Below are 57671 nucleotides of genomic sequence, written 5' to 3'. Positions count from 1 at the left end.
TCGTTTTATGGCCTCATCTATGGCGAAGACTGGGAGATGTGGGTCCGGATCGCCCGCGACTTTTCGTTTGCCTATACGCCCGAAATCCTGGCCGAATACCGGGGCCACGCCGAAACCATCACCAGCCGGAAAATGGTCGACGGGGGGGCGCTGCGCGATCTGTATGCCACCATCCAGACCATTCAGAACTACCTGCCCGAAGAAAAGCGAAAAACCGTCCGCGAACGGTCGAAGGCCTTTTACGTCCGCTTCGTGCTGCGGGCGGTATTTGAGATCTGGAAAACCACCGGCAACAGCCGGAGCCTGCTGAAGAACATCCGCGAGGCCTTCCGCCTTCAGTTCAGCCTTTCGCTGCTGGTGCTCATTCTGGGGCTTTTTCTGATCAACGGCGGCAAACGGCTGGTGCTGGCCCTCGGCGGGCGCGGGCTGGTAGACCGTTACCGGAAAAAACCGGCCCGCCGGCAGTGGACGGTGACCTGGGAAAGCCGCTGGTGGAACCTCGAACTGGGCGAACTCTGGACCTACCGGAACCTGCTGCTCCGGCTCGTGCGCCGGGATTTCCTGCTCAGCTACCAGCAGACCCTGCTGGGGCCGCTCTGGATGCTGCTCCAGCCGCTGCTGACGGTGCTGACCTTCGCGCTGGTGTTCCATAATCTGGTCGGCATATCGACCGGCCGCATTCCTCCGGTGCTGTTTTACCTCACCGGAACGGTTCTCTGGACTTTTTTCAACGAAATTTTCGCCGGGGTGGCGGGTTCCTTTACGGCCAATGCGGCCCTGTATAGTAAAGTCTATTTCCCGCGCCTGGTTATTCCGCTTTCCATCGTGAGCACGCACTTTCTCCGGCTGCTGATTCAGCTGGGGCTGGTGCTGGCGGTTCTTCTGTATTTCCGGGTGGTCTGGGGCATGCCTTTCCAGGTCAGCCACGAACTGCTGCTGGTGCCGGCCGTCCTGGCGGTCATCGCCTTTTTCGCCCTGGCGACCGGCCTGCTGTTTTCCGTCATCACGGCCAAATACCGCGACCTGAACAACATCGTCATGGTCGGGTTGCGGATGTTCATGTTCGTGACGCCGGTCATCTATCCGCTGGCCGTGGTGTCCGAAAGCAAACGCTGGGTTCTGGAAATCAACCCGCTGACGCCCCTCTTCGAAGCGTTCCGGTTCGCGGTCCTGGGGGAAGGCAGTTTCACCCCTTCGCAACTGGTCCTGAGCGGACTGGTCGCCTTCGGCCTGCTGCTGGCGGGCGTTCTGCTGTTCAACCGCCAGAAGGAGGCTATTATGGATGTCATTTAGTTTGTGTTATGTCCGAAACCGTCATCAGAGTCGATCATCTATCGAAGTTATACCAGTTGGGCACCATCGGGACCGGGTCGCTGCGGCAGGACCTCCAGCACTGGTGGACCACCCGTATCCGAAAAAGGGAACTCCCGTTTTTTCAGGACCCGAATCTGGCCCACCTGAACCCCGATCAGTCGTACTTATGGGCGCTGAAGGAGGTGAGCTTCGAGGTGAAGCAGGGCGAGGTCTGGGGCATCGTGGGCCGGAACGGTTCGGGCAAATCCACCCTGCTGAAGATCATTTCACGGATTATCCGGCCCACGCGGGGCGCCGTTCACGGCATCGGCCGCCTGAGCAGCCTGCTGGAGGTGGGGGCCGGGTTCCAGCCCGAACTGACCGGCCGGGAGAACATCTACCTCAGCGGCTATATCCTCGGCATGAACCGGCGCGAAATCAAAGCCTGCTTCGACGAGATCGTCGAATTCTCCGGCCTGGGAACCTTCATCGACACCCCCGTGAAGCGGTATTCGTCGGGCATGTACGTCCGGTTGGCGTTCGCCGTGGCCGCCCACCTCGACACCGACATCCTGATCGCCGATGAGGTGCTGGCCGTCGGCGATGCCGATTTTCAGAAGAAAAGCCTGCTGAAAATGAAGGAGTTTGCCCGGCAGGAAGGCAAAACCATTCTGTTTGTGAGCCATAACCTTCAGGCGGTGAGCCATCTGTGTCAGCAGGGGCTCTGGCTCCAGAACGGACAGGTGATGGAAGCCGGCCCCATCGGACAGGTGCTGCACCGCTACGGCAGCTTCGAGATGATCAATCAGCTGTACAGGACCTGGCCCCGACCCGAAGCAGCCCCCGGCTGCGACTGGGTCCGGATCAAATCCCTCGAAATCTTCCCGAATGCGCCCGAACCGGACCGGCCGATCGACGTGCGCACCCCGCTGGCCTTCCGGTTTCAGCTCTGGGTGATGGAAGACCGCCTGAAACTGCTGGTCGGCGTTCAGCTCCTGACCCGCGACGGCACCTGCGTCTTCGACCTGCTGTCCGGTTTTCAGGAATACCGCCACGGCCTGCTGCGGGGAGAATGCGTCATCCCCGGAAATTTTCTCAACGACGGCTCCTACTTCCTGTCCTTCATCGTCTACCGCGACAACTACGAAACCTATTACAAGCACGAGGGCGGTCTGTCGTTCGAGGTGGAGGACTACCGGGACGAGTCGTTTCAGTTCAGCGGCAAATGGGCGGGGGCCATCCGGCCCCGCTTCCCGATCCGGATGATGCAGGAAGAAATCATTGAAGTGGTATCCTGATATCGTTTTCGCTATGAAACCGCCCTTTGCCTATACGATCCGGCACCTCCGGCTGGACGACATTGCGAAACCTTTCGCCCTGGACCCGACGCCCGGCGCGGGCTGGTACCTGGTTTTCTGGTGGAAGAACCTTCCCCTGGCCCACCTGTACCTCGAACCCGGCGAGCCGGCCGACGAAGCCGCCGTCCTGAAGAAGGCGGTGCCCCTCCTGCGGCAGACCCTGCAAACCTATGCTCCCGACCGCCCGGCCCCGCCCGACGAAGCCGGGCCGGACCGCATCGGCCTGCACCGGGAACTGGAAGCGGTTCTGCGGCCCCGGAACGTGGAAACCCTGCCGTCCGAAGTGCCGGTGAGCGTGGTCCTCTGCACCCGCAACCGGGCCGCCCACCTGCGCCAGTGCCTGCGGTCGCTGCGGTCGCTCGACTGCCGGCCCGCCGAGATCGTGGTGGTCGACAACGCGCCCGTGGATGACAGCACCCGGGAGGTGGTCCGGGAGTTTCCCGGCGTGGTGTACTGCCGCGAACCACGTCCGGGGCTGGACATCGCCCGCAATACCGGCTATCGCCACGCCCGCTCGCCGGTGGTGGCCTATACCGACGACGACGTGCAGGTGCATCCGCACTGGGTGTATCAGGTCTGGAAAAGTTTCAGGAACCCGGCCGTGGCGGCCATGACGGGGCTGGTCATCGCGGCCGAACTCCAGACGGAGGCCCAGCTGATTTTTGAAAAGCACTGGAGCTTCAACCGGGGGTATACGGACAAGTTTTATGACCAAACCTTCTTTGAAAACACGCTGCCGTTCGGGCCGCCGGTCTGGGAGATCGGGGCAGGAGCCAGCATGGCGTTCCGGCGCCGGGTGCTGGAAGCGGTAGGCGGTTTCGACGAGCGGCTCGACGTGGGCGCAGCCGGCTGCAACGGCGACTCGGAGATGTGGTTCCGGGTGCTGAACCAGGGTCATACCATCCATTACAACCCCCGGGCGGTGGCGTTTCATACCCACCGGCGCGAGCTGTCGGCCCTGAAGAACCAGTTGTTTCACTACATGAGGGGCCATACGGCCGCGGCCCTCGTTCAGCGGGAGGTAAACCGGCAGGCCGGCTACCTGCGGCACGTCTTCGTCGCCCTGCCGAAATATTATTACTGGCTGGTCCGGGAGGGATACCCGTCGTTTTCGTTTCGCCACCAGACGCTGGGCGAGGAGGCAAAGGGCATGCTTTCCGGCCTGCTGTTCTACCTGAGAAACCGAAAACGCCGGCCCGACCGCCGGGGAATCTGAAACGATGAAACTCAAGGGACTCATCGGGGCGCTGAAAGCCGGCCTGCGTATCTCCCTCTACCGGCTGAGGGGTGACCCGCCTTTGGTGACGGTGATCATTACCTCCTATAACCACGGCCATTTTCTGGCGAAGGCCATCGACAGCGTTCTGAACCAGGAGTGGGGGCCGCGCAGTACCCTGGAGAACTATAAAAATCCGGTGGAGATCGTAGTCGTGGACGACGGCTCGACCGACCATACCCGCCAGGTGGCGGAAAGCTATCCCGGCCTGCGGTATGTCTACCAGAAGAACCGGGGCCTGTCGGCCGCCCGCAACCGGGGCATCCGGGCAAGCCGCGGCAGGCTGCTGCTTTTTCTGGACGCCGACGACTGGCTGTATCCGAACGCCCTCGGCATCGGCGTCTATCTGATGGATCACCACCCCGACGTCGCCTTCGTGTCGGGCGGCCACGACAAGGTGGATTCCGAAGGGAACATTCTCTCAACCGTCAGCCGGAATGTGGAAGGCGATCACTATCAGCGGTTTCTGGAGGGAAATTACATCGGGATGCATGCCGCCGTCCTGTACCGGAAAAAGGTGTTCCGGACCGTCCGGTTCGACCCGAAGCTGAAAGCGGGGGAGGATTATGACGTCTATCTCCGGATTACCCGGCAGCATCCGGTGCTGCACCATTCGGACCGGGTGGCGGCTTACCGGATGCACCAGTCGAACATGTCGGCCGATCGGGAAATGATGCTCCGGACGGTGCTGGCCGTACTTTCGGCGCAGGAGCCTTTCCTGAAGAGCGAAGCCGAGCGGGCGGCCTTCCGGCAGGGGCAGACGGCCTGGACCGACTATTACCGGGGCCGGTAAAAACCGCCGGACCGCAGGTGATCGAGGGCCAGCCGGCCGTAGAGTTTCGCCACTTTCCAGTACAGATTCGGGTCGGTATGCAGCCTCAGGATTTCCCGCACCTGGGCGTTGACGCCCCGCGGGTTGTGGGTTTCCTGCCAGATTTGCCGGGCCACCTGAATGCTGTAGTGCGCCCAGATTCTCCGCGAACGGGCCAGAACTTCCTTTCTTTTATCGGGAGGAAGGTGGTTCTGAATGGCTTCCATCACGAACCGCAGATCGCGAAGATTCTGCCCCGACAGAATCTTTTCGCTCGAAATGGAGGTGCCGTGGACGCGGTATTCGGCCAGCGTCCGGGGGGAGTAGGCAACGGGAAAATGCCGGGCAATCCGGACCCACATCTCCCAGTCTTCGCCGTAGGTGACGCCATAAAAACCGCCCAGACGCTCGTAGACGGAACGCCGGACCACCATGCAGACGTACTGAAGCCGCTGGTGGGCGGCAATCCGGTCGAGCCAGCCCTCCAGCAGCCCGTCGGATTCCCGTTCCGAAGGTTCGTCGCCCAGCGGCCGGCCTTCGGGGTCGATGTGGCGGTAGCGGCAAAAGGCGGCCCCGGCTTCCGGAAACCGCCTGAACAATTCGTCAAGCTTTTCGTAAAAGCCGGGCAGCACCCGGTCGTCGCCGTGCAGCAGGTGAACCAGATGGCCCCGCGAGCGTTTCAGGCACGTCTCGAAGTTGCGCAGGCTGCCCACGTTCTGCTCCTGCCGGTAATACCCTACCCGGCCCCGGCCGATGCGTTCCACTAAGGCCCCCACGTCGGCGTCCGTGCTGGCATCGTCCACCACCTCGATCTGCATCTGCTCCGGCCCCGGGGCCTGCGACAGCACCGATGCCAGCGTTTCGTGCAGTTGTCCGGAACAATTATAGGCCGGAATCATCACCGACCAGCGCGGGCGGGAGACCGAGTCCGAAAGCGGCTCGATAAGGGGCGGAACAGAAGGAATCCGGTCCATGGGCGGTGCAGGATTTCGAATTTCGATGATTGTGCGTTGTCTGATAAAAACAGGTCGTTCGGATAAATGCCCGCAATTCTCGCGCCGGAATTTTCGTTCCTTCAGCCGGATTCACTTTCCTCCGGTTTTTCTACGCTTTCGAAATAAATTTTAATCTGTTCGGCAACCAGCCCGACGGCTTCGGCGGCTTCGCCCTCGAGGGCCTCATACCGGGCCGGCACGAACCGCTGCCAGACGGGCCGGTCGTCGAGGCTGATCCGGATCAGATTCCCCGTGCCGGGCGAAGGCAGCTCCTCGATGAGAAGGACCGCATCATCCGGTGGATGGCGCTCGACCGGTAGCGGGGTTTCGAGGGTGTCGGAATCAGCCTGCCGGGCCGACCAGTGTTTGAAGAACAGGTCGTAAAAATCGCGGCCGGTTTTGGTGCGGGTCTGGTCCAGCAGCAGAAAACCGTCGGTGGTTTCGGGCGCCGGTTCGGTCTGGGCGCTTGCCTGCGGGCGGGCCGCAAAGGCCAGAAGCAGGACAATCAGGACGGTTTTCATGGGTTCGGGCCGTTCTGGAGGTGCATCCGGATACCGCCCGACTGCTCGATCCGTAGTCCGGCGCCCCCCGCGGCCGTTCCGCCCGTCTGAAGCAGAAGGTTGCCGTTGCCCTGCTGAATCACCTCGACGGGGCCGCTCTCGCTGCCGCCCTGCCAGCGGGTGACGTTGTAGTCGCCCTGCTGGGTGAAGGCGTGAGGCTGGCCGGTCCTGCCCAGTTCGACTTCCAGCAGGTTATGATCGCCTTCCTGCCGCAGCCGGACCGGCGACCCGGCGGCCGGCGACCCGGCGGCTTCGGCCGAATACCGGAGTTGGTTGGCCTGGCCGCTCTGGATCAAAGTAAGTTCGGTAGAGATTCGGCCGTCGGGGTTGGGGGCGGTGGCCCGGAAGTATACCTCCGATTGGGCTTTGGCCGGGGCGGACAGGGCGATCAGGAGAAGAAACAGGTAGCGTTTCATGGTCATTTTCCGGGAAAGGCATAAAGGAGCCGGCTCCCGGTCCGGGAGCCGGCTTTTCGGTTCAGGGCAGCGGGCCCTGCGTTACGGTGGCGGAATTATTGTTGCCTCGTTGCATGAAATGCAGCGCGTTCGCGTTGCCGCTTTGGCTGAGGGTCAGGCTGTTGCCGTTACCGATCTGACCGGCGCTGTTGAACGAGTCGTAAATGGAAGCCGAAGAACCCATCCCGTCGAAGATGTTGCCGTTCCCTTCCTGCACGATGGTGGCCGTGTTGGAGGACCCTTCCTGCCAGAGTTTCGACACGTTGGCGGTTCCGGTCTGGGTGGTGGTGGCGCCGTTGTCGTTGCCGGACCACTGGTTCACGAGGGCCTGGTTGTTCTCGCCGGTCTGGACAGTGATCACTTCGTTGCTGCTTCCTCCGTTGGTGAAGATGTTGGCCTGGTTTTCATTTCCCGACTGCTGCACCGACCCCTGGTTGGATGACCCGAAGTTGGAGTAAACCTCGGCATAGTTGTCGTTGCCGGTCTGGACCACGGTTTCGGTGTTTCCCGAACCGGCTCCGGTGGCCACGGCGGCCCCGTAGTTGCCGTTGCCGGTCTGGGTCACCGAAGACTTGCTGTTGGAGACGATGTCGGTCACGGCTCCGGCGATGTTGTTATTCCCCGTCTGGACGATGGCGGCTTCGTTCCCGGAATAGTAATAATTCGTCAGGAAGGCCTGGTTGCCGTCGCCGGTGGTGGAGATGGTCCCTTTCTGATGGTCACCATGCTGATAGAAGTACGTCTGGTTGTTGTTGCCCGTCACGGTGACCGTGCCCTGGTTGTTGCTGCCGAGCTGGGTGATCGGGTCGTAGGGAAGGGTGTTGCCGTTGCCGGTCTGGCTGACCGACAGGGTGTTGGACTGGGCCAGCGCGCAGTGGACAAAGGCCAGAGCCAGGGCGGAGAGTGTTGCTTTCTTCATAATCATAAAAATTTAAGGTGAAACATACCGGCCGCCCGACGAGGACGGCTCCGGCTGTCTATCACCGAAAGGTCGGGCAGGTTAACACCGGTATTTGAAACCGAAGAAAAAAAGCCCGAATTCGTTCGGTTTTGGTAACCACCGGCCGGATCCGGAGATGGACAGATACAACCGCATTGATTTTTGGTTGATAAATCCTTACCTATGCTTAGGTATAGTGCTTGTAAACACAAGGATATGGCTACGGACGCAGAGAATCCCTGCCGTCATTTCGACCAGGACGCACAGGAATTGTATCGGGCGCTGCTGGCGGATCAGCAGCGGGCCTGGGAGTGTCTTTACCTGAAAGCCTACCGGGTTTTTGTGCCGTATGCCTGCCGGCGCAGTTCGATATCTACCGACGATGCGCTGGATATTCTCCAGGAGGGCCTGGTCGATTTTTCGGTGAAGCTGAAAACCGGCCGGTATGTCTTTCAGGGCAAAGCCGTCACGGCCTACCTCTTTACGGTGTGCCGCAACCGCTGGATCAGTTTCCTGAAAAAGAATAACCTCCGGAAGGTCGAACTGAATGCCGAAACGACGGCCGACGAAGAAGACCTGTTCGGGTCCGGGCCGGAAGACGAACGAACCTTTCGGTTTGCCGACGACTTCGGAGAGGCCCCGGCGACCGACGACGATCCACCCGCCGGGCCGGCCTCCGACCGCGACCCGATCTGGGAGGAAAGCGAGGTGGACTGGGAGGCCGTCGGGCGGGCCTTCAGGGAGGTCGGCGAAGATTGCCGCACCATGCTCCACTGTTTTTACGTGGAGGAAAAATCGCTGGGCGAATGCGGAGGCCGCATCGGTCTGCAGGAAAATTCGGCGAAGGTGAAGCGGTTTCGCTGTGCGCAGCGCATGAAAGCATTATACACCCAATATAAACGGGACTGACGGGATGGAGCTATCCGATGAACTTCTGGAGCAGATGGGGGCCTACCTGTCCGGGCGGATGACGGCCCCCGAAAAGGCGGCCTTTGAAGACCGCCTTCGCACCGACTCCGCCCTCCGCGACGAAGTAGCCGTCCAGCGGGAAATCAAGGAGGGCCTGACCCGGATCGCCCAAAAAGAGCGGTTCCGGCAGATGCACGCGGACCTGGAAAAGCGCGGGCTGCTCGACCCGATAGCGGCCGGAACGGCGCCACCCGCCGGGGAGGAACCGGCGCCCGGAGAAGGACGGGTGCTGCCGATGCCCGGCCGGTCGAGGGTTTTCGGCCGGGACTGGACCTATTTTGCGGCCGCGGCCGTCCTGCTGCTGGTGGTGAGCCTCGGCTGGCTGATGTTCCGCAACTGGGACGAAAACCGGCTTCGGGCCTCGCGCAACGAACAATTGTTTACGGCTTATTTTTCCCCCCGGCCGAAGGTCCGACCCCCGGTGGTGAACGACCCGGACCGGGTGGCGGCTCCGGCCGGAGCCGATCAGGCCGCCCGCGATTCGGTCCGGCTGGAACGGGCGGTCAGCCTCCTGCGCGGGCCGCAGCCAGTGGCCGCAGCGGAAGCGTTGCGGCCGCTGGCCGAAGGAACCCCCGGACACTGGACCGCCGGCGCACAGTGGTACCTGGCGCTGGCTTACCTGAAAGCCGGTCGCCGGAACGAAGCCCTGCCGGTACTGGAACGTATCGCCGGGCTGAACGGGCATCCGTACCAGCGGGAAGCCCGGCGGCTGCTGAACGATTTGCAAAACGAAGAATGATCCCCGTCGCATCCTGTCTCCTTCCGCCCGATGAACCTCCTTCCGCTGACCGGTTTTCTGCTCCTGCTGCTGGCCTTACCCGCTGCTGCCCAGACGGTTGTCAACCCGGGAATGCTGCTGGACGACGAGACCTACGAACAGCTGCCGTACCCCGAGATCGTTCCCAAGGCGAAGCTGCCGGTACGGGTTTCGTATGAAGCGTTTTGCCCCTCGGTCCGGGAGCAGGGTTCGTACGGCACCTGCGTCGGTTTCGCCTGCGGCTATTACCTCCGGACGATCCTGGAAGCCCGCAGCCGCCGGCTCAGGGGCAGAGCCCTGGTCGACCGGATGGCTTTCTCGCCGGGGTATTTGTACGAAAAGGCCAAAGCGGAAGGCGATTATGCCTGTGCGCAGGGCGTGTACCTTTCCCGGGCGCTGGAAGTGCTGAAAGAGGTAGGAGTAGTACCTCTCTCCCGCTTTCCGTATCCCTCCTGCGGGCAGAAGACCACCCCGGCCGATGCCGTAGCCGCCCGCTTCCGGATCACCGGTTTCGAACGGCTGTTCAGCGTCCGCGACGACGCAGCGACCAAGATCTACAACCTCCGGCGGACGCTGGCCGAGAGCGGCCCGGTGGTCGTCGGCATGGTGGTGCCCGAGTCGTTTCTCCTGACCATCGACCCGAAGTGGAGCCCGGCCCCCGGCGACGACCCCGCCGACCGGCGGCTGCGGGGCCATGCCCTCTGCGTAGTCGGCTACGACGACCGGCTGTACGGCGGGGCGTTTCGGGTGGTCAACAGTTTCGGGAAAGGCTGGGCGGAAAACGGTTACTGCTGGATCGGCTACCGCGATCTCGCCCGATTCACGCGTTACGGATACCGGGTCAACTGAGGGCCGGATGGTCGCTGCCGTAAGCCGGGGCTTATTTCAATCCCGTTACCGCCTTCTCCCGGGTGGTAATCTGAATCCGGTCCTCGGCCACGTCGCGTTTCGGGCGGGTGCAGCGGACGGCTTCGATCAGGGCGGGCATCGACCCGACCAGCACCGTGTACCCCCCTTCGTTCCGGGCATAGAACGGCGGTTTCGGCTGCGTCGGCAGGGGGCAGAACGGCACTTCCGCGGCATAGGCCAGCAGGTATTCCACCCCGAAGGGAGCCGAACAGATGAACGAAACGTCGGGCGCGATCCGCACGAACCGGTTTTCCTGACCCGGTTTGATTTCAAAATCGTTTTCCAGCAGCGTTCGTGTGCCGTCTGCCAGCACATACACCAGCCGCAGGTGACAGGGCCGGTCGGCCCGAACCTCCACGAACATCCGGTCGTCCTGCCAGTATTCCGGCCGGCTGCGGCCGCGGTCGGTCCGGATCTCCAGCTTCAGGGCCATCGGTCGGGAAGGGGCGTGCTGCCGGAGCGTGTCCTGCATCGCCACCGCCTGCGCATACAGGTCGGGTTTGAGCTTGAGATTCAGTGCGTTGAGCCGGGAAAGCGGCAGGTCGGCGTTTGAGATGGTCGCCAGCACCCGGTCCGTGGTCGGGTCCACCAGTTCGGCCACCAGCCGGAGGGACGTGCCGTCTTCCTGATACTGTCCCCGCAGCGTCAGGCGGTTTTCCGGCGCACCGGCCGCCGACCAGACCGTTACGTTCAGCTGCCGCTGCATCCCCGCGCTCAGCATGGCAAACACCTGGTCCGAAAGGGCGTCGGTAATGCCGCAGTTGCGGTACGTGAACCGTTCCAGCAGGAGGTGTTCGGTGCCGGCCGGGAGGGCGGTTTTCAGTACGGCCGCGAGGTTCGCCAGCACGGTGGCCAGGTCGGGGCCGTCGGAGGGGGCGGGTTCGGCGTCGGGACGGGTCAGGGTGAAGGCCGTGGGCGGCCACGACTCCACGCGGCTGATTCCGGCAATTCGAAACGTATGAAACCCGTTCAGACGCGGATCATGCTGAAACCGGACCCGGAACTCCGTCAGATTCCGAAACCGGAACGGCCGGGCCTTCCGGTCGGTGCCCGACAGGTGTTTTTCGAGATACAGGCTGAGATACGGTGTACCGTCGGCGGTTTGCCGGAGGGCGTAGCGGGCCTCCTTCAGGTCCAGTTGAGTAATTACCGGCCGGCCACCTGAAAAAATACGGCAGTCCTTCACGTATTCCTCCACGGTGGTATAGGGGTCAGGCGGGTTCCGGAACTCATTGAATACCAATACGTCGCGGCTGTAAAAGGCGTCCCGGAGCAGGCCGTCGAGCTGGTTCTGAAGGGCCTCGAACGGCTGACCGGCTTCATAATGGGCCAGGATTTCGAAATTGGGAAGAAACCGGTCCCGGACCAGTTTTCGCGCGCCCTCGGCAATCCGGATGCGGTCGGCCTCCGAAAATGGCTGGGCCGTTCCGATGACCGGGGCCGTCAGCCCGACCATCAGCAGGATTCCGGTCAGAAGTTTCTTCATGCGTTCACGGCGACGTTCGGGCGGTCGTTTCGGCCAGACGCACGTCGCCCAGTAGCACCGTCCAGCGGTTTTCCTCAAAGAAGGGGTCTTCCCGCCGTCGCAGATCGACCTCCATCTGCTTGGCAGTTTTGGCGCCGTACATAACCTGACCCTTCTGATTATAGCCCTGAAACCGCTGGAAATAGGTGGCGGTAGTGAGATAGCCCCCGCCGGTTTCGGCCCAGTCTCCCACCAGGGCGAGGTCGTAGAAGGAGATGCGGATGTCGAAATATTTCTTTTCCAGGTTCCGGAGCCGGCGCAGGTAGATTTCCAGCGGATAGGCCCGGACGGCCGTTTTCGGATGCGTCGAGCCTACCTGCATCGTAGCGCCGGGAACGAACAGCTTCAGGGCGTTTTCGAGCGCCAGTTCGCGAATATTGTCCTGCTGGTCGGGGTCGGCCACGATGGTGAGGTATTTCTGAAACTCCCCGACTTTCTGCCGGGTCAGTTCGCGAAAATCGGCCAGCTGGCGGGCCGACAGACGGTTTTCCTCCACCAGGAGCCGGCCGTCGACGGGCAGGGGGCGCTCCGCTCCGGATAGGTCGGCCATCGTGATCCGCCCGCCCGGAGAACCGGTCGGTTTCAGGTTAAGCTGGTAGATCGACTGCCGGGTGCGGGTGGCAGGATGCGCGGCAAACCGGGTCTGCACCTCGCGCAGGAGGGCGTTCCAGGTCAGGCCGGCGGGTTTCCGGCCGGTCGCGTCCAGAACGTCGTCGAAAGCCCGGGTATAAAAGCTGCCTGAATCGGGGTGGGCATAGGCCTGCTGCGGAGGCCGGCTGCTGGCAATCAGCACGTCGCCGGCGGTTTCCAGCAGGAGCCGGCGGTAGGTCGCCTTCAGGGAGTCGTCGCTCAGGACGACCGGTTTGGGCGGCAGCCGTTTCCGGTTTTTCGCCCGCATCCCGCCGATGAGGTCATTGCAGCAGTCGGCCAGGGTGATGCACAGCCGTGCCCTGCTTGTTTTCAGCCGGTCATGGATGGCGAGGAGGGCGGGATTTCGGGCGGCCCCGTCGGGGTCCTTCGCCAGCATCAGGAGCGGAAACCGGTCGGAGCGGTCTTTCAGGTTGTAACCGTGGCCGGAATAATACAGGAATACGACGTCGTGGGGGCCGGGGTTCAGGTTGTCCAGCACCCGGTCGAGTTCCGGACGCCCGAACCGGTCGTCGGCCAGCGTCAGTTCGCGGAGCCGGTAGCCGAGGGCGTCCGCCATCTGCACGAACTGCCGGTGCATCAGGCTCAGGTCGCGTTCGCAGGCCGAACTCAGGATCGAATCCTGCGTATCGGCGATCAGGATGCCGTGAAACGTCTGGGCGTTAGTCTGGTGGCCGGGCAGGAAACCAAGCAGGAAAGCCGCGGCAACCAGCGGCCGGACCGGCGTCAGGAAGGCGGTTTTCATAGGCTCAGTCGGTTCGGAAGTAGAATTTGCCCCGCAGCCTCCCTTCGATGTAAGGCCGCTGCCGGTAGCCGCGGGCCTCCAGCCCCTGCTCGATTCGCTCCACCAGTTCGATCAGGTCGACGTTGGGTTCGCCCATGTGCCGCACCAGTTCGCTGGTAAACAGGCCGTTCTTCTCGTTGCCGTCGTAGGCCGGTTTGCCCGGTTCGGTGGCATACACCACCATCGTCCCATATGGGGGCTGGACGGACTCGTACACCTTGCCGCCGGCCCCCCGATACCACGACCGGTACGGATTGTCGCGGCAGGCATCCCAAAAAATGAGGTTCGAACCGCCTTCGTTGGCGTATTCCATCCGGTCGATGAGCCGGCGCAGGGCATAGCACTCCCACTCGACTTCCGGCTCGTCGGCCGGGTTGGCGTCGACCGGCTGCATGTAGTTCTGCCCCCGGACCATCAGCCCGTGACCGGCGTAATAGACCAGCCCGACGCTCTGCCCGCCCAGTTGCGGCAGGAATGTATCGAATACGTCATTCATGGCCCGCAGCGACAGATTCTCCCGGTACATGACCGTAAACCCGAGGCTTTCCAGTTTTTCCCGGACAGCCCGGCCGTCGTTCACCGGGTTGGTAAGCGGATGTCTCGAATAATTTCCGTTTGCGATGATCAGCGCGACCCGTTTCTGACCCGTGGATTTGGCGGTAGGAGCGCCGATTCCCGGGGCGCCGGCCGTCGGCAGGTAGTGGATGAGCCGGGTTTCGGAAGTTGCCGTTCCGGCCATGCCTGAGACGGTGACGTACAGCTCATTCGGGCCGGGCTGGAGCGGAATTTCGGTGGAAACCTCCCGGCAGTTGCCCCGTTTGAAGCCCCGCTCAGGACTCCCCACGGTTTGCCCGTTCCGGACGAACCGGATCGTGGCGGTCGAGTCGGCCGGCTGAATACAGACCGTTGCGCGGAATGCCGCCTGTTTCTGAGTCAGTTGCCGTACCTGGGGCACCAGCCAGAGAATGGAGGAAGACCCGGCGGCCGATCGGGTTATCGACACCCATTCGCTCCGGGCGGAGACCGGTTTTCGGGGCTGACCGGTTGCGTTCAGGGCCGCCAGCAGGGCCGTCATCCAAAGCCATAGGAAGGGTTTCATGGTCGTATCGGGTTGAACAGGTTCAGAATCGCCACTGGTAACCGATCACCGGGGTGCGGCCGATCAGGTCGGCGACGATCCGCCCCTGCGTATGTTTTCGGTTTTTATATCCTTTTAAAGCCGTATAGGTTACATCGGCCGCCCAGACCAGCGCGGCCGCCCGCGTCGCAATCAGGTAGCGGTGCCGGTGCCGGGCCGATTTCTGGTAATACGGTTCGGCCGTCGGTGCGTCGGGCTGTTGCTGATACAGGGCATACTGGTCACGGGAGCGGCTGCGCTGCACCAGTCCGTAAGTAAGCATCCCGCCGAAAGCCACGGTGATGAGGGGCCGCAGGCCCACTTTCCGGCCCGGCTGCACCCGGATGTTGCCCAGCCCCGGCACCAGGGCCGACAGCAGGGCGTTGGCCGGCCCACCCCCGACGGCCCGCTCCGAGCGGTTCGACGGAATGACGACCACCGTTACCCGGATTTCTTCGTCGATCCGGACGCCGTCCAGTCGGTAATCCCAGTAGATCGTTTTGTTTTCGCCCGGCGGAACGCCTTTTCCGACATCGCCCGTCACGGTTTTCGGGCTGAAGAACCCTCCGCTCCGGCGTTCCACCCTGATGGAAACCGAATCCTGCGGGCCGATGCCCGCGACGTCGTACTGCACCTTCACCCGTTCCTCGTTCACCTCGACCCGGAGGTTGGAAATCACCGGGTCCGAACCGCCCGACGGCTGGCCGTACAGGGCGGCCGCCGTCAGAAGGAGCAGGCCGGTAAGCAGGAGGGCGGTTGTTCTCATGATCGTTACAGTCTCATCAGGGCCTGGATTTCGGCTTCAGAAAGCGCGCGGTTGTAGATGCGGATTTCGTCGAGGCCCCCGTTGAACGCGTTGACGTCGCCCGCATGGGCTACCCCGAAATGCAGGTCGCTCCCCGGGCAGTTGTCGATGGGCGCGTCGGGAAGGGAGTCCAGACTGCGGACCAGAACACCGTCGAGGTACACCTTCCCGGACTTTCCCGAAAAGACGGTGGTCAGATGGTGCCACTGGTTCATGGCCAGGGGCGTGGAGGTGCTGTATTTTACTTCGGTATACGCTTCGGTTCTGTCGCAGAAGCCGTCCTGCCGGACATCGGCGATCAGGTCATACCCCGAGCCGGTGAGGGGCCGCAGCTTGGCGCTGAACATCTGGTTCTGGTTGTCGATGTAACTGGCCTTGTAATAGATATGACTGGTGGACGTAAGGCTTCGGGGGCAGATCCACAGACTGATCGACAGCGCGGGCGGGCGGAGGGCCGCCCGGTCGGCGACCTCGAAGGAATCGTCGATGCCGTCGAGCCACAGGGCCGCATTCGCTTTCTGACTGCGGTCCGGACCGGTGCGGGCTTCCCGCCCGAAAGCCCCATGGAAATTATTTCCGCTGACGTCCTCCGGATTGCCGTTGAACGGATAGTAGGCCACCAGTCCGTTCGACAGGTTCTGCGTGCTGAACTCCCGGCGGGGCGGGTCCCAGCTTTCGCAGGCCGAAACCGCTATGACCGTTAATAACCAGGCACATAGTCTTGACGGGGGCTGATCGGAGATGCATACTTTCATGAACGGGCAGATACAGAGACCATTTTCGGAAACGAAATACAAATTAGTGGAAAATACCTATTTTATCTGCATTCCGGTCAATTTTTTCGTTATCGGAAGCTGCGGGCTCAGGAACCCGCAAAAAGATACCGCCCCTATCGCAGAAACGAATCCTGCGGCAGGGGCGGTGTGAGGGAGACGGCCCGGACTTTTATTCCGACCGAAGGCTTTTGACCGGGTTAATGAGAGCGGCTTTGATGCTCTGGAAACTGACCGTCAGCAGGGCAATCGCGACGGCCGTCAGTCCGGCCAGGGCAAACATCCACCATTCGATGGTGATCTTGTAGGCAAATTCCTGCAACCACAGGTTCATGACCCACCACGCGAGGGGAGAGGCCAGCCCGAGCGCAATGAGCACCAGCTTCAGGAAATCTTTCGACAGCAGGGTGACGATGCCGGCCACGGACGCGCCCAGCACCTTCCGTACGCCGATTTCCTTTGTCCGCTGCCGGGCGGTGAAAGTGGCCAGCCCGAACAGCCCCAGGCAGGCAACGAAGATGGTCAACCCCGCGAACAGGCCGAGAATGCGTCCGATTTTCTGTTCGGCCTGGTACGACATCCGGAACCGCTCGTCGAGGAATGAATATTGAAACGGCAGATCGGTGCGGAGGTCGTCCCACTGTTTTTTGGTGTCGGCCAGCAGGCCGGGGAGGTCCGTCGTGCGGACTTTGGCGATCATGGCACCGGTGTTTCGGCTGAGGACCATGACCAGCGGGGTAATGGGTTCGTGCAGGGTTCTGAAGTGGAAATCCTTCACGATGCCGATGATGCGGTAGGTGGTGGCGCGGCCTTCATTGTCGGTGCGGCTCAGCGTATGGCCGAGGGCGTTTTTTCCCCAGCCGAGCGTCCGGGCCGCCGTTTCGTTGATAACGATTGCCGCCGAATCCGTGCCGAATTCCCGGGAAAAATTCCGGCCGGCGGTCATCTTCATGCCTAAGGTCGGGATGTACTGGTCGTCGACGTCGTACCGGAGCGTTTTCAGCAGTTGGGAAGACCGGCCGTCGGGATAGACGAAAAAGTTGTTGTTGTCCGAAGGGCCGGCGGGCAGATACCCCGAATTGCTGACGCTGACCACGCGCGGGTCCTGTTCGAGCCGGCTGCGGAAGGCTTCGAGCCGGTTGCCCAGCGCCCAGGTATTCGACACGACCATGACCTGCTCCTTCTCGTAACCGAGTTTCTTATTCCGGATGAAATCCAGCTGTTGATAAACGACGGTGGTGCCGACCATGAGACTGATCGAGATAAAAAACTGGAACACCACGAGGGCGCTGCGCAGGCCGATGCGGCTGCCGCCCGCGGCCATCCGGTCGAGGGAGGCTCCGCCTTTCAGCACCGATACGGGCCGGAACGAGGAAAGGAAGAACGCCGGATAACCGCCCGCGAGCAGACTGACCAGCGCCCCGAATCCGAGCAGACCGCCGGTCAGCCAGAGCGCCGGAAGCTGCGATAAGGTCAGCGTTTTGCCGGACAGGTCGTTGAACAGCGGCAGCGCCAGGCGGACGAGCGCAACCGCCAGCAGGAGGGCCGCCGAGGTCAGGATGACGGATTCGAGCAGGAACTGACGGACCAGTTCCCATTTCATGGAGCCGAGTACCTTCCGGATACCGACCTCACGGGCCCGGCGCGAAGCCGTGGCGGTGCTGAGATTCATGAAGTTGATGCAGGCGATCAGCATCATGAACAGGGCGATTACTCCGAAAATATAGACATACCGGATGTCTCCGGAGGGGGTGAGGTCATAGGCAAAATCCGAGTGCAGGTGGATGTCGGTCAGGGGTTGCAGCTGAAAGCCCAGGTCGTTGCCTTTTTTTCGAAACTCGCTGAGGCTCATGCCCATGCCCTGCTGGATCTGCGGCCCCATGTATTTTTCGACGACCTGCGGCAGCTTGGCTTCCAGCTTTTTGGGGTCGGCGCCCGGCGCCAGAACGAGGTAGGTGAAAAATTCCGACATCATCCAGGACGGCGAGCGGGCGTCGGGAAGGCTGCCCATCGAGGCCAGGAGATCGAACCGGAAGTGGGAGTTGGCCGGAACGGCTTCCATCAGGCCGGTTACCTGGAGGGTGAGGTTTCGGTCCTTGACGGTGAACACTTTGCCGATGGGGTTTGCCGCGCCGAAATATTTACGGGCGGCCGCCTGGGTGAGCACCACGGTGTTGGGCCGGCTCAGGACCGTTGCGGGGTCGCCCTGGATCAGCGGGAGCGAAAAGACGCGGAAGAAGTTGGAGTCCACAAACGCCATGGATTCTTCGAAGAACACCTGATTCCCGACGAGGATGCGGGGCGATCCGCCGTTGCGGATGCGGGTGGCCTCCTCGACCTCCGGATAGTCGGTTTTCAGCGTCCGGGCGACGGGCGGCATGACGTGGGCTTCGTTGATCTGCCCGCCCTGCATGGTTCCCCGGAACACCACCCGGACGATGCGGTCGGCTTTCTGGTGGAAACGGTCGAAGCTCAGTTCGTCGAGGACGAAGAGGCTGATGAGCAGGCAGGTCGCCAGACCGAGGGCCAGTCCGGCGATATTGATGGCTGAGAAGGCGCGGTTTCGCACCAGATTCCGCCAGGCGATTTTAAAGTAGTTCTGAAACATAACCGAATGGGACAGGGCAAACTATTCAGCCGAAGGGCCTCAACTTCTCTGCCAAAAACCGGATCGGCCTCTGACGGCTCCCGGAGTGCCTTTTTCGACCTGATCAGGCTGCATCAGTTGTCCACAAATGGACACTTTCTGTACACTTCTGGACACCCGATGAACGATTGGTTTATATAGCTTTTAACTTAAAGTTACCGAAAAAACATATGACAATACAGGTAAATAATCGGTGAATTGTTTGGTCGTAATGCGGTTCTGCTCATAAACTCGTATTTGTGTTTACATACAAATATTAAGTATGCATTTACCATTACGATCCCGCACCCTCTCTTCCCTGCTACCGCTCACCCTGCTGCTGCTCCTGCTGACCGCCTTCTCGGGGTCTAATCCGCCCCCATCCGGCCACCGGCCCAAAGCCACCTACGATCCCATCCGCTTTTCGCTCTGGGCCGACCGCAACACCGTCGCCGTCGGCCAGGTCTTTACCCTGACCATGACGGCCACCTACCAGCCCGTATCCTCCGCCTTGCTGGAGACCTTCGAGCCGGCGGCCGTTTTCCGCCTGAAGCTGCTGTACCCCGAAGGCTTCGTGCCTACCGGGGGCGACTACCACGAACTGATCGGCACCGAACTCTCGGCGGCCCGGCCTTCGGTCACTTACCAGCTGACGGGCTACTTCGTCTTCCGGCCCGCCAGCCCTACCTTCCGCCTGCTGCGCGGACCCGGCTCGGCCACTTCGGCCAGTCTCTTTGTGGAAGCCACCCGCCTGACGCTACGGCTTTCCCCTTCCTCTGAACCGGCCTCCCCAGCGCTGACCGATGCCCGGGGCCGCCGGCTGGCCGGCAACTTTGAAGGCCACCTCGATGGTGCCGACTGTGGTAGTATCGGCGGCTGGGTTTACGACCGCGATCAGCCCCACATCCCGCTGATGGTCGAATTGCTGGTCAATGGGCAGGTGGTGGCTTCTCAGTGGGCGGGTAATTTCCGCCAGGACCTGCTGAATGCCGGCAAGGGCGACGGCCGCCACGGCTTTGGCTTCGAGACTCCGGCGGCTATAAAGACCGGTCAGCCCGTCAGCGTCAGTGTCCGGGTGGCGGCCTCGGGTTACAGCCTTATCGGCAGTCCCAAAACCGTCACCTGTGCCGGTAGTGCTCCTCCGCCGACCTCCTCCAGCCCGGCCCCGGCCAACCCATCGGGTGGCGCTTACGAGGGCTTTCTGGATGGCGCCGATTGCGGCAGCATCGGCGGATGGGTCTATGACCGTCACCAGCCCGACGCTCCGCTGACGGTGGAGGTGCTGGCAAATGGACAGGTAGTCGCCACGGTGCCGGCGGCCACCTACCGCGCCGACCTGCAGAATGCGGGCAAGGGCAACGGCCGGCACGGTTTCAGCCTGGAACCGCCGGCCAATCTCAAAACCGGCCAGCCGCAAACCATTAGCGTGCGGGTAGCCGGCACGGGCTTCAGCCTGACCAACAGTCCGCGAACGATCACCTGCGCCGGTAGCGGTTCATCGACCCCTTCGCCCCCGACCAATCCCCCACCGTCGACCTCCACGAATCCGTTGGGCGGGAATTACGAAGGCTTCTTCGAGGGGGCCGACTGCGGCAGTGTGGGCGGCTGGGTCTACGATCGCAACAGCCCCAACACCCCGCTGACGGTGGAACTGCTGGCGAACGGCCAAATGGTGGCCGGCGGACTGGCGGGCAATTTCCGTCAGGACCTGCTTACTGCCGGGAAAGGCGACGGGCGCCACGGCCTGAGCCTGCCGCTGCCCGAAAGCGTCAGAACCGGCCAGAACCTCTCGTTACAGCTACGGGTGGCGGGCAGCACCTATCTGCTGATGAACGGCCCGCGAACGATCAATTGTGGAAGCGGCACGACGACGGGCAGTACGACAACGCCTTCGGGCGGTTGCCAGGGGAACGGGCTGACGGGCCTGTATTTCAACACCGACAACCTGTCGGGCACGCCGGTGCTGGCGCGCACCGACGCGGGCATCAACTTCAGCTGGGGCGGTTCGCCGGCCGAGGGCAAGGTCAACGCCGACCGGTTCTCCGTCCACTGGCGGGGGCAGATCGAAGCGCCGGTGACGGGCACCTACGTGTTCCGGACCTACAACGACGATGCCACCCGGCTGACGATTCAGGGCCGGCGGCTGATCGACGACTGGCAGGGCCACCCGCCCACCTGGCAGCAGGGCACGATTTATCTGGAGGCCGGCCGGCGCTACGACATCCGCCTGGACTTTGCCGAGTTTATGGGTGGGGCGCAGGCCCAGCTTTACTGGCAGTATCCCGGCCAGGGCCAGCAATTGGTGCCGGCCTGCCGGCTCTACGGGCTGTCGATGGGCAGCGATCCGCTGGCCAGCCAGAGCGAAATCATCTACCGGATGGTCGTCGACGACTGCACCTTCTGGGTCGACGAACGCGGGGCGGTCGATCACTACTGGTGCTATAACCGGGGAGCGGGCTCCTCGGGCACGGGGGCCTGGGGACCGGGGTTGAGCAACCCGGGCTCGGGCGGTCCGGGGGCGGGTAATCCTCCGCCGGGCTTCCGGCCCGAGGGCGGAGACACCGGCACGCCGGGCAGCAACCCCACCTTCGGCAACGGCCAGCGCACGCCGACGACGGCCTTTCTGGATGCGGTGGACTGTCAGCAGGTGCGGGGCTGGGCCTATGCCACCAACGGGGGCTACGCCTATGTGGATATCTATGTCAACAGCCGCAAAGTGGCGACCGTGCTGGCCAACAACGACCCCCGCCCCGACGTGCGGGCGGCCAAAGGGGGCAACACGGGCATTCCGCTCAACTGCGGCTTCAAGTGGCTGATCCAGGAGGAGTTGAAGTCGAGCCTGGGGGCGGGCGAGCGCCTGACGGTCAACGTGGTGCCGGTCAATGATCTGACCCCGATCGAGAACTCTCCGAGAACCACATCGAACGAATGTAAAAAAGCCGAAACGCCCATAGGGCCGACGAACCCCACCGGCCCCACGGAGCCCTCGACGCTCACGCAGACCCGGCTGAAGCTGGCTTCGGACAAAATGTCGTTTGTAAAGCCATGTGACGTAAGTGATTGGAAGCCGCTAGCGGATTTTTCACCGCCTTCTGCAGTTATGCAACGATTAAATTTGCTTAAGCCTTTCCATCCCTATTTAAATATTTATGATTGGAAGTTACAGACTCTGGAAACGGCCTCAGGTAATCTAATAAATTGCGATTACTTTGGAGTTAATATTAGAAAGTTCCCTGACGGATTTACCGCTGAACGCTTGCTTGAGCATATAAGGAAAAATATTAACAACTTTGTAGACACGGAGTTGTCGGCATTTTACCCTCATCCAAATCTGGTAGACGAGACAAGAAAATGGCTTAATGCTCCCTTGGGAAGTGTGCTATTAATTGACATTCCAGGTGATGATGGTTCTGTAATATGCAGCGATTTCGCAACTGATCACTGGACCTTTTCAACAATAACTGATCCAAATAAGATTGGAGATAACCTTTTTCCTGTTGGTCAACATCCAGTTAGTGGGAACAGATTATTTGGATTTACCAAAAACTCTAATGGGTCATTTTCTTTCTACACCAGAGGAGTTGACCGCTTAACAGGTCAACTGGATGAGTTATTAGGGTCCTCATTATCGCAAATTCAATTTCGACAGGCGGATAAACTTTGGAGAAGTTTTCAAGCTCGTCTAACCAATTTTGTTAACCTAAATGGTGGGGAAGCAGTGTATGAGCCTGAAATAAAAAAGCGACCAAAATGGGACCAACTGAAAGCAGTTTGGCGAGGAGAGTTATCTCCATTGTTGCTTGAATGCGAATGATATGGTTTAACTGTAGAGCAGGCTTAGGCTTACTCCATACTTAACAATAGAAGCAATAAATATGAATAAATTAAAAAGAGAAGTTCAAAGACAAATTTTAATAATTGGGGCAACTCTCGTTTTCAATGCGTTATTATACTGCATCATTGAGGGATTTGATTTTTATAACTCAACCAAAACTTTATCACTTATTGAGAATTTTATTTTCTCTCTCGCCTATGTAGTTACATTCGGTGCCTGGCTCTATATTCCATTTGTATTATTGTTTCTCTATATGTTAAAATATTTTGACGTAAAAAGCTTTAGTCTATTAAATTATGTATTATTAGGTGTCGTTTTGGCATTCATATATTTAGTTTTTTTAAACCTTGTTTCGGAACTTTTATTTGGAATGAGAAATCAAAAAAATATATCTTCCATAATATTCACAAAAAATTTATATTATAGCTCTCTCGGATTAATCTATGGTTCTTTTTATTTTATATCAAGGAATTGGTTTATTAAGTAAGCTTTTAAAAATAAGGATTTGGTAAAAAATTATCATAGTAAAGAAAAGTTTTCTATATAAGGAAAAACTTATGCCATAATTAATTAAAAAATGATGAAAATTAATTTAGTATATAATTCGGAAAATTCATTCCACAAAGATTTGACGCTTGAGATCGAGCATCTGGTTTCCGATACGCAAGACTCCTATTTTTTTGCTTTAGATAATTTTATTCTTCCAGACAAGGAAAATTGGGAAAAGGTGAAGGTAGTAGTTTCCTATTTACTGAATAAGTGGGAAATAGCAGTAAGAGAAATCGATTCTGCTACCCATTTGCCTTTTGATTTTTCCGATCAATATATCGGATGCTTAAAAGTTGAAAAATATCCAAGCAACAATTAAAATTAATGTACGGCTATACTGCTATATTCGATGGTACGACTTTATGCCCGTCTCAATTTGATTTATTTCAAATCGCGGATCAGGATTTTATACCCTCTGCTCGTTTTCCAGGTTCAAAAATTGTTGATAAAGAAAAGATGCTTTTCAAAATCTGTAAAGAAAAGGAAAGGTTATTTCTACAGGAATAAGTAAAATTCCTTTTCCATTCTGAGATGCCTATCTATCATTTGAACACAATTAATAATTTGGTAAATATCTCTCGAATTCGTTAAGGAAAAAGATTAAAACTTTATTTTGAAATGATTACAATTGAGTTCGAAGAAAATAAAGACTTTCAATTTCATTCTGACCTTCATATTTCTGTTCCGGAATTAAATATTTACACTGATGCAGACACTTATTTCTTTGCTGATGACCCCGGTATATTACCTGCCGAACCGAGCGAAGAAAAAGTGAAAGCGGGCTTATTTCATTTACTTGAAAATTGGATAAAGTCCGTGCAGTCCCTTCATGAAGGAAATACCGCCTTTCTGCCTTTTGATTTCTCCGACCAATACACAGGAGCACTTAAAGTTTCCAGGAGAGGCAATGAATTGACCGTTCAATACGGCTGGATTCCGGAGGTGTTTAGTATGTATCCTTCTTTTCTGTACCGCGTCGATTTTAACAAAGTTAAATTCAACTACGAAGGCCCGGAAATGGAAGTCTCTATTGATGAATTCCTGGCCGAAATCCGTCGGGAACGGGATAAAATTCATCTTCACGAATAGCTCCTATGCTGACGATCGACTGGATTCCCGATTCGAAAGGCCCTTACCGGCAGGATCTGTTTCTGCGGTCAGATAACTGGACCTGGAAAAGCAGGTTGATTCACTTCCTTACCTGCTGGATAACCACGTTGACGGTCTGGAATTTAACTCCGATAAGGTCAAAATTCTTCTGACTCGATTGCTTACCCAATGGGAAAAAGAACTTCTGGCGCTGGATCATCGACAAACGATCTATCTACCCTTCGATTTTGCCGACGAGTATACCGGTCTCCTTAAAATCGTCGGCTGGCGGCATGACCTGATCGATGTTCAATACGGAGAGACGGCGTCGTACCAGGGATTGCACCCGTCCGTCTGGCCGGCTATCGAACTCGCTGATGAAGCCTTCAGGCCGTTTGCCGGGCGTTCCCTCATGCCGAAGGAACTCCTGCTGGAAGATATTCAGCGCGAGAAGGCAAAATATTCTGAATCAAGAGTATAGATCAGAATTTATATCCTGGGAATTGTTACGAAGATTGCCCGCTTATATCAACTATTTGGTCCTTTTGAATTACCATCAGGAGGCTTTACATTTTTAATGGCATTTAAAATATAAGAAGTAGAATTGAAATGAAATTGTGGATAAAACTCTTTGTTAAGCAGTTATTTATTTTCATAATATTAACAATTGTCGATACTTTAGCCTATTATAGAATAGAATTTTATAGGTTTTGTAAATCTGATGAAATTTGGGAGGACAAGGTTAATTGTTACTTATATGTTCTCTTGAATGTTTTGTTCTACCATTCCTTTTTTTATTTAATTCCAATTGTGATTATTGTAAGTTGGATTGAAAAGAGCAGACGATTCAACTCATTAGCCTGCTGTATGTCGGCAGGATTTTTAGTTACATTTGCATTTTTATCAATTCCGGTATTACTGGCTTTGATAGGAAATAATTTCTCCTTCTATAAATACAGCCTTCCAGATTTTGTTTTTTATCTCTATTCTTTCCTTGGCGCCACCTATGGCTTCCTCTATTATTTTGTGAGAAAGTGGTAGCTAATTTTACTTTTCCCTTTAAGCGGATCAGGTTTAAGTTTACTATTATGTCAACGGGCGGGTGATGATCACCCCAGGGCAATCCCTGCTTCCTTCGCTTTCGCCATCACAAATTGCCGGGCTTCGTCGTATTCTTCCGGGCTGCGGAGGTGTTCGAGCAACAGGGGGACCTCGCGGGGCAGGGCGGTGACGTTGCGCAGGTAGGCGCCGTAGTCGAGGCCGCCCCGGCCGGGCATGGTTTCGGCGAAATGCACGTCCTTCCCGACCACGTCCTTCGCGTGGACCGACACGATCCAGCGGCCCAGCTTCCGAAACGTCTCGTCGATCAGGGCCGCATTGCGGTAATACCGCTCCGGGCTGTTGATGATGTTGGCTATGTCCACGTGTGCCCCGAAGGCCGGCCGGTCGATGGCTTTGATGAACTTCAGGTACGAATCCGGGCCGTCGGGGAGGCTCCAGCCCATCATCTCCAGTGAAAATTTCGCTCGCTTCGGCTTCACTGCGTCGATCACCTTCCGGCAGTTCTCCACCGTCGCGTCGAAATAGTCGGATGACAGGTTGCGGGGGTCAGGGCCGTCCCACTGCTTCGGATTGAACGAGCCGGCGATATTGATGCAGGTCAGCGCGCCGACGGCTTCGGCCAGCGCCAGCCGGTCGGTGACATACGCCAGATTTTTGGCCCGTTTTTCGGCATCGGCCTCCAGCATGTTCACCCAGGCGCCGACCTCGGCGATGATCACGTTCTGGTCCGAAAAGGCTTTGCGGAGGGCCTCGATCCGGTCGGTTTCCTTCAGTTCCACCTTCGGCACGTAGGCCGCGCTGTAGCCCAGCCGCCGGTGTTCGCGGGCCAGTTCGACCGGGTCGTCGGATTTCAGGAAGATCGGCCCACCGAGCCGGAGAGGGCGCGGGGCCGTCCGGAGGGCGGGCAGGGCCAGCACCCCACCCGCCACCGCCCCGGCCGTATGCAGAAAATCACGTCTTGAAAGCACGTTCCCGTCGTTATCGGTTGAACTGAATCCAGTCGACGACCAGCAGGTTCTTGTCTTTCACCTGGTCGTTGCGAATCACAAAATACAGGTTTTTCATCCCGGAAGCGCCGGTCAGCGGGGCGTTGAACGTCCGCCAGGAAATGCCCCGGCCGCTGCCCCCTTCCGCCGGCGGTTCCACCTGCGCCGTTCCGAGAAGCGGGCCGTTCGACGACCCGCTCCGCACCTCGATGCGGCCACCCCGGCCGCCCAGAGCCGCGGCATTGAACGTCAGATTTTGAATACCGGTCAGGTCGATGTCCGGAAACGCGATCCAGGAACCGTCTTTCAGATCGCCGACCCACGACTGGCTGCTGCCGTCCTGGTGTTTACGGTCCGCATTCGCCGACTGCGCGTAGGTTTCGGCCTGTACTCTGGGGTTTCGCAGCACGATCAGCTTCCGGCCGGTCAGCGGGCCGGTGACGGGGTTGCCCCGGTCGGTGTAGCTGGCGGAAATAACGTAGCTGCCTTCTTCCGCGCTCGTGGCGGCCGGTGTATACGTGCCCTGCAGCGGCAGTTTTCCACCGGTACCCTCGGTCGCCAGCGACAGAATATAGCGAACCATTTCGCCGGTTTCTTCCTCCGTGTGCTGCGGGTGGGCCGACATCATGTTCTTGCCCCAGTTGCCGTTTCCGCCGGTAATCACTTTTTTAGCCAGCATCGGCACGGCCGCATCCCCGGCTTCCCGATACCGTCTGGAAACCTCCATATAGGTCGGGCCGATGGATTTAACGCTCATCGAATGGCAGGCCTTGCAGTCGCTGGCGTTCAGCAGGGTTCTGCCTTTCAGGTATTTAGCCGACACGTCGCCCGACTGTGTGGCGTTCGACGCCAGCAGCGCCAGGTCGTTGCCCTGCAGGTAATCGACCGCAAACTTCACCTTTCCGGGGGCGATGCCCTTGTTCAAACTGCCGTCCTCCCGGTCGCGGACGCTGACCGAATAGGCCAGCGGCACCTTGTCGAAATAAAAGGAACGGTTGCCCTTCAGCGCAATGTCCACCTCCGGCGTTTCGTTGCCGACTTTAATCTCCTGTTCGACGGTCGCTTTCTGGCCTTCCGCATCCGTTACCGTCAGCCGGGCGCGGTAAACACCCGGTTTGGCATAGGTGAAGGTCGGCGCTACGGCCGTCGACTTCTGGCCGGTGCCCGACTCCCAGAGGTAACCGATGCGGTCGCCCCGGTCGTAATCGAACGATTCAGCGGCCGACAGCCGGGCGGTCAGAGGGGCTGCCCCCACGGTTTTGGTAGCCTGAATTTTGGCCACCGGCCGGCGATTGCCGTCGGAAAATTCGATCCGGACCAGCTGCGAATCCGGGTTCCGGGCGAAATAGTTGGCCCCGTAGGCCAGCACGTATAGGGCCCCGTCGCGCCCGAACTTGAGGTCGATGGGTTTGGAAATAAAGGTCGTCGGCAGGAACGGCTCGATCTGCCGCAGGTCCCCGGCCTCGTTGAAGGTCAGGACCTTGATCCAGTTTCGCGCCCATTCGTAGATGAACATTTTGTGGTTGTAATAGGCCGGGAACCGCACGTCCGTCTTTTTATAGTCATCGATATAATAGAACGGACCGGCCATGGCCGAGCGCGAGCCGGTGCCCAGCATCGGAAATTCCGCCGACTTGTCGTAGGGATACCAGATCATGGCTTTCTGAGCCGGGGGCAGCACCTTCGCGCCGTAGTTGTTGGGCGAATCGTTGACGGGCCGTTCCGGATCGTAATTTGCCCCGGTTTTATTGGTCGCAAAGTCGAAGTCGGCGTAGGCTTTGTTGTCGCCCACGAAGTAGGGCCAGCCGAAATTGCCCGGTTTGCGGGCCTGGTTCCATTCGTCCTGGCTTTTAGGACCGCGCTCGCTCGCCGTTCCGCCGTCGGGGCCCACGTCCCCCCAATACAGAAAACCGCGCTTGTCGACCCAGATGCGGTAGGGGTTACGGGCACCCATGACGTAGATTTCGGGCCGCCCCTGCGAGCCGTCCTTCGGGAACAGATTCCCGTCCGGAATGGTGTAGGAGCCGTCGGCCTGCAACTGAACCCGCAGGATTTTGCCGCGCAGATCGTGGGTGTTGCCCGACGATTTCTGGGCGTCGAACGGGCCGCGGCCGGGACGCTCGTCGGTGGGCGTATAGCCGTCCGATTCCTTCGAGCTGGTGTTGTCGCCGGTCGAGAGATACAGCAGGCCGTCGGGGCCGAAATAGACGTTACCGGCTGAGTGGCAGCAGGTTTCTCTTTGGACCGGCACCTGCATCACCACCTTTTCGGAACTGAGCTGGAGGCTGTCGCCGGTGAAGAAGAAGCGCGACAGATTCTGCACCGCCTTGCTGCCGACGGGCGAATAATACAGGTAGACAAAGTGGTTTTTACTGAACTGCGGGTCCAGTTCCATGCCCAGCAGACCGTCTTCGTAGTTGCCCGTCAGGTGAACGGCCAGCTTGTTGATGACCTTCGTCTGTTTGGCGGCCGGGTCGTAAAGCTTGACGTTGCCCCGGCGCTCGATGAACAGCACCCGGTTGTCGTCCATAACCTCCATTTCGATGGGTTCCTCCATGAACGAATCCAGCACCGTCGTGGTGAAGCGGTTTTCTTCCGGCATCCGGGCCGAGTGGGCGTTGCGGTAATTCAGCGCCGGACCTTCCATGGCATACCGAATGCCTTCCAGCACCTGTTTTGCTCCGTTGTCGTCCAGGGTGGCGGTACCTCCGCCGAGGTAAAACACGCGGCCGCCGTCCCAGGTGCGGGTCCAGTAGACCGGGCGGGCCGGGTCGGCGGGCTGGCCGGCCTGCAGGTCGTTGAACCAGGGCCACTGGTAGCGGGTAAAACCGGCCGTATGAACCGCCCCGAAGCCGCCCCCGGCCTGCACGAACCGCTCCAGATCCAACTGCTGGCCGGTTTCGAGAACGTCGGGCGACGTGTTCACAAAGACCACTGTGCGGTAGTTCTTCAGGGAGTCTTCCGAGAGGTAGGCGGTATGGGTGGTCGTGTCCACCGTGATGTCGTTTTTCTGCGCCAGCGTCATCAGCGACCGCAGGGCGACGGTGGCCCCGGGCTGGTTGACGGTATTGCGGGCAAAGAGCAGCAGGCGGTCTTCCTTGCGGTTGTTCCAGCTCATCAGAAGAAGCAGGAGCAGGGGTGCCACCAGGGGATTTAAGATATTAAGTCGGTTTTTCATACGTTTGGGACCACCCCCCGGCCCCCTCCTTGGTAAGGAGGGGGTGACTTCGCAGTGACTGAATAGTGGCAGCGCACTCTCCCTCCTTACCAAGGAGGGGGCCGGGGGGTGGTTTTTTAATAATTCAGCTTCGCCAGATAGTCAAAATCGTATTTCGCGCTTTCCATGGCGGTGCGGGGGTATTCCTCCTGTTCGACGAAGAAGTATTTCATCCCCGACGTATCCATGTTCTTCAGCATCTTCACGATGTCGATCTGGCCCTTACCGAACTCGGTGCTTTCCTTTTTGGCCCGGTCCATGTCCTTCAGGTGCCAGAGCGGGAAGCGACCGGGGTATTTTTTGAAGTAGGTCAGCGGGTCGTTTCCGGTCAGGACGGCCCAGCCGAGATCCATCTCCATCATCACACTTTTCGGGTCCGACTCCTCGATCAGGATGTCGTACAGCACCTTGCCGCCGGCTTTGTCGAACTCATAGTCGTGGTTGTGGTAGGCGAACACCAGCCCGGCTTTTTTGCAGGCTTCGGCGGCTTTGGAGAACAGTTCGGCGCAGCGCTGGTAGTTGGCGACGGTCTGCCCCTGCGACGGCAGCGACGAGCAGACCAGGTAACTCTGCCCGGCTTCGACGGCCATGTCGACCGACCGCTGCCAGTTATTGTCGATGTGGACGTGGCCGCTGCGGACGGTCATGCCGAGGTCGCCGGCGATCTTTTTTATTTCTTTCGGCTGGAGGCCGTAGAAGTGGCCTTTGTCACTTCGGGCCGATTCCAGTTGTTTATAGCCGATGGCGGCCAGTTGTTTCAGCGTGCCCACGGCGTCGGCCAGCATTTCCTTGCGGACCGTATACAGCTGGATGCCTACGTTTTTCACTTTGGCGGCCCGGGAAAGGGAAGGGGTCAGGAGCGCCCCGGCCGCCAGGCAGCCCGAGGCTTTCAGAAATTCACGTCTTGTTTTCATCATACAGGGTTGTTGGAATAGAAAGAAAGAATCTGTCCGTTTTTAATGGTGTATACCTGGAAAGGTTTCCGACCGAATGGGAGAGGTAAGGTACGACCCTCTGAAAAGGGATGTGTATTAATCAGTTAAAAATAGCAGGCTTAAATGAATAGGAGAATTTTAAACTATACATGATAAAAGTATCTCTTTTATTTACGGGAAATGTTTTTGGAATGATGCTTGCGATCGGTTCTATCCAAAATCTTCGACTGATTGGTACACCGAACCGGATATCGATCACGTTGTACTGCATATTAAGATAAAAATCCTGCTTAATTAGCCGTACGTTTCCATTTCCGATTTCTTTGGTTATCAGATATTTTTTTCCTGGATTCATTATGCCGATTCCCAAGCCTAAATAATGGTACTTCTTTCTTTTTGGGTTCAGCCAAAACGCTTTATAAGCAAATACATGGTGTTCTGTTAAAAAATCTTTTTTGTAATTTGGAATACTAAATGTTCCGTGAATGATATCGTATCGAAATGAAGGTGAGTAGGCGAGTCCAGATTTAATCGGCCTGCAAAAAAAGCTAAAGCCTAAATTTACCGCCGTCCCCTGAAGGTGTTTTTCGTAGTTGAAAGGGATAATTGGGTCATATGCATCGACCCTGCGAAAGTTAAGAAAGTTCATCAATGTGCTTCTTGCCGAAACTCCTGCTTCAACGTTAAAAGAAAATGGTTTGAGCTTTTCTTCATCAACAGTTTGTTGGCCAAAGACAAATTGTCCGCAAAGGAATATGATTGTGGTTGCTATTCTACCGATAAAATGTAAAAAAGGCTTCTTCATTTGTCTATGCTGTTAGGAGATGGGCCAGAAGAATTCTGGCCCATTGATAACGCATCGGATCTTAAAGTCTACAGTTATGTCATTATTATCGACAAGATAAGTTCGGCCGGAATTTGATCCATAGTAATTTGGGAAAGCGATAATGAAATCACCAATATAATGGGATTCAGCAGACCTGTATCCCATTTCGAGAATGTGATTTCCTACATTAAATCTTCTGGTTTTAATTGACTCCGGCCAGTTATCTTGCTCGTAAATTACATAGTAGAGGTGGGATAAGTCATCAGTCGTGTAATTTCCACCGAATTCATACTTTTTCGAAACGTCATCTACGAACCATATCTTATGGCCGTAAAAACGCATACTTCCCAGGTATTGCCGACTCCATGTGTCAATTTGGCCTCCAAAGCCAGAGTAAAGATTTAAAGTTTTTACATAAAAGGCTCCAGGATACCAGGGGTGCTCCCCATTTTGATTTGTACAGTAGGCAATTATATTTATATCACTTTTCCCGGATTGCCAGCCCTCCTTTGCAACCTTAACGTTCATCCTTTCCAAATAAAGAGATTCAACCGCTCTCAGTTTTGCCGCTGATTTCGACTTCTCTTTATTACCATCCACTCTATCATTCACAGAGAATACCCAAACTTCATGATCTTTTGCATATTCTTCATTTATCCGAAATGGTAATTTTTCAAAATTCCTGGTTTTTTTGTTTAAAACGTACCCATCTTCTTCTTCTTTGGTGATTCCGTCGTATGCTACAAGAACAGGACTTTCTTTATTGATCTTGCCTTTCTTTTTCAGATTTTCGTAAAAAGGGATATACACTTGAGGAAAATAGGTGTTCCCTTCAATACCTTCAAATGCCTTTAATACATCATCTCCTGAAGTTCTCCCCATTGGGCTATTATTTGCTAATTCAATATTGTTTTTTAGTTTAAAGAGTGAGTTCGTTTTTTCTAAAGTTTCAATCAAAACGTTATAATCGCCATCAAACTGCTTTTCAATCTCCTGATAAAGTAAGCTCTTTAAAGCTTCATTTCTTGATATTGAAAACATTACGCCACGGCCAATCTTACTTAGGTTTTCTCTAGTATAATTATGGGGGTCTTCAATTCTCTTTTCTGCATTGACAATTTCTTTTGAAGTTTCGATTACAGCCGGTTCCTTACAAGCACTTAATAAAAAGGAAAATGAACCAAGAATTGCGAAGGTGCTGCTCCAAAATTTGATGGAAGAATTAAAGATGCAAATCATTCCTTAAAAATTTTAGAAGTGGATAATCGTTTAAACATCCAAATCTAATATTGCTTATACAAACAATCAAGAGAACTCTCCTTTTATTTTCTCTGCTCTTGTGTTATCAATCTCTACTTGCAGCCGCAAGCAAGTAGAGATTGATTAAGTTTCAGGAATCAACTGAAATGTCTCAGGAATCCCTTTTAACTACCGCCCCGTTTCGTCGGTATTGCTCACAAAGGCGATGCGCCTGCCGTCGGGCGACCAGGAAGGGGTGTTGATCGATCCCTGCCCGCCGTAGAGGTAGGCGATCACCCGGGGTTTGCCGCCCGAAACCGGCATCGTCCGCAGATACACGTGCTTGTAGGGCGGGTGGCTGCCCGACTCCACCTCGTCTTTCAGGAACGACAGGAAAACCATCTGTTTGCCGTCCGGCGAGATGTGCGCGAACCAGTCGTTGAACGCGCCGTCCGTGACCGGCTCCTGCCCGCTGCCGTCGGGTTTCATGCGCCAGATCTGCATCGTGCCGGTGCGGTTGGAGTTGAAATAAATATACCGGCCGTCGGGGCTGTATTCCGGTCCGTCGTCGAGCCCTTTGGCGTCCGTCAGCCGGATTTCGTCGCCCCCTTCCGCCGGTATTTTATATACGTCGAACTCGTTGTTGCGCGAGCCGCAGAAGACCAGAAACTTCCCGTCGGGCGACCAGCCGTGCAGGTAGGAGGGGCCGCGCGGGGTGATCTGCTTCGGCGTGCCGCCGGTGACCGGCACCGTGTAGATGATCGAACCACCCAGCTCGCGCACCCCGCTGCTGAGACCCAGCCTCTTCCCGTCGAACGACAGCACGTGGTCGTTGTTGTTGTTCTTTACCTCGCCGGTGTTCAGGACGGCGGGCTTCCGGGTTGCCAGATCGAAGGTGTAGATGAGCCCTTCGCTGTTGTAAATCAAAGTCTTGCCGTCGGGCGTCCAGTTGGGGGCCTGAATGGAGTTCGGGGCGGTGAAAATGTGTTCGCGTTTGCCGGTCGTCACGTCGAGCAGTTCCAGGCGGCTGCCGAGGGTCATGCGGCCGGGTGGGTTGTCGGGTTTGGCCGGAATGGTGATCCGGACCTCCTCGAAGACCCCGGCGCCCCCTTTTCCGCCGAGGAACAGACCGACATACAACTCGTCGCTCAGGGCCAGGTTTTCCACTTTCTGAATCTCGAACGGCTCCCCGAAGCGGGCGGCCCAGAGCAGAAAGGTGTTCCCCCGTCGTTCGAGCTGGATGACGTCGGCTTCCTTCAGCGTAGCGAGTTTTTCCTCCACTTCGCCCCCGGCCGTCCGGCGGGTTCGGAGGGTGGTCAGGCCGTCGGCCGAGACGGCTGCGCTCACCTGGGGAGCTTCGGGTTCGAGGCTGGTCCGGGCCGTCCAGCCGACCTCGGGCCGGCTTCCGGCCGCCCCGGCCGGGAGCCGGTACCGGGCGTAGACGAGAAAGTCGCCCTTCAGCCGTTTCCAGAGAAACTGGACGGCCTCTTTCCCGGGAGGGGTTGCCCCGGCCGGACGGGTCAGCTGGTAGGTCTGACCGGCCGCGTCGTAGCGGGCCGTGCCGGTTTGGCGGCCGGTGCCGATCGAACGGGTACCATCGAATTCGCCCACCGGCCGGTCCTGAACCGGTCGGGAGGGAGGGGCGGCCCCGACAAGGCTGAGGGCCAGCGCCAGAAGCAAAGGTTTGATCATCTCGGGTTTAGGAAAAGTCGAAAAGACGATGTTAGTTTTTTACGGGTGAAAATCGTAACCCGTGCCTCAATTTATTTAGGCCGATACCGGTTTACATCGCGCCGAGCCGCCGGTCGATGCGGGCCGCCGTCTCCCGCAGCGCGTCGATCAGTTCCTGCTTTTTGGATTGGGGGCAGCGGATTTCCGGCAGAAAGATGCTGATGCTGGCCACCACCTGCTGCCCCCGCCGGACCGGAACGGCCAGCCCGATGATATGGGAGCGCGAATGCGTCACCGACAGTTCCTCCCGCTGGATAGCCGCCAGAGATCGTTCCAGCCCCTCGGGCGTGGCGGCTTCCGGCCAGACGTCGTCGGCGGGCAGGCCGACCACCTGGATCAGGGCCGCCCGCTCCTTGTCGGAAAGAAAAGCCAGCAGCACCCGGCCGCTGGCCGTTTCGTAGATGTTGCGCTCTGTTCGGCTGCGGACCTGGAGGTCCTGGTCGCTGTTGACCAGGTGAACGATGTACCGCTTGTGGTTCCGGATGATGCCGAGGATGCAGGTTTCATTGACCCGGCGGGTCAGCTCTTCCATCTCGTCGCGGGCCGCCGACACCAGATTCTGGCTGTAAGCCAGGTTGTTGGTCAGGTTGTAGGCCATCGGGCCGAGACGGTACCCCTTCTTCCGGCCGACATGCTCCAGGTACTGCTTCCCGACCAGCGTTTTCAGAATGTTGGCGCAGGTGGCCTGATGAATTTGCAGACCCTCCGAAATTTCGGTCAGAGAAAACGTCCGCTCCTGGTCCTGCGCAACGAATTCGAGCATGTCCAGCGCCTTGATAACTACCAATACCATAATAGAAAAAAGTACTATGTTCTGCGTGACTGCAAGATACTATATTATGGTTAGAGTTTATCATCATTAAAAAGGAAGGTTTTTTTGGGAAACAGGGCAGCCCGGCCCGAAGTTTTTATCGTCCGTATTATTATACTCTTTGGAGAGAATTGGGGATTTTTATAAAGTTCGGGCCGATGAAATTGTATTCTATCCGGATTCAGCTATCCATAAAATGCAATTCGAAAAATAAATTGTCCCATCGGCTTGCGGTGAATGGGGAGAAGATATATTATTGCATCGTTGAATAAAAATTTTACGATGATATAGTATATACGAAGCCCTCTCATGAAAACCCCCTTTGTCCTGCGCCTTTTTCTGAGTCTCTGCGCTGCGGTTCTGACGACCGCCGGGCTGATGGCCCAGCCGTCGGCCACCGTCAGCGGACGCGTCACCGATGAGAACGCCCAGACGCTGCCCGGCGTCAACGTGACCGTCAAAGGTACTCAGACCGGCACGACCACCTCGGCCGAGGGCGTCTACCGGCTCAATGTTCCGGCCGGTCGGACTGTGCTCGTGATCTCCTACGTGGGTTACCTGACCCGCGAGGTCGCCATCGACGGCCGCTCTACCCTCGACGTGCAGCTTCAGCCCGACAACAAGACGCTCGGCGAGGTGGTGGTGGTCGGCTACGGCACCCAGGAGAAGAAGGACCTGACCGGCGCCATTGCCTCCGTCGGGGCCAAAGACATTCAGAAGCTGCCGGTTTCGGGCGTCGATCAGGCGCTGCAGGGTCAGGTAGCCGGCCTCCAGATTTCACAGAGCAACGGGGCGCCGGGGGCCAATACCAGCATCCTGATCCGGGGCATCGGCTCGATTTCGGGCGGCAACGAACCGCTGTTCGTCATCGACGGCTACCCCGTCACCAATTCCGGCATCGGAAACCCGCTGAACACCATCAACCCGAACGACATCGAATCCGTCGACGTCCTGAAAGATGCTTCATCGACCGCCATTTACGGGTCGCGTGGCTCCAACGGGGTCATCATGATCACCACCCGGCGGGGGAAGGCCGGCAAAACCCGCATCGAAGTCGATGCCTACACCGGATTTCAGGAGGTAGCCAAAAAACTGGACCTGATGAATACCCGCGAGTTTGCGCAGTTCGTCATCGACGGGCGCAACAACGGCTATCTGGACAACGTCGCCGGTGCCAACATCAGCGACCCCAACAGCAAGCGTCCCAACTCCTACCAGATCCCGTCGGTGCTGCTCGGCGACCTGTCCCGGCTGCCCGACACCGACTGGCAGGACGCCATCTTTAGGCAGGCCCCGATCCGGAATTACCAGATTGCGGCTTCGGGCGGCAACGAAAACCTCCGGTATTCGGTCTCGGGCGGTTATTTCAATCAGAAAGGCATCATCATCAGTTCGGGCCTCGAACGGTATACGTTCCGGGTCAACCTCGACGCCCGGCTTTCGGATAAATTCAACGTCGGCATCACCATGCTGCCCAGCTTTACCCGACAGGACGACGTGAGCGCCATCGGGCATTCGGGCGGGGCGGTCGTGCAGTCGGCCCTTTCCCTGCCGCCTTATCTGCCCGTCTATAACGCCGACGGAAGCTATACCGTAACCAACCAGCCGACGGAAGGCAACATCTCGTATCCGCACCCCGTTCAGCTGGCCCGGGAACTGACCATCGAAGGGACCCAGTTCCGGTTTTTCGGCAATGCCTATGCGGAATATGCCCTGCTGAAGGACCTGAAATTCCGGGTCACCCTGGGAACCGACCTGAACTACTCCAAAAACCGCCGTTTTCAGCCGAATACCATCGACCCGACGACCATCCTGACCAACGCTTCCGCCACCAACAGCGAAGCCACCAACTGGCTCAACGAGAACACGTTCACCTATAAAAAGCGGTTCGGCGATCATGCGCTGGATGCCGTCGCGGGGTTTACGGCCCAGAAAGCCTACGCCAACTCGATGAACGCCCAGGCCACCAAATTTCCGGATAATCTCATCGACAACATCAACGGCGGTATCGTCAACGCCGGGGGAGAGTCCATCACGGTTCATACGATGCTCTCTTACCTCGCCCGGGTCAATTACGGCTACAAGGACCGGTATCTGCTGACGGCCACCCTCCGGCGCGACGGCTCCTCCCGCTTCGGGGCCGATAACCGCTGGGGAACGTTCCCTTCGGCCTCGGTCGGCTGGCGGGTGTCGGAAGAACCGTTTCTGAAGGGACTGCGCTTCCTGTCCGACCTGAAACTCCGCGCCAGCTACGGCCTGACGGGGAATAATGCCATCGGCGACTACCGGGCCATCGGTCTCCTGCGCGACGCCAACTACGTGATCGGCAACGCGCTGACCCCGGGGCTGGCCCGCTCGACCTTCACCAACGGTCTGCTGGGCTGGGAGTCCATGAAGCAGCTGGACCTGGGCATCGACCTGGCGCTGTTCAATAACCGCCTGTCGATTACCGCCGATTACTACGACAAACGGAATACCGACATGCTGTTCAACATCCAGACGCCTTCGGCTACCGGTCTGACCAGCGCCATCGTCAACCTCGGGGAGGTGCAGAACCGGGGCGTCGAACTGTCGCTGACGACCCGCAACACCACCGGTGCCTTCAAATGGACGACCGGCTTCAATCTGACCGCCAACCGTAACCGGGTGCTGTCGATGAGCACCGAGGCCGAACGGATTTTCAGCACGGCGGCCGGCCGCGCCAACTACGCCGTTACCCAGGCCGGGGATCCCATCGGCAGCTTCTTCGGCCGCCGGACCCTCGGCGTCTTCCAGACCGACGAGGAGGCCACCGCCTACGGAAAACAGCCCTTCGCGAAAGCCGGAGACTTCAAATGGGCGGACCTCAATAACGACGGGCGCGTCGACGACAACGACCGGGAGGTGATCGGCAGTCCGCATCCGAACCTGTTCTTCGGATTCAACAACAATTTCTCTTACCGGGGCTTTACACTCGACGTGCTGACCAACGGAATGGTCGGGCAGGAGATTTTCGACGCCACCTTCATGATCAACAATGCCGGGGTCCAGAATCAGCTCCGGGAGGTTTACGAAAACCGGTACGTTTCGCCCGCGCAGCCCGGCAACGGCGTGTATGGGCGCAGCATCCGGGGCAGCCGCAATAACAACAACGTGTTCAGCACGTCCTACCTGTTCGACGGCTCGTTCTGGCGCATCCGGAACGTTTCGCTGAGTTATACGCTGCCCGGCTCGCTGACCAACCGGCTGAAAATGAACGGTATCCGCGTGTATGCGACGGCCACCAACCTGTTTACGATTACGAAGTACCACGGCTACGATCCGGAAGTCAGCAACTCCGGCGACGACCTGCGGGCGGCCGGGCTGGACTTCGGTACCTATCCGCAGGCGCGTACGTATACGTTTGGCCTGAACCTGACCTTTTAAACCTGCCTGAAAACCATGAAAAAAATCGTATCCCTCTGCGTTCTCCTGCTCCTGGGCGGGTGCAGCGAGAGTTTCCTGGACGAGGTGCCCCAGGCCGAACGCAGTGAAACCAACTTTTACCGGACCACCGAGGATTTTTACAACGCCGTCGTCGGGGCCTACAGCACCCTCAAAAACGCAGGCCTGTACGGTTCCGGAAGCGGGGCCCTTTTTGCCATGACTGAAGTCGTTTCCGACAACACGGACCTGGGCGTGACGCGGCAGGCCCTCAATGCCTCGACCTACGAAATCGAAGATCTGCTCGTCACCATCACCAACGCGACGGTCGGGTCGGCCTGGACGGGGCATTATCTGGGCATTGCCCGGACCAACGCCATCCTGGATCGCCTTCCGGCGGCCGCCGTTCCGCAGGCCGGCAAAGACCGTTTCGAGGGCGAAGCCCGGTTTCTCAGGGCTTTGTTTTATTTCAACCTGGTCCGGCTGTTCGGGGACGTGCAGCTGATAACCAAAGAAATCGCTTCTCCGTACGGCGCCAACACCCTGACCCGCAGCCCGGCCGCCGAGGTCTATGCCCTGATCGTCGAAGACCTGAAGGTGGCGAAGGAGAAACTCCCGGCCACCCTTCCGGCCGCCGAAGCCGGCCGGGCCTCGCGCGGAGCCGCCGGAGCCCTGCTCGGGAAAGTCTACCTGACGCTCAAACAATACGACAACGCGGTGGCGGTGCTGAAGGAGGTCATCGAGGCCAAAACGTATGATCTGATGCCCGGCTTCGCGGCCGTGTTCAGCCCGACCACCTCGTACGTCGCCAATCGGGAAGTCATTTTTGCCGTGCCCTATGTTTCCGGGCAAATCGGGCAGGGGTCGGAGATGTGGTCCAACTGGGCTCCCTTCAATGCCGGTGTGGCCCTGCTCGGCACCGGGGGCGGCAACGGGGGCGGCTTCAACCGGCCGACGGCCGATCTGGCCGGCGCCTTCGAACCCGGGGACCTGCGAAAGGAGGCTTCTCTGCTGACTTCTTTTAAAAATGCCCAGGGCCGGGACGTCAATGATGCGTATGTGGTCAAATTCCGTCAGCAAGGCGCGCTGGCCGGTGATTCGGACGTGGATTTTCCCGTGCTGCGGTATGCCGACGTGCTGCTGATGGTGGCCGAAGCGCTCAACGAAACCGGTAAAACCGCCGAGGCCTTACCCTTTCTGAACCAGGTCCGGAAACGGGCCGGTCTGGCCGACAAGCCGCTGCTGAGTCAGGCGGATTTCAGGCTGGCCGTCGAACAGGAGCGCCGGGTCGAACTGGCGTTTGAGAACCACCGCTGGTTCGACCTGGTCCGGACCGGCCGCTACCTGCCGGTATTGTCGGCCAAAGGCTTTAAAATCAAGGATTTTCACCGGTTCTATCCTATCCCGCAGCGCGAGATCGACCTGAATAAAACGCTGACGCAGAATACCGGGTACTGAACTCTCTTTTTCCTGCATGATTATGTTCAAAACGATTCTCATTTTCTTAGGGCTGGGATGCCGGATGGCCTCCGCCCAGCCGCAGCCGGACTGGAAGGAAGCCGGACAACTGAAAACCCGCGACGCCAAAGCCATCCAATCCAGCACCTGGAGCATCGGGGGCGAAACCCTCGACCGGGACTATACGGATTATCAGTCCTATAAAACCTACCTCGGCCCGCTGGGGGCCAAGCGCATCCGCCTGCAGGGCGGCTGGGCCAAGTGCGAGAAAGTGAAGGGAAAATACGACTTCGCCTGGCTCGACGCCGTTATCCCGGATGCGGCCTCGCGGGGCGTGGCGCCCTGGGTGGAACTGTCGTACGGCAACCCGATCTACGAGGGCGGGGGCGAAGCCAAACTGGCGGGCCATATTCCTACCTCGCCGGAAGCTCTGGCGGCCTGGGACAACTGGGTGCGGGCGATGGTCACGCGGTATAAAAACCAGGTGCCCGAGTGGGAAATCTGGAACGAACCCGACCTGAACCCGTCTCATACCGGCACCGAAATCGGAGAATTCTACGTCCGCACCGCCCGGCTCGTCAAAAGCATTCAGCCCGACGCCCGGCTCATCGCTCTCGGGATGGCGAGCGTCAACAAGCTGGATTTCGTCCGGGACTTCATGGAGGTGCTCAAGCGCGAAAACGCCCTCGACCTGATCGACATCATGACCTACCACGGCTATTCGCCCAACCCCGACCTTTCCTACCCCGGCATCGAAAAACTGCGGGCGCTGGTCTGGCAGTATAAGCCGGGGGTGGTGTTCATGCAGGGCGAGAACGGCGCTCCCTCGACGGCCAAACCCATCGGGGCCATGCGCGAGTTCGACTGGACCGAGCTGACCCAGGCCAAGTGGGACCTCCGCCGGATGCTGGGCGACCACGGACGCGGCATCGCCACCAACCTGTTCACCATCAGCGACATTCATTATGAAGCCGGCGACCATATGGTGGGCGTCAACACGAAGGGCCTCCTGAAAACCAACCCGGACAAGACCATCGAGCGGCCCAAACTGGCCTACAAAGCCGCCCAGTATGTGTTTTCGCTGTTCGACGACCAGATCGAAACCCGGACGCAGGTCCGGCCCACCACCGACCGCGAGACGGTCAACGCCTTCGCTTACCGCCACCGGAAAACCGGGGCCGCTCTCGTGACGGTCTGGAGCAAAGAAGCCCGGCCCGCCGATGCGTATGAACCCAAACCGACCACTCTGACCGTCGAGGGACAGTTCAGACGGCCGGTTTTCGTGGACCTGATTACGGGGAAGTATTACGAGATTCCGAAAGAAAACTGGAAGAAATCCGGTAATAATCATACGTTTACGGGCATCCCGGTGCCCGACTATCCGGTGCTGATCGCCGATGCGTCGGCCGTTCAGTAAGCCGCCCGAACCGGTTTACTCCTAACCCCTGACCCCCATGAAAACCCTGCAAACTCTGGACTACTGGGCCATCGTCATCTACATGCTGCTCATGGCGGGCATCGGGCTGTTTCTGGGCCGTTTCATCAAAAATGTCGGTGACTATTTCAAGGGCGGCAACGCGATTCCGTGGGTGTCGGGGGCCATCAGCAACTTCATGACCAAGTTCAGCACCTTCATGTTCGTGGCCTACGCCGGCATCGCCTACCAGCACGGCTTCGTGGCGCTGACGCTGATCTGGAGTACGGTGCTGCCCGCGCTGGTCGGGGTGGCGGTATTTGCCAAACGCTGGCGCCGGGCGGGCGTGCTGACGCCGATGGAACTGCTCGAAACCCGGTTCAATGCGCCGGTGCGGCAGCTGTTTGCCTGGTCGGGGGTGTTTTTCAAGATTCTGGACAACATGGTCCGCCTGTATGCCCTCGGGCTGTTCGTCAAAACGGCGGCCGGGCTGAGTCTGGAACAGGCCATTCTGGGCTGCGGCATCATCGTGGCGCTCTACACCATCGCCGGCGGTTTGTGGGCGGTGGTCGTTACGGACGTCGTGCAGTTCATCATCCTGATGGTGGCGACGCTCATTCTGGTGCCGCTGACGATGCAGGCCGCCGGCGGGATTCCGAAGATGATGGAAACCCTTCCGCAGCACTTCGACCCCTTCAACGGCCCGAAGGGAATGCCGCTTTATCTGTCGGTATACTACCTCATGATTCTGGTGAAATACAGCGGCAACTGGACCTTCATCCAGCGGTTCTACAGCGTCCGCGACGAGCGGGCCAGCCAGAAACAGGGGCTGCTGACGGCGGTTTTCTTCTTCCTGTTCCCGGTGGTTTTTCTGTTCCCGTCCATTGCCGCCCGGGCCATCCTTCCGGATCTCGAAAATCCGGAAATGGCTTATGTGAGCGTCTGCCTCAAACTGCTGCCCGAAGGCATCATGGGCCTGATGGTGGCGGCCATGTTCGCGGCCACGATGTCGGTGCTGAGCGGAGAATATAACGTCACGGCGGGCGTCCTGACCCGCGACATCTACCAGCGGCTGTTCAACCCGGAGGCCGGGGAGAAGGAGACGCTGTGGGTCGGTCGGCTGATGACGCTGGCCCTCGGGGGCGTCGTCACGGTTGGGGCGCTATACGTCGGCGGGTTCGGCGGAGCGTTCGAGGCCAACAAGCTGTTTACGGGCCTGTTTGCCATTCCGATGACGCTGCCGCTGATTCTGGGCATCGTGCTGAAACGCCCGCAGCCCTGGGGGGCGCTGGCGACCGTGATCGTCGGCATGGCCATCGGGCTGGTGCTGAACATGACGCCTTCCATTTCCTGGGAGCTGGCGACGCTCATCGAAATCCTGACCTGCGTGGCGGTTTTCCTGCTGTCGGGGCTGGCCCCGGCGAAGGATGCGGCCTATCGCCGGCGCATCGAGGCCTTTTTCCGCCGGCTGGCTACCCCGCTCACGGAGGCCGAGAAGCCCCGCGAGGACCCGGCTTTCATGCGTTCGATGAACCGGCTGTATGCCGTGGCGCTGGCCGTCACGGGCGGCCTGTTCATGACCATGAGCGGCCCCTCCCTCGACCAGACCAGCGGCCGCTTTGCGTTCGGAGCCGGGGTGATCTGCCTCGTGCTGGCGGGCGTCCTGTGGTTCTGGACGCGCGGCAGGTCAAACCGACGGAAAGACCTGGCAGAACCGGAAAGCGCCCTGACACCCCCCAGCCCCGCACCGGCGGCCCGGCCTCCTTGGTAAGGAGGGGAGTGCGCTGCCGGTTTCAACGCTCCGCGAAGCCACCCCCTCCTGTTTTAGGAGGCCGGGCCGCCGGTGCGGGGCCTGGGGGTGATCTCCCGGCAGGAAAAAAGAGAAGAAATAACTATTAATCAATGGATTACATCGAAAATAAAGTCGTTTTTATTACCGGCGCATCGGGCGGTATCGGACGGGAAACCGCCCGGCAGCTCCTCGATCAGGGCGCGAAGGTGTTCGATTTCAGCCGCACCCACCAACTGGCCGACGAAGCGCCCCATCCGAACCTGCGCTCCTTCCGGGGCGACGTCAGCCGCGAAGCGGACGTGATGGCCGGGTTTGCGGCCTGCACGGAAGCCTTCGGGACGGTGGACGTCCTGATCAACAACGCCGGGCTGGGATCGCTCACCACCGACCTGTCGGCGACCGAACTGGAGGTATACGAAGAAATGGTGAATGTGAATATGCGCGGGGTGTTCCTCTGCAACCGCGAAGCCCTGAAGATCATGAAACCCCGGAAACAGGGCCATATCCTGACGGTGGTTTCGATGGCCGGGCAGCGGACCAACCCCAACGCCCCGGTCTACGCGGCTTCCAAGTTCGGTGCGCGGGGCCTCAGCAGCGGGCTGGCCGACCAGGTGATCCGCGAGGGCATCAAGGTCACCGACGTCAACCCGGGCCCGACCGACAGTAACTATTGGGGCGACCGCCAGGTGCCCCGGGAGAAATTTCTCCAGGTCGGCGATGTGGCCCGCGTGATCCTGTTCGTACTGAATCAGCCCGAAGCCGTGCTGATTCGAGAAATCAATTTCGACAACATGAAATTTTTAGCCGGATGAATACGAAACTTCCCCCTCTGAACGGCAACGGGCACCACAAACCCGCCTTTCCCATTCCGATTTCCGAAATGCGGGAGCGGTACCTGAACCTGTATACCGGCGCCGTCAACGACGTGCTTCGCTTCCGGTATAACCTCCAGACCACCAGCCTGCCGGCCCATTTTGCGCCCCTCCGCGAGCACATGAAGCTGGCCGGGGTGGCCTTTACGGTGAAGGGCGCGCCCGACATCACGACCGACGGCGAAATGGAAATGCGGGCCGGGATGCTCGAAGCCCTGCATGAGAACTCCGTTGTAGTCTGGGACTGCACCGGCGACACGGTCACCTCCCAATGGGGTGAGGTCATGACCATGGCGGCCGCCAATGCCGGGTGCCGGGGGGCCGTCGTCAACGGTATTCGCGATACGCATTCCATTCTGGAACAGGGCTTTCCCGTCTTTTACCAGTATAAGTCGAATACCGGCATGCTCGGCCGCTTCCGGATGTATTATTACCAGAAGCCGATCCTGATGGGAGCGGTGGTGGTGCAGCCCGGCGACTGGATCTTCGGTGACATCGACGGCGTGATCGCCATCCCGCAGGACATCGCCTACGACGTGCTGCTGGCGGCCGAGGAAGTGGTCCATAAGGAAAGTGACATCAAGGACATGGTTTCATCCGGCCTCAAACCGACCGAAGTGGTGGCCAAAGGCGGCTATTTCTGAATGGAAAAAGTGCTGTCCACCCCGCATCCGGTTCACGACCCGCCCCCGGCCCGCGAGCCGGTGTTCCTGACCACGGCCGAACGGCAGGCCATTCTGACCGGACGGCAGGAACCGGGCTCGCTGCTGAACCGGTTTTATGCCGCCCTGCGGAAGCGGGTCTACGAGCGGGTCGAAACCGGCGGTCTGCTGGGGCCGGACGCCCGGACGCTCTGGTATTACCCCACGGCTGAATACCTCTCGGATGCGGCCCTGCTGTACGCCCTCGAACCCGAACAACGGCTGGCCGACTGGATTCACCGGGTCGGGCTGGAACTGGCCCGGCGGTCGGCCGGGGAGTGGGTCGGACCGCCCTTCCGCAGCCATGCCGAACCGCTGACCGGTCATCTCGAAACCGCCCACCTCGGCTGGGGCCTCGCGGCCGTACTCGACCTGGCCGATGCGGTATATACCGAAGACGAACGCACCGAAATCCGTACCGCCCTGCGCGAGAAGGGCATCGCCCTCTGTCGCCGGTGGCTCGACACCAACACCCACCTCGCCAACTGGCGGGGCATCCTGACGGCCGGGGTGCTGGTGCCTGCGGCCGTGCTGGGCGACGCGAATCTGATCGACGAAATGCTGCCGCTGTGGACGCTCTGCGCCGGGGCCTTTCAGTCCGACGGCTCCTACGGCGAATCGCTGCAATACGGCAATTACCTGAGTCTGGCCCTGACGCTGGCCTACGAAGCGGTCTGCCGGCGGTTTCCGGAAAAAGCCGCTGCGCTGGACGTGTCGGCCTACGGTCGCGGCATGGCCTGGGTGGCGTCGAGTATGTTCTACGCAAAACCGCTGGCTGACCCGTCCGGCAGGCTGACGTCCGATGAACCCCGGGCGCGGGCCGCCAACTTCAACGACAGCGCGGCCCTGTTCCGCCCCTCCGGCGACGTCCTGCTGCACCTGGCCGCCCGGAGTGCTTCGGAAACCGAGCGCGGGCTGGCCCGCGGGCTGTTCGACCGGTATTACGCGCCGGTGCCGGAACAGGGACCGCACGACCTGGCGACCTTCGGCATGCGCAACGACTGGGGCTTTCTGACCCTGCCGCTGCTGACCCATCCGTCGCGGCCGCTGTCACCGGAAGCGGCCGGGGTGTCGACGACAGCTTCGTTCAGTAACGGCCATGCCTTTCTGCGCGATGCCTGGGAGGGTGACACCGTCGTGGCCGTCAACGGCGGGGGCGACCCGCTCTGCGGCCCCGGCCACCTGCACGGCGACCTGAACAGTTTTATCCTCGTCCACCGGCAGGAGCGCCTGCTGGTCGATCCGGGACACAGTTGTTACCGTAATCTGATCCATGGGCTGGAAAGCGCCACCCAGACCCACAACACCTGCACCTTTCTGGTCGAAAACGAAGCCCTCGGCCTCCAGGAGGACCTGGCCAAGGCGGTATTGCTGGAACAGAAAAGCGTTCTGCCCCGGCGGAACATTATCGAAGGCCGCCCGGGCGAACCCGTCGACCGCGGCAACCGCCGGCTGATCGTCGCGCGGCAGGGCGAGGTGTCGGTGGTGGGCGCGGAAGCCGGTGCCGCCTACGGGCCGCCGATCCGCCGGTTCGAACGGTTCTGGCTGCTGGCCGGAAGCCGGACCCTGTTTGTCATCGACCGCATCGAGGCCGATGTGCCCGTCACGACGGTCTGGAACTGGCTGGTCAACCACCGCGATGGGCAGGCCCGATTCGATGCGTTTGCGGGGGGCATGACCGTCCGGCGCAACGGCTCGGCGCTGAAGCTGTTTCACGGAGGAACGGCGCGGCCCTCACATCCGGTATACGGTTTTGTCCACGACGCCTACCACGTCGAGCCGAATCAGGAGGGCGAGGGGCGGTCCGGCAGCGGCCTGCTGTTCCGGTGGACGGAAACCGCACCGGCCCACCGGCGGCTGGCGATCCACGCCCTCGCGCTGGACACCGCCGACCGGATCGACGAATGGACACTAACGAAGGAAGAAAACCGATTGACGCTGACCGACGGTAGAGAAACTTGGACACTCGCTTTTGACGAAGAAACGTTTCGGCTGCTTTCCGGCTCCGGCCGGCAGTGGACCGTTCAAAAGCAGGATCACCAATGGCTTCTTCTTCCCTGAAAACGGCGCTATGCCTTTTGTTAATGAACGTGCTGACGGCCTCCGTCGGCCGGGCGCAGTTCCCGCCCGCCGGCACCCAAAAGGTGCATCTGTATCTGCTCGTGGGGCAGTCGAACATGGCGGGCCGCGGCACGCCCGAACCCGCCGACCGGCAGCCGCACCCCCATATCTGGGTGCTGAACCGGGAAAACCGCTGGGTACCGGCCGCCGATCCGCTGCATTTCGATAAACCCGACGTGATCGGCGTGGGGCCGGGTTTGACCTTCGCTCGGGAAATGGCGAAAGCCGATACCTCGGTCTGGATCGGACTGATTCCGGCGGCAGCGGGCGGTTCACCCATCGACGCCTGGCAGCCGGGCGGGTATCACGACCAGACCAAAAGCCACCCTTACGACGACGCTCTGCTGCGGGCGCGGCTGGCGCAGAAGGACGGCACGCTGAAAGGCATCCTCTGGCACCAGGGCGAAAGCGACAGCAAGCCTGAACTGGCCCCGGCCTACGAAGCCAAACTGATTCGCCTGATCGGACGGTTTCGCCGGGAACTGAACGCGCCGGACGTGCCGGTCGTGGTCGGGACGCTGGGCGACTTCTGGGTGGCCCGTAACCCGGCCGCCGGACCAATCAACGAAACGCTGCGCGGATTGCCCGGAAAGGTAAGCCGGCTGGCCTGCGTTGATGCGGCCGGGCTGACCGACAAGGGCGATCACACCCATTTCGATACCCCTTCGGCCCGCGAACTGGGTCGTCGGTATGCGGCCGCCCTGCGGAAGCTTGAATCTTATAAACCATGAATACACTGAAAATCACCGGGGTCGATCATCCCGCCGTGGCGGCCGAAGACGTCGAACAACTGGCCGGCTGGTACTGCGATCTGTTCGGCTACGAACGCTGGTTCCATCATCCCAAACCCGTCTGGATGCTCCGGGCGCCCGACGGCACGCTGCTCGAAGTGATGCCCCGCGACGAAACCGCCCGCCCGACCCGGACCACCTGGACGCCCGGCTGGTCGCACCTGGCCCTCCGGGTGCCGAACCTCGACGAAGCCGTCGCCTGGCTGGATACGAAAGGGGTGAGCTGGGGCGGGGAGGTGATCGAGGCCATCGGCGGTGGCCGGGTCCGCACCCTCTACGACCCGGACGGCAACATGGTCCAGATCGTGGAACGGCCCGGCGTGGAGCAGCCCGGCGTGGAACGGCCCGGCTCTTAAAATCTAAAATTCCTTACGTATGAAAGCATTGTATTATACCGGAAATCAATCCTTCGAGGTCCGGCCGGGAGACCTTTTGCCGCTACAACCCGGCGAGGTCCGGCTGAAAGTGGCCTACTGCGGCATCTGTGGAACGGATGTACACATTTATCACGGCAAGATGGACCAGCGGGTGAAGATTCCGCAGGTGATCGGTCATGAAGTGGCCGGCGAAATTGCCGAAGTGGGTGAGGGCGTCGACGGCTGGCGGCCCGGCGAACGTGTGGCGGTGCGGCCGCTGCAACCGGGTCCGGAAGACGCTTCGGACAATGGGCAGCGCCACATCGGGAAGAATCTGAAGTTTATCGGCATCGATACGCCCGGCGGCATGCAGACCTACTGGAACGTGCCGGCCTATACGCTGCACCGACTGCCCGAAGAACTGCCGCTGCACCTCGGCGCGCTCATCGAGCCGCTGGCGGTGGCCTGTCACGACGTCCGGCTGGCCGGGCTGAAGGCCGGAGAGAAAGCCGTCGTGATCGGGGGCGGCCCCATCGGGATGCTCATCGCCCTGGTGGCCCGACAGAAGGGGGCCGGCGTGCTGGTTTCCGAGGTAAACGAAAACCGGCTGGAACTGGCCGAATCGCTCGGGCTGGCGGTGGTCAATCCGAAAGAATCCGATCTGACGGCGGCCGTGGAGCGGTTTACGGAAGGGACGATGGCCGACGTGGTGTTCGAGGTATCGGGCGTGGCGGCCGGGGTGGCGGCCATGACCCAGGTGGCGCGGGCGCGGGGCCGCATCGTCATGGTGGCCATTCATCCCGAACCCCGGCCCGTGGACCTGTTCCGGTTTTTCTGGCGGGAATTGCAGCTCATCGGCGCCCGGGTCTACGAACCCGAAGACTTCGAGGAAGCCATTCGGCTGGCGGCAGGTGATACCCTGCCCCTCGACCGGCTGATCACCGAAATCGCCCCGCTGGAGCGGGCCGGGTCGCTGTTCGAAGCCATCGACCACAACCCGGCCGGCATGAAATACCTGCTTCGGTGCGATCAGGACCGCCCGACCGAAAGCCGGGTTTTGGCCGGATCGTAGGAGACGAAGAAGGTGAGCCAGGTCCGGCGGGCCAGGCGGAAGAAGTAGGGAGTCAGCAGCACGAGCGTCGGCACCAGACCGGCGAGGTAATAATCCAGGTCGATCTTCAGCCAGCTGACGAACAGAAAGAAGGTAGCTAAAGTATACATCGTATAATAGGCGTAACTCACAAACATGGCCCCCCAGTAGAATCCCGGCTCCGGCGTCAGCACCTCTCCGCAGTGCGGGCAGTGGTCGTGCATCCGGTCGAAATGGCGGTGGTAGGCACTTTTCGTTACGAAGAAATCGCCCTCATGGCAACGGGGGCATTTGTTCCATACGATGCTGTATAACGGGCTGTTTTTGAACATGGCTATCGGACGTTTGATTGGCCCCTTTACCTGCCCGGCACATTGAACGCGGCAGGAGGAAGGGAGGTCACAAAGGTACCACCGCGCCGGTTGCGATAAAAAGACAAACCCCCTCATTCATGGTACATATCAACGATGAGGGGGTTGTGATTATAGTTTCGGCAGGCTCAGATCCAGGCGTCCCAGACGGCTTTGCTGATTTCGGCGATCACCTTCTCGCGCTGCTCCGAACCGGCCCGGGCGTCGGAGACGAACACCGCGATGGCCAGGTGCCGGCCGTCGGGCAGAGTCACGATGCCGATGTCGTTGGTGGCCGCCGTCACGCCGTTCACCGTTTGCGACGTACCGGTTTTATGGGCGACGGCGGTTCCGGGCGGCAGCAGCCCCCTGATGCGTTTCAGGCCGGTTTGAGTGTCGGTCATCAGCTTCAGCATCAGTTTGCGGCTTTCCGCCGACAGGCTGCCGCCCTGGTGGAGCAGCTTCAGCAGGGCCAGAGCCTCGTTCGGCGTCGCCCAGTTGCGGTACTGCACGTCCTCGGCGCTGCCGATTTCCTTCTCGGTATTGATCACCCGGACCCCTTTGACGCCGTTCTGCTCCAGATAGGCCGTCACGGCGGGCCCGCCCCCGATCAGCCGGAGCAGCACGTCGCAGGCCGAGCCGTCACTTTCCAGGACGTTGTAACGCAGCAACTCCCGAACGGTGGTTTCGGTGCCGTTGGGGTGGGCGTCCCGAAGGGGGCTGTGCTGGCGTTCGCCCACGTAATCGGCCTTCGTCACCGGCACTTTCTGATCAAGTTTCAACCGGCCCTGGTCGACCGCCCGCAGCACGGCCATGCCGATGGGCATCTTGTAGACGCTCTGCATCGGGAACCGGTCATCGCCGTTCAGGGAGACGGTTTTGCCGGTTTCGATCACCACGGCCGCAATCCCGACCTTGCCCTGGGCGGCAGCGGCAATGCGTTGGATTTCTTTTTCAAGCGCGGGGTCGGAACCGGCGGCAAGGGAGGTAACGGGAAAAGAGAGAATGAGAGAAAGAAAGAAGGCTGCCGGCTTCAAAAGGGATTTTCTCATAATGGTTAGGTTTTGCCGCTAAATTCATCGCTTTCTACCAAATTTTAAAACCGCCTGTCGAAAATCTCATCCCCTTTGAGTGATCGGTCAGCCTCCCGTTTCCGTCAGTTCCTTTTCCCGGCGAACGTATACTGAACCCCGAACACGAACGTCCGCGGAGCCGCCGGGGTGTAGGTGGTCCGGTCGGTGGCGTTGTTGCCCCGCGTGGCGTTGGTGGCATACAGCGCGTCGCTGAGGTTCAGCACGTTGGCAAACACCTCCAGCCCCTTCCACCGGTAGCCGGCCCGGAAATTCACCAGGTCGTAGCCGGGATACCGCACGGTATTGATCTGGTTCTGGTACCAGCCCGACACGTGCTGCCATTCGAGCGAGGTCCGGAAGTTTTTCAGCCAGACCGGATAGTAGCTGATCTCGCCGTTCCAGATGTACCGGGGCGCCGAGGGCATATCGCGCCCGTCGACGTTCTGCACCGCATCCGACGACCGGCGACTGAGCGTAAAGGTCACAAACCGATGGACGGCCTGCGTGCCGCCGAACCGCAGAAACCACTGCTTTGTGGGCCGGTAGGTCAGCCCCAGTTCCAGCCCCCGATGCAGCGTTTTCCCCGCCGACTGATAGTCGAAGGAGTTATCCGGCTGGCGGATGTTGAGCAGTTCGTCGGTGCCTGTCATGCGGTACAGCGCCCCGTCGATGTAAAGCCGGTTGCCGAGCAGCGAGGCCCAGCCGCCGATTTCGAGGTTGTCGAAGCGGGCGGGCCGCAGGTTATAGTAGAAAAGCTCACCGGTGGGCGTGGGAGTGGTCCGCTTCAGGAAAATCGACGTCAGGGCCGGGGGCGAAAAGCCGCGGGCGAAGTTGGCATACAGCCCCTTGCCGCGTCCGAGATCGTAGGTCAGCCCGGCTTTGGGCGACAACTGGCGGTACGATTTGCGGCCGGCGCTGCGGTCGAGGGCGTTGGAGTAATCGAAGGCCATCCGGTCGTAGCGCAGACCGGCCGAGAGCCGCAGCCGCCGAACCGGCTCCAGTTCCACCTGCGCATAGGCTGCCGTGTTGAAGAGGTCGGCGTCATAGTTCGCCAGCGGAAGGTCGGGCCGTACACGCACCAGCGAATACCGCTCGACGGAGCGTTTATCCGGCCGTAGGGTAGCCGTCAGCTCGGTCTGGTAGGCGGAATAGGTATTCGGGGAAAGATCGACCGTGGCCCCGGCAATGAGCCGGCCGTTTAGAACCGGCAGTTTCTGCGTGTGCTGGGCGATGAACCCGTAGCTGCGGAAATCGTTCGCGTTGATCTGGCCGGCGGCCGTGGCCGACCCCACCGTCCAGCGGATGGCGTAGGCCGGATTCTGACCCAGCCGGTTGTTCCGCACGAAGGCCGTCACGAACGACTGGCTTCCACTGTTTCCCCACTGGTGTTCGAGGGTCAGGCGGCTGCGGAGCGAAAACGTTTTTCGGTACGTAAAGTTGGTCGTGCTGACGTAGTTCCGGGCAAAGAAAGCCGTGCTGTCCACGCTGCCGCTGGTCCGGGAGTCGTAGTCGTTCCAGGAGAGCGTGCCGGTCAGGCGCGTGCGGTCCGAGAGGCCCAGTTCCATCCGGGTGAAAAACGAGGATTTGTCGTAGTCCGAGCCGGCCAGCCAGCCGTCGCGCTGCCGAGACACCAGCCCGCCGAGGTACATACCGAACCGGCCTTTCGTGGCTCCGGCCCCGAACTGAACCCGCCGGTAGCCGTACTGGTCGGCCTGGAGGCCGATGCGGGCGGTGGGCAGGGCGGTGGGCCGCTGCGTCAGGAAGTTGACCGCGCCCCCGACGGCCTCCGGGCCGTAAACCGACGACACCGGCCCTTTCACCACCTCGATGGAACTGATCGTAAACTGGTTCATTTCCAGCAGGGCGTTGTGGTTGAAGACTCCCATCGGCCGGACAGGAACGCCGTCTTCGAGATAAAGAAAGTAGGCATTGGTGGTCATCGGCTGCCGGATGGCCATGGAATGCTGTTCATTGCCGAGGTTGACCATCAGCACCCCTGGCGTTTTATTGATGACCTCGTAGAGGGCCGTCGGTTTGGTTTCTTCGATCAGCCGGGGTGAAAGCCGGGAGACGGCGATGGGCGTTTCGGTACGGAGGGCGGCTTCCCGGCTGCCCGTGACGATCACCGTCTGAAGGTTCTCGACGGCGGGTTCGAGGGCGATGCGCAGCGCCTGGCCGGGCCGGTATTCGACGGTTTGCCGGCGGTAGCCGACCGCCGAGGCTTCCACCCGGCTGACGCCGTCCGGAAGCGTGAAGGTCCCGGCCGCGTCGGTGACCGTTCCGGCGGCTCCGGGGTCGAAACGGAGGGTGACGCCCGGAACGGGTTCGTGAGTATGGGCGTCGAAGATCAGGTTCCGGGCGGCCGGTTGGGCGAGGGCCATAGCGGTGCCGGAAAGCCATAGCGCAGCGGCTATGAACCTTTGTATGAGAGTCATAGAGATTATGTCAATGGGTTGAAATGGTCATAGAGCATCCTGCCGGACGAAACGGCCGGCGGACGATGAGCCCGAAGACGGGGCAGGGGAGGGATCAGACGCGCGGAGGGCGGAACAGGGCGCTCAGGGGCACCGAATAGGCGGGAAGAAACGCGTGGGGCCGGATCGTTTCGGACAGAACGATCGGTACCGGGTGAAACCGGAAGGGCGTCGGGTGCTGGCAGAACAGCTGGACCACGGGCAGGTTCTGCACCCGTTCGGCGGTCTCCTGATCCTGCCGGTCCTGCTGGGCCCGCAGCTGTTTGGCGAGGTAGCATTTGCCGTCGCAGTGCAGCTGGGGTTTGTCGCGGTTTTGACACAGGACGCGGGCGATGTAATCCTTATTCACCTGGTAATACGCAATGGTCCCCCACTGACTGAACGTCGGCAGCAGCACGGCAAAAAGCCAGCTGTAGAGAAGGAGTTTGCGAACCATACAACAGGAATTCGGCCCGAAGGTACGACGCGAAACGGTAAAAACCCAACGGCCGTCGGTCTTCCGCGGCCGATTACAGGGCGGTTCCTTCAATGAGCAGGACCCGTCCGACCGATTCGTCTTTCAGGGCCATGTACTGAAGCCGCTCCGGATCGTCGCGGTAGGCTTCAAACTGCTCCCGGTCCGGAAAGCTCACCAGGTGAACTTCGTAAGGATGCCCCACAGTGGTCGCCAGCACCGAGGAGGCCGGCGACCGAAGCCGGAGAATCAGCTCGCCCTGATGGCGTTCCAGCAGCGGAAGCACTTGATCTTCAAACGCATGAAAAGCGGCCTCCTGTCCGGCCTTGACGAAAATAAGCTGAGTGTAGTAGAGCATGGGCTTCAATACTACATACTTTGCCTGACCTAACCCCGCTCCCAGGCCGTTCCGTGCAAAAAAATGATAAACCCGTACTACTGAGTAGGCCCGGCGCTCCGCTACCTTTGATGGGTATTCCTCAACCTTTGCCTTATGAAAATCGGTGTACTTTACCTCGGGCTGGCCCTGGCGGTACCGGGCGGCCCCGTAGGCGTCCGGGCGCAGACCCCGGCGCCCGAGCGGGCGCGGATCGCGGACGAAATGGAGAAGTCCATCCGGACCGAAATGCTCAATAAATGGTATCCGCAGGCCGTCGACCGGGAATACGGCGGTTTTCTGAGTACCTTCACCTACGACTTCAAACCCACCGGCGCGCAGGACAAGATGATCGTGACCCAGGCCCGCCATACCTGGACCACCGCCAAAGCCGCCGAACGCTATCCGTCCGTGGCCCACTACCGCGATAACGCCCGGCACGGCTTCCGGTTTCTGCGCGACGTGATGTGGGATAAGCAGTACGGCGGTTTCTACACGCTCGTCGACCGCCAGGGCAAGGTGAAGGGCGACGGCAGCAAGGAGGCCTACGGCAACGCCTTCGGCCTGTACGCCCTGAGCGCCTACTACCACCAGTCGAAGGACACGGCCGCGCTCAACCTGGCGAAGAAGTCCTTCCTCTGGCTCGAACGGCACAGCCACGACCCGGTCAAAAAAGGGTATTTCCAGCACCTGCGCCGGGACGGCACGCCCATCCGCCGGGATGCGTCGGTGTCCTCGACCTCCAACGTCGGGTACAAAGATCAGAACAGTTCCATCCACCTTCTGGAGGCTCTCACTGAACTCTACGCCGTCTGGCCCGACCCGCTCGTGCGCGAACGGCTCGATGAGATGCTGAAGCTGGTGCGCGACGTCATTACCACCCCCAAAGGCAATCTGGTGCTGTTTCTCCAGCCCGACTGGACGCCCGTTTCCTACCGCGACTCGTCGGAGGCCGTCATCCTGAAACACCGCTACATCGATCACCTGTCGTTCGGCCACGACGTCGAAACCGCCTACCTGATGCTGGAAGCCTCGCACGTGCTGGGGCTGAAAAACGACACCCGGACCCTCGAAGTGAGCAAACGGATGGTCGATCAGGCGCTGGCGAACGGCTTCGACAAACAGGTGGGCGGCTTTTACGATCAGGGGTATTATTTCCGGGACAAACCCGGTGTGACGATCATCGACCAGAGCAAAAACTGGTGGTCGCAGGCCGAGGGGCTGAACACCCTGCTGCTGATGGCCGACCGTTTTCCGAACGACCCGATGCGGTATTTCGACCAGTATAAGCTGCTCTGGAATTACTGCCAGACCTACCTCATCGACCACGAACACGGTGAGTGGTATGAGGAAGGACTTGACAAAGACCCCGAACGAAAAACCGGCAACAAGGGCCACATCTGGAAAGCCGCCTACCACGGCTACCGCGCCCTGACGGGGTGCGTGGACCGGTCGCGGCAGAAGGCAAAATCAGCGCATTGACCGCTTCCCTTCCTTCATTATTCGCTGTTCAGTATTCGATATTCAATACGGATTAAATCGGCGGTCGAGGGGCTCGAACACTTGCAGTGAAGGAAATTTAAACGTTAATGGGAGGTTAGCCGATGTGAAGTTGGTCGTATAACTCGCCGGTATTTAAAACCCGGTCAAAGCCCATCGCTTTCAAATGATTAATCAGTTTTTATCACCGGTCCAGAGCCAGCCGGATTTTTGCAGCGTCAAAGCAACGAAATTGATATCCTTGGCATCGACTCCCGAAGTCAGGCGATCGGCTTCCAGCCAGTGTTCTTTCTCAATGATCTTTTCATTCAGAAACTCCACCTGTTTTAAAATGGAATACAGAATCATGCTGACCGTTTCGGCCGGCTGTTTGGAAAGCTCGACAATTTTAGGCTGGTGTTTGAAAAGCTCAGCGATGGCGTAATAGCAACTGATACGCTCAATATGGGGTAAAGGACTAAAAAGGATTTCAGATATTCTGTTATTGGGTGATATACAAGCACTTAAAAGGATATTCGTATCGACGACGATGATCATGGGACAAAATGGTGCTTATTTTCAGACCACCATTTTTTGTCGATCTGATGGGCCAATTCGGCGGCCTGTTCTTCCGTTCCCCTATTTTGAGCGGTAATTTCAAGGATATTGATATAGTCGATCACCTTCTGAACCGCTTCCATATTGATAGAACCGTTCGTCTGGATGATGATATTCTGATCCTGCCGGGTAATAACCATGACTTCCGCTTTTTTAACAAAGATACTATTCCCTTCGCCAAAATTCAATCGACTTTATCTTATACATGCAAATATGGATAACTGAACCCAAAGGCAAACCCCAAATGAAAAACTCCCGCAGAGATTTTATCCGAAAAAGTGCCTCCCTGGCCGCGCTGACGGCGGCCGGCCGGGGCACGCTCCCCGATCCGGCGGCCGCCCGGCCCCGGGAACTGCTTCGCGATGCCGGTATGCAGCTGTGCGAAGAGTATTTCTTTGGGATGGACAGGCAGAAGATCGAACTGACCAAACAGATGGACGTGCTGGGGGCGGTCGGCGGGATCAATCCGGCCTTTGCCGGCCTGAAGGACGTCAAACCGTGGGAATATCAGGCGGTGGCGGCCGTGAAGGAAGCCTGGGATAAGGTGGGCCTGAAGCTGCGGGTGATCGAGGGGCCACCGGCCCTGGGCGAAAAAACCAAGCTGGGGCTGGAGGGCCGCGACGAGGAAATCGCCAACTTCATCACCTTCATGAAGAACCTCTCGAAGGTCGGCATCGACACGATCTGCTACAACTGGATGCCCGTCATCGGCTGGTACCGGACGCAGAACGACAAACCCGGCCGGGGCGGGGCGCTCGTGACGGCCTTCGATTACGAGGCCGTCAAAAACCTGCCGCCGACCCAATACGGCGAAGTGTCGAAGGAGACGCTCTGGAAAAACCTCGAATACTTTCTGAAAGCCGTGGTGCCCGAGGCCGAGAAGGCCGGCATCAAACTCGCCATGCACCCCGACGACCCGCAGGTGGACAGCCTCCGGGGCATCGCCCGCATCATGAACACCGTCGATTCGTTCAAGCGGCTGCTGGACATGTACCCCAGCCCGAGCAACGGCATCACGATGTGCCAGGGCAACTTCGCGCTGATGGGACAGGACATCCCGTCGCTGATCGAGTATTTCGGCAAACGCAAAAAGATTCACTTCGTGCATTTCCGCAACGTGCGGGGCGGCAAGTTCAACTTCGAGGAAACCTTCCACGACGAGGGCATCATCGACATGTACCAGTCCATGAAAGCCTACTACGACGTCGGTTTCCGCGGCCCCATCCGCCCCGACCACGTCCCGACCATGTACGGCGACAGCAACCAGCATCCCGGCTACAGCGTCATCGGCACGCTCTACGCCCTGGGCTACATGCGCGGCCTGATGGAAGCCGTCGCCCGCCGGAAAACGTAATCGTCTACCGCCACGATCGGGGCGCCGGACCCGGAGAGGGTTGGTGTCGATCCGGTAACGACCAAAAAAGCACCGCCGGGGCGGGCGGTGCTTTCTGAAACGGCCGGAAACCGGTTTACGGCTTCACGATGGTGCCGTCGCTCTTGCGGACGGTCCAGCGGGATTTGGTGCCGATGGGGTATTTGGCGGCCTCCTTCTCGTTGATGTCGATGCCCAGACCGGGCGATTCGCTGACGTAGTAGTAGCCGTTTTTGATGGTCGGGCAGCCCGGAAACACCTCCTTCACCTTATCGCTGAACATCTGCGACTCCTGAATGCCGAAGTTCCAGACGGCGATGTCGATGCTGTTGTTGGCCGCATGCCCGACCGGCGAGGTGTCGCCAGGGCCGTGCCAGGCCGTCCGGACGTTGAACCACTCGCCCAGCCGGGCCACCTTCATGGCCGGGGTGATGCCGCCGATCTGCGAGATGTGAATCCGGATAAAGTCGAACAGGTGGTTCGCCATCGGCTCTTTGAACTCGTTGATGTTGTTGAACAGTTCGCCCATGGCGATCGGTACGGAGGTGGTCTGCCGCAGCTGTTTGAACCAGTTCATGTTCTCCGGCGAGAAGGGGT

The 57671-nt window shown here is 59.3% G+C and carries 48 protein-coding genes (2 of these 48 cut by a window edge); 23 read left to right on the top strand and 25 right to left on the bottom strand.

All coding sequences use genetic code 11. From position 1 onward, the window contains the following. The 4 genes in view from DX909_RS29945 to DX909_RS20120 are tightly spaced (at most 13 nt apart) and all read left to right on the top strand, a layout consistent with a single transcriptional unit that may run on beyond the window. A protein-coding gene (locus DX909_RS29945) for a glycosyltransferase (RefSeq protein ID WP_229311118.1) crosses the window boundary here: on the top strand, positions 1-1293 show its 3' portion. The gene continues 576 nt to the left of window position 1, outside the view; only the last 1293 of its 1869 coding nucleotides appear in the window; its start codon lies beyond the left edge, outside the window; the stop codon is at positions 1291-1293. An 8-nt stretch (positions 1294-1301) separates the two neighbouring features. Continuing rightward, positions 1302-2591 carry an ABC transporter ATP-binding protein gene (locus DX909_RS20130; RefSeq protein ID WP_128547014.1) on the top strand — a complete coding sequence of 430 codons (1290 nt, stop codon included), beginning with the start codon at positions 1302-1304 and terminating at the stop codon, positions 2589-2591. A gap of 13 nt (positions 2592-2604) precedes the next feature. Next, positions 2605-3867: a glycosyltransferase family 2 protein gene (locus DX909_RS20125; RefSeq protein WP_128547013.1), complete on the top strand. Its 1263-nt coding sequence runs from the start codon at positions 2605-2607 to the stop codon at positions 3865-3867. A 4-nt stretch (positions 3868-3871) separates the two neighbouring features. Beyond that, positions 3872-4720, top strand: coding sequence for a glycosyltransferase (locus DX909_RS20120; protein WP_128547012.1), 849 nt, complete (start codon positions 3872-3874; stop codon positions 4718-4720). On the opposite strand, the gene DX909_RS20115 is transcribed toward DX909_RS20120, so the two are convergent. The 4 genes from DX909_RS20115 to DX909_RS20100 all read right to left on the bottom strand — a co-directional run bounded on the left by DX909_RS20115 (position 4705) and on the right by DX909_RS20100 (position 7667). Further along, positions 4705-5712: a glycosyltransferase family 2 protein gene (locus DX909_RS20115; protein ID WP_128547011.1), complete on the bottom strand. Its 1008-nt coding sequence runs from the start codon at positions 5710-5712 to the stop codon at positions 4705-4707. The genes DX909_RS20120 and DX909_RS20115 overlap by 16 nt on opposite strands. A gap of 101 nt (positions 5713-5813) precedes the next feature. Beyond that, positions 5814-6254: a CsgE family curli-type amyloid fiber assembly protein gene (locus DX909_RS20110; protein ID WP_128547010.1), complete on the bottom strand. Its 441-nt coding sequence runs from the start codon at positions 6252-6254 to the stop codon at positions 5814-5816. Continuing rightward, positions 6251-6709: a hypothetical protein gene (locus DX909_RS20105; RefSeq protein WP_128547009.1), complete on the bottom strand. Its 459-nt coding sequence runs from the start codon at positions 6707-6709 to the stop codon at positions 6251-6253. Before DX909_RS20105 ends, DX909_RS20110 begins: the two co-directional genes overlap by 4 nt. A 61-nt stretch (positions 6710-6770) precedes the next feature. Further along, complete coding sequence (locus DX909_RS20100) at positions 6771-7667, bottom strand: hypothetical protein (protein WP_164851348.1); 897 nt, start codon at positions 7665-7667, stop codon at positions 6771-6773. 237 nt (positions 7668-7904) lie between these two features. On the opposite strand from DX909_RS20100, the gene DX909_RS20095 reads away from it, so the two are divergent. From DX909_RS20095 to DX909_RS20085, 3 genes are read left to right on the top strand one after another with little or no spacing between them, the layout of a single operon-like run. Further along, entirely contained in the window at positions 7905-8597 is a 693-nt protein-coding gene (locus DX909_RS20095) for an RNA polymerase sigma factor (protein ID WP_164851347.1), read from the top strand. Between the two features lie 4 nt (positions 8598-8601). Then, entirely contained in the window at positions 8602-9396 is a 795-nt protein-coding gene (locus tag DX909_RS20090) for a tetratricopeptide repeat protein (RefSeq protein ID WP_128547006.1), read from the top strand. Between the two features lie 30 nt (positions 9397-9426). After that, on the top strand, positions 9427-10263 hold the full coding sequence (locus DX909_RS20085; protein ID WP_128547005.1) for a C1 family peptidase: 837 nt from the start codon (positions 9427-9429) through the stop codon (positions 10261-10263). A gap of 31 nt (positions 10264-10294) precedes the next feature. Here the strand turns inward: DX909_RS20085 and DX909_RS20080 are convergent, their stop codons facing one another. The 6 genes from DX909_RS20080 to DX909_RS20055 all read right to left on the bottom strand — a co-directional run bounded on the left by DX909_RS20080 (position 10295) and on the right by DX909_RS20055 (position 18583). Further along, a complete protein-coding gene (locus tag DX909_RS20080) occupies positions 10295-11809 on the bottom strand; it encodes a DUF4384 domain-containing protein (protein WP_128547004.1) in 1515 nt (504 codons plus the stop codon). A 4-nt stretch (positions 11810-11813) separates the two neighbouring features. Further along, positions 11814-13241 (bottom strand): caspase family protein, encoded by a 1428-nt coding sequence (locus DX909_RS20075; RefSeq protein WP_128547003.1) that lies wholly within the window; start codon positions 13239-13241, stop codon positions 11814-11816. A 4-nt stretch (positions 13242-13245) separates the two neighbouring features. After that, positions 13246-14379: a caspase family protein gene (locus DX909_RS20070; RefSeq protein WP_128547002.1), complete on the bottom strand. Its 1134-nt coding sequence runs from the start codon at positions 14377-14379 to the stop codon at positions 13246-13248. A 22-nt stretch (positions 14380-14401) separates the two neighbouring features. Continuing rightward, a complete protein-coding gene (locus tag DX909_RS20065; protein ID WP_128547001.1) occupies positions 14402-15163 on the bottom strand; it encodes a hypothetical protein in 762 nt (253 codons plus the stop codon). A gap of 5 nt (positions 15164-15168) precedes the next feature. After that, the gene (locus DX909_RS20060; protein ID WP_128547000.1) at positions 15169-15957 is read right to left on the bottom strand and encodes a LamG domain-containing protein; all 789 of its coding nucleotides are present in this window, start codon (positions 15955-15957) and stop codon (positions 15169-15171) included. Positions 15958-16147: 190 nt separating this feature from the next. Then, entirely contained in the window at positions 16148-18583 is a 2436-nt protein-coding gene (locus DX909_RS20055) for an ABC transporter permease (protein ID WP_128546999.1), read from the bottom strand. 301 nt (positions 18584-18884) lie between these two features. Here DX909_RS20055 and DX909_RS20050 point away from each other — a divergent pair, with 301 nt between their 5' ends. From DX909_RS20050 to DX909_RS20035, 4 genes are all read left to right on the top strand, one after another. Next, on the top strand, positions 18885-22415 hold the full coding sequence (locus DX909_RS20050) for a PA14 domain-containing protein (protein WP_128546998.1): 3531 nt from the start codon (positions 18885-18887) through the stop codon (positions 22413-22415). Positions 22416-23016: 601 nt separating this feature from the next. Beyond that, entirely contained in the window at positions 23017-23304 is a 288-nt protein-coding gene (locus tag DX909_RS20045) for a hypothetical protein (protein WP_128546997.1), read from the top strand. Between the two features lie 299 nt (positions 23305-23603). Then, complete coding sequence (locus tag DX909_RS20040; protein ID WP_128546996.1) at positions 23604-24074, top strand: hypothetical protein; 471 nt, start codon at positions 23604-23606, stop codon at positions 24072-24074. Between the two features lie 178 nt (positions 24075-24252). Beyond that, positions 24253-24555, top strand: a complete 303-nt coding sequence (locus DX909_RS20035) for a hypothetical protein (RefSeq protein WP_128546995.1) — start codon at positions 24253-24255, stop codon at positions 24553-24555. A 628-nt stretch (positions 24556-25183) separates the two neighbouring features. Here DX909_RS20035 and DX909_RS20030 read toward each other — a convergent pair. The 7 genes from DX909_RS20030 to DX909_RS20000 all read right to left on the bottom strand — a co-directional run bounded on the left by DX909_RS20030 (position 25184) and on the right by DX909_RS20000 (position 34863). Then, on the bottom strand, positions 25184-26104 hold the full coding sequence (locus DX909_RS20030; RefSeq protein WP_128546994.1) for a sugar phosphate isomerase/epimerase family protein: 921 nt from the start codon (positions 26102-26104) through the stop codon (positions 25184-25186). Positions 26105-26114: 10 nt separating this feature from the next. Next, positions 26115-29300, bottom strand: a complete 3186-nt coding sequence (locus DX909_RS20025) for a PQQ-dependent sugar dehydrogenase (protein WP_128546993.1) — start codon at positions 29298-29300, stop codon at positions 26115-26117. A gap of 116 nt (positions 29301-29416) precedes the next feature. Beyond that, positions 29417-30253: a sugar phosphate isomerase/epimerase family protein gene (locus tag DX909_RS20020; protein WP_128546992.1), complete on the bottom strand. Its 837-nt coding sequence runs from the start codon at positions 30251-30253 to the stop codon at positions 29417-29419. Positions 30254-30374: 121 nt separating this feature from the next. Continuing rightward, positions 30375-31079, bottom strand: a complete 705-nt coding sequence (locus DX909_RS20015) for a hypothetical protein (protein WP_128546991.1) — start codon at positions 31077-31079, stop codon at positions 30375-30377. A gap of 12 nt (positions 31080-31091) precedes the next feature. Further along, the gene (locus DX909_RS20010) at positions 31092-32339 is read right to left on the bottom strand and encodes a hypothetical protein (RefSeq protein WP_128546990.1); all 1248 of its coding nucleotides are present in this window, start codon (positions 32337-32339) and stop codon (positions 31092-31094) included. Positions 32340-32528: 189 nt separating this feature from the next. Beyond that, on the bottom strand, positions 32529-34031 hold the full coding sequence (locus DX909_RS20005) for a TolB family protein (protein WP_128546989.1): 1503 nt from the start codon (positions 34029-34031) through the stop codon (positions 32529-32531). Between the two features lie 91 nt (positions 34032-34122). Continuing rightward, positions 34123-34863, bottom strand: a complete 741-nt coding sequence (locus DX909_RS20000; RefSeq protein ID WP_128546988.1) for an IclR family transcriptional regulator — start codon at positions 34861-34863, stop codon at positions 34123-34125. A gap of 327 nt (positions 34864-35190) precedes the next feature. Here DX909_RS20000 and DX909_RS19995 point away from each other — a divergent pair, with 327 nt between their 5' ends. The 10 genes from DX909_RS19995 (at position 35191) to DX909_RS19950 (ending at position 48860) form a co-directional block, all read left to right on the top strand. Continuing rightward, positions 35191-38286, top strand: a complete 3096-nt coding sequence (locus DX909_RS19995; protein WP_128546987.1) for a SusC/RagA family TonB-linked outer membrane protein — start codon at positions 35191-35193, stop codon at positions 38284-38286. Positions 38287-38301: 15 nt separating this feature from the next. Continuing rightward, entirely contained in the window at positions 38302-39741 is a 1440-nt protein-coding gene (locus DX909_RS19990; protein WP_128546986.1) for a RagB/SusD family nutrient uptake outer membrane protein, read from the top strand. Between the two features lie 22 nt (positions 39742-39763). Continuing rightward, positions 39764-41158, top strand: a complete 1395-nt coding sequence (locus tag DX909_RS19985) for a GH39 family glycosyl hydrolase (protein WP_128546985.1) — start codon at positions 39764-39766, stop codon at positions 41156-41158. A 37-nt stretch (positions 41159-41195) separates the two neighbouring features. Next, a complete protein-coding gene (locus tag DX909_RS19980) occupies positions 41196-42926 on the top strand; it encodes a sodium:solute symporter family protein (RefSeq protein WP_128546984.1) in 1731 nt (576 codons plus the stop codon). A 131-nt stretch (positions 42927-43057) separates the two neighbouring features. After that, a complete protein-coding gene (locus tag DX909_RS19975) occupies positions 43058-43759 on the top strand; it encodes an SDR family oxidoreductase (protein WP_128546983.1) in 702 nt (233 codons plus the stop codon). Next, positions 43756-44463, top strand: a complete 708-nt coding sequence (locus DX909_RS19970; RefSeq protein ID WP_229311117.1) for an RraA family protein — start codon at positions 43756-43758, stop codon at positions 44461-44463. The genes DX909_RS19975 and DX909_RS19970 overlap by 4 nt, the downstream gene beginning before the upstream one ends. Next, the gene (locus tag DX909_RS19965) at positions 44464-46581 is read left to right on the top strand and encodes a heparinase II/III domain-containing protein (RefSeq protein WP_128546982.1); all 2118 of its coding nucleotides are present in this window, start codon (positions 44464-44466) and stop codon (positions 46579-46581) included. Then, on the top strand, positions 46563-47372 hold the full coding sequence (locus DX909_RS19960; RefSeq protein WP_128546981.1) for a sialate O-acetylesterase: 810 nt from the start codon (positions 46563-46565) through the stop codon (positions 47370-47372). Before DX909_RS19965 ends, DX909_RS19960 begins: the two co-directional genes overlap by 19 nt. Then, positions 47369-47788: a VOC family protein gene (locus DX909_RS19955; RefSeq protein WP_128546980.1), complete on the top strand. Its 420-nt coding sequence runs from the start codon at positions 47369-47371 to the stop codon at positions 47786-47788. The genes DX909_RS19960 and DX909_RS19955 overlap by 4 nt, the downstream gene beginning before the upstream one ends. Positions 47789-47807: 19 nt before the next feature. Next, positions 47808-48860, top strand: coding sequence for a zinc-dependent alcohol dehydrogenase (locus DX909_RS19950; protein WP_128546979.1), 1053 nt, complete (start codon positions 47808-47810; stop codon positions 48858-48860). Here the strand turns inward: DX909_RS19950 and DX909_RS19945 are convergent. From DX909_RS19945 to DX909_RS19925, 5 genes are all read right to left on the bottom strand, one after another. Further along, entirely contained in the window at positions 48818-49210 is a 393-nt protein-coding gene (locus tag DX909_RS19945) for a DUF983 domain-containing protein (protein ID WP_128546978.1), read from the bottom strand. The genes DX909_RS19950 and DX909_RS19945 overlap by 43 nt on opposite strands. A gap of 167 nt (positions 49211-49377) precedes the next feature. Then, a complete protein-coding gene (bla, locus tag DX909_RS19940; RefSeq protein WP_128546977.1) occupies positions 49378-50280 on the bottom strand; it encodes a class A beta-lactamase, subclass A2 in 903 nt (300 codons plus the stop codon). A 104-nt stretch (positions 50281-50384) separates the two neighbouring features. Then, positions 50385-52736: a TonB-dependent receptor gene (locus DX909_RS19935; protein ID WP_128546976.1), complete on the bottom strand. Its 2352-nt coding sequence runs from the start codon at positions 52734-52736 to the stop codon at positions 50385-50387. Positions 52737-52830: 94 nt separating this feature from the next. Next, on the bottom strand, positions 52831-53211 hold the full coding sequence (locus DX909_RS19930; RefSeq protein WP_128546975.1) for a hypothetical protein: 381 nt from the start codon (positions 53209-53211) through the stop codon (positions 52831-52833). 73 nt (positions 53212-53284) lie between these two features. Next, positions 53285-53587, bottom strand: a complete 303-nt coding sequence (locus tag DX909_RS19925) for a DUF1330 domain-containing protein (protein WP_128546974.1) — start codon at positions 53585-53587, stop codon at positions 53285-53287. A 135-nt stretch (positions 53588-53722) separates the two neighbouring features. Between DX909_RS19925 and DX909_RS19920 the strand changes: the two genes are divergently transcribed. Beyond that, the gene (locus DX909_RS19920; protein ID WP_128546973.1) at positions 53723-55087 is read left to right on the top strand and encodes an AGE family epimerase/isomerase; all 1365 of its coding nucleotides are present in this window, start codon (positions 53723-53725) and stop codon (positions 55085-55087) included. A 192-nt stretch (positions 55088-55279) separates the two neighbouring features. On the opposite strand, the gene DX909_RS19915 is transcribed toward DX909_RS19920, so the two are convergent. Beyond that, positions 55280-55642 carry a PIN domain-containing protein gene (locus tag DX909_RS19915; protein WP_229311116.1) on the bottom strand — a complete coding sequence of 121 codons (363 nt, stop codon included), beginning with the start codon at positions 55640-55642 and terminating at the stop codon, positions 55280-55282. Continuing rightward, positions 55639-55890: a hypothetical protein gene (locus tag DX909_RS19910; protein WP_128546972.1), complete on the bottom strand. Its 252-nt coding sequence runs from the start codon at positions 55888-55890 to the stop codon at positions 55639-55641. Before DX909_RS19910 ends, DX909_RS19915 begins: the two co-directional genes overlap by 4 nt. A gap of 56 nt (positions 55891-55946) precedes the next feature. Between DX909_RS19910 and DX909_RS19905 the strand changes: the two genes are divergently transcribed. After that, a complete protein-coding gene (locus DX909_RS19905) occupies positions 55947-57056 on the top strand; it encodes a mannonate dehydratase (RefSeq protein WP_128546971.1) in 1110 nt (369 codons plus the stop codon). 115 nt (positions 57057-57171) lie between these two features. Here DX909_RS19905 and DX909_RS19900 read toward each other — a convergent pair whose 3' ends face one another. Beyond that, positions 57172-57671: the 3' portion of an enolase C-terminal domain-like protein gene (locus DX909_RS19900; RefSeq protein ID WP_128546970.1), read on the bottom strand. It continues 877 nt past the right edge of the window; only the last 500 of its 1377 coding nucleotides appear in the window; its start codon lies off the right edge, out of view; it ends in the stop codon at positions 57172-57174.

This window comes from Larkinella soli, assembly GCF_003703975.1.
Taxonomy (GTDB): Bacteria; Bacteroidota; Bacteroidia; order Cytophagales; family Spirosomataceae; genus Larkinella; species Larkinella soli.
This window is presented reverse-complemented; position numbering and strand designations above follow the sequence as displayed.

Excerpts from the sequence above, each read along its gene's own strand:
- DX909_RS19935 (WP_128546976.1), bottom strand. The coding sequence starts at position 52,736 with ATGACTCTCATACAAAGGTTCATAGCCGCTGCGCTATGGCTTTCCGGC.
- DX909_RS20055 (WP_128546999.1), bottom strand. The coding sequence starts at position 18,583 with ATGTTTCAGAACTACTTTAAAATCGCCTGGCGGAATCTGGTGCGAAAC.
- DX909_RS20070 (WP_128547002.1), bottom strand. The coding sequence starts at position 14,379 with ATGAAACCCTTCCTATGGCTTTGGATGACGGCCCTGCTGGCGGCCCTG.
- DX909_RS20110 (WP_128547010.1), bottom strand. The coding sequence starts at position 6,254 with ATGAAAACCGTCCTGATTGTCCTGCTTCTGGCCTTTGCGGCCCGCCCG.
- DX909_RS19970 (WP_229311117.1), top strand. The coding sequence starts at position 43,756 with ATGAATACGAAACTTCCCCCTCTGAACGGCAACGGGCACCACAAACCC.
- DX909_RS20075 (WP_128547003.1), bottom strand. The coding sequence starts at position 13,241 with ATGAAAACCGCCTTCCTGACGCCGGTCCGGCCGCTGGTTGCCGCGGCT.
- DX909_RS20005 (WP_128546989.1), bottom strand. The coding sequence starts at position 34,031 with ATGATCAAACCTTTGCTTCTGGCGCTGGCCCTCAGCCTTGTCGGGGCC.
- DX909_RS19915 (WP_229311116.1), bottom strand. The coding sequence starts at position 55,642 with ATGATCATCGTCGTCGATACGAATATCCTTTTAAGTGCTTGTATATCA.
- DX909_RS20080 (WP_128547004.1), bottom strand. The coding sequence starts at position 11,809 with ATGAAGAAACTTCTGACCGGAATCCTGCTGATGGTCGGGCTGACGGCC.
- DX909_RS19905 (WP_128546971.1), top strand. The coding sequence starts at position 55,947 with ATGAAAAACTCCCGCAGAGATTTTATCCGAAAAAGTGCCTCCCTGGCC.
- DX909_RS20100 (WP_164851348.1), bottom strand. The coding sequence starts at position 7,667 with ATGAAGAAAGCAACACTCTCCGCCCTGGCTCTGGCCTTTGTCCACTGC.
- DX909_RS19975 (WP_128546983.1), top strand. The coding sequence starts at position 43,058 with ATGGATTACATCGAAAATAAAGTCGTTTTTATTACCGGCGCATCGGGC.
- DX909_RS20010 (WP_128546990.1), bottom strand. The coding sequence starts at position 32,339 with ATGATTTGCATCTTTAATTCTTCCATCAAATTTTGGAGCAGCACCTTC.
- DX909_RS20025 (WP_128546993.1), bottom strand. The coding sequence starts at position 29,300 with ATGAAAAACCGACTTAATATCTTAAATCCCCTGGTGGCACCCCTGCTC.
- DX909_RS19985 (WP_128546985.1), top strand. The coding sequence starts at position 39,764 with ATGTTCAAAACGATTCTCATTTTCTTAGGGCTGGGATGCCGGATGGCC.
- DX909_RS20095 (WP_164851347.1), top strand. The coding sequence starts at position 7,905 with ATGGCTACGGACGCAGAGAATCCCTGCCGTCATTTCGACCAGGACGCA.
- DX909_RS20125 (WP_128547013.1), top strand. The coding sequence starts at position 2,605 with ATGAAACCGCCCTTTGCCTATACGATCCGGCACCTCCGGCTGGACGAC.
- DX909_RS19960 (WP_128546981.1), top strand. The coding sequence starts at position 46,563 with ATGGCTTCTTCTTCCCTGAAAACGGCGCTATGCCTTTTGTTAATGAAC.
- DX909_RS20085 (WP_128547005.1), top strand. The coding sequence starts at position 9,427 with ATGAACCTCCTTCCGCTGACCGGTTTTCTGCTCCTGCTGCTGGCCTTA.
- DX909_RS20115 (WP_128547011.1), bottom strand. The coding sequence starts at position 5,712 with ATGGACCGGATTCCTTCTGTTCCGCCCCTTATCGAGCCGCTTTCGGAC.
- DX909_RS19930 (WP_128546975.1), bottom strand. The coding sequence starts at position 53,211 with ATGGTTCGCAAACTCCTTCTCTACAGCTGGCTTTTTGCCGTGCTGCTG.
- DX909_RS20090 (WP_128547006.1), top strand. The coding sequence starts at position 8,602 with ATGGAGCTATCCGATGAACTTCTGGAGCAGATGGGGGCCTACCTGTCC.
- DX909_RS20120 (WP_128547012.1), top strand. The coding sequence starts at position 3,872 with ATGAAACTCAAGGGACTCATCGGGGCGCTGAAAGCCGGCCTGCGTATC.
- DX909_RS20060 (WP_128547000.1), bottom strand. The coding sequence starts at position 15,957 with ATGAAAGTATGCATCTCCGATCAGCCCCCGTCAAGACTATGTGCCTGG.
- DX909_RS20000 (WP_128546988.1), bottom strand. The coding sequence starts at position 34,863 with ATGGTATTGGTAGTTATCAAGGCGCTGGACATGCTCGAATTCGTTGCG.
- DX909_RS20065 (WP_128547001.1), bottom strand. The coding sequence starts at position 15,163 with ATGAGAACAACCGCCCTCCTGCTTACCGGCCTGCTCCTTCTGACGGCG.
- DX909_RS19980 (WP_128546984.1), top strand. The coding sequence starts at position 41,196 with ATGAAAACCCTGCAAACTCTGGACTACTGGGCCATCGTCATCTACATG.
- DX909_RS19955 (WP_128546980.1), top strand. The coding sequence starts at position 47,369 with ATGAATACACTGAAAATCACCGGGGTCGATCATCCCGCCGTGGCGGCC.
- DX909_RS20015 (WP_128546991.1), bottom strand. The coding sequence starts at position 31,079 with ATGAAGAAGCCTTTTTTACATTTTATCGGTAGAATAGCAACCACAATC.
- DX909_RS20105 (WP_128547009.1), bottom strand. The coding sequence starts at position 6,709 with ATGAAACGCTACCTGTTTCTTCTCCTGATCGCCCTGTCCGCCCCGGCC.
- DX909_RS19945 (WP_128546978.1), bottom strand. The coding sequence starts at position 49,210 with ATGTTCAAAAACAGCCCGTTATACAGCATCGTATGGAACAAATGCCCC.
- DX909_RS20020 (WP_128546992.1), bottom strand. The coding sequence starts at position 30,253 with ATGAAAACAAGACGTGAATTTCTGAAAGCCTCGGGCTGCCTGGCGGCC.
- DX909_RS20050 (WP_128546998.1), top strand. The coding sequence starts at position 18,885 with ATGCATTTACCATTACGATCCCGCACCCTCTCTTCCCTGCTACCGCTC.
- DX909_RS20045 (WP_128546997.1), top strand. The coding sequence starts at position 23,017 with ATGAAAATTAATTTAGTATATAATTCGGAAAATTCATTCCACAAAGAT.
- DX909_RS19995 (WP_128546987.1), top strand. The coding sequence starts at position 35,191 with ATGAAAACCCCCTTTGTCCTGCGCCTTTTTCTGAGTCTCTGCGCTGCG.
- DX909_RS20130 (WP_128547014.1), top strand. The coding sequence starts at position 1,302 with ATGTCCGAAACCGTCATCAGAGTCGATCATCTATCGAAGTTATACCAG.
- DX909_RS20040 (WP_128546996.1), top strand. The coding sequence starts at position 23,604 with ATGATTACAATTGAGTTCGAAGAAAATAAAGACTTTCAATTTCATTCT.
- DX909_RS19925 (WP_128546974.1), bottom strand. The coding sequence starts at position 53,587 with ATGCTCTACTACACTCAGCTTATTTTCGTCAAGGCCGGACAGGAGGCC.
- DX909_RS19920 (WP_128546973.1), top strand. The coding sequence starts at position 53,723 with ATGAAAATCGGTGTACTTTACCTCGGGCTGGCCCTGGCGGTACCGGGC.
- DX909_RS19950 (WP_128546979.1), top strand. The coding sequence starts at position 47,808 with ATGAAAGCATTGTATTATACCGGAAATCAATCCTTCGAGGTCCGGCCG.
- DX909_RS19965 (WP_128546982.1), top strand. The coding sequence starts at position 44,464 with ATGGAAAAAGTGCTGTCCACCCCGCATCCGGTTCACGACCCGCCCCCG.
- DX909_RS19990 (WP_128546986.1), top strand. The coding sequence starts at position 38,302 with ATGAAAAAAATCGTATCCCTCTGCGTTCTCCTGCTCCTGGGCGGGTGC.
- bla (WP_128546977.1), bottom strand. The coding sequence starts at position 50,280 with ATGAGAAAATCCCTTTTGAAGCCGGCAGCCTTCTTTCTTTCTCTCATT.